Genomic DNA, 57,671 nt, shown 5'->3' with positions numbered 1-57,671 from the left:
GCGCAGCCGCTGGCACGGTGATGGTCCAGGTATTTCTCATACAAATCCTCGCCAAGGACTCCCTTGAGATACTTAGCCACAAGCCCTAAACCTTGCCAGGAGCTGCGCAACATGTCCATGGTTAGTGACCGGAAGTGACAGATTGCTTACCCGAGTCGGCCCACTGATTGAGGATGGCTTTTTCAGCTGATGTGGGGGTCATGGATGCTGGCGCAAAGATGCGTGAAGCTACCGCAGGATCCTCCAGGCTGGGCCCACCCCCGGCCCGAATTGAGCGGATGGTGACCATGATCGCCGTCGCAATTACCACGAGCGAGAGCACCACGAAGATGATCGAGAGGCTGCCCTGGACAACTGTGTTGCGGACAACGGCTTCCATGGCTTCAACGTTCTTGGCTGATCCGAAGCTGGTTTTGCCATCAGCTAGCGCCGCCTTGAAGGCGTTGTGCTGCGCCCAATAGCCCACGGCTGGAACGGTGGAGAAGATTTTTTGGAAGGACGCCACCACTGTAACTACTGTGACAAACGCCAGTGGCAGGGCCACCATCCACAGATACTTCACGTGCGTGTTCTTGGAAACAATCACCAAGCACACCGCCAGGGCGATGGCGGCCAGTAGCTGGTTGGCAATGCCAAATAGCGGGAACAAGGTGTTAATGCCACCCAATGGATCGGTGACTCCCATGATCAAGATGGCGCCCCATCCGGCCACCATAATGGCGGTGGTAATCCAGGAACCAAGCCGCCATGAGGTGTCCTTGAACTTGGGGACAAAGTTGCCAATGGAATCCTGGAGCATGAAGCGGGCCACACGGGTTCCGGCGTCAACTGCCGTGAGGATGAACAACGCCTCAAACATGATGGCGAAGTGGTACCAAAAGCTCATCATTGCCTTGCCGCCGGCTACCTGCTGCATGATGTGAGCCAGCCCCACGGCGAGGGTTGGCGCACCGCCGGTGCGAGAAACAATTGACTGTTCGCCGACGTCGGACGCTGTTTGGGCAAGCGTGGCCGCATCAACCTGTACCCCGGTAAGCCCCAGCGAGTTCACGAATGCCGCGGCTCCCTCGATGGTACCCCCGGTAGCCGCACCGGAGGAGTTCATCGCAAAGTAGATGCCACGGTCGATCGACAGCGCAGCAACCAACGCCATGATGGCCACGAAGGACTCCATGAGCATGCCGCCATAGCCAATGTAGCGAGCCTGGCGTTCCTTCTCGATTAGTTTTGGGGTGGTGCCCGATGCGATCAAGGCGTGGAAGCCGGAGAGTGCCCCGCAAGCGATGGTGACAAAGAGGAACGGGAACAAAGAGCCGGAGAAGACCGGGCCGTCAGAGCGTGAAGCAAACTCGCTGAACGCCGGGACGTTGATGGTGGGACGGACCAGCACAATGGAGCCGGCCAGCATGACGATGGTGCCGATTTTCATGAACGTAGAGAGGTAGTCACGCGGGGCCAGCAACAGCCAGACCGGCAGGATTGCGGCAATGAAACCATAGATGATGATGGCCCAGGCCAGCGTGGTGCGGTCAAGGTGGAAGAACGCTGCACCCCATTCGGTATGGGCAACGACGCCGCCGCCAATGATTGCGGCCAGCAGCAGGACCACACCGATCAGGGAGACTTCCATGATCTTGCCCGGGCGCAGGTAGCGCAGGTAAACACCCATGAACAAGGCGATCGGGATGGTCATCGACACGGAGAACACACCCCATGGGGATTCGCCCAGCGCATTGACAACCACAAGGGCCAAGATGGCCACAATGATGATCATGATCAACAAGGTGGCGATCAGGGCCGCGGTTCCGCCAATGACACCAAGTTCTTCACGGGCCATCTGGCCCAGTGAGCGTCCACCGCGACGCATGGAGAAGAAGAGGACCAGGTAATCCTGCACTGCGCCGGCAAGGACGACGCCGACGATGATCCAGATAGTGCCGGGCAGGTAACCCATCTGGGCTGCCAGAATGGGGCCAACGAGGGGCCCCGCCCCGGCGATTGCGGCAAAGTGGTGACCAAAAAGTACGTTGCGGTCAGTGGGAACAAAGTCCTTGCCGTCTGCTTTGTATTCTGCCGGGGTGGCACGCTTGTCATTGGGTTTAAGGAGAAACTTCTCAATAACTTTGGAATAGAAGCGGTAAGCAATCAGGTACGTACACACTGCAGCGAACACAAACCAGATAGCGTTGACACTTTCGCCGCGCACCACAGCCAGCATCACCCATGCAACCCCACCGAGCAGTGCAATAGCCGCCCAAATGCCGATCTTCAGCGGGGTCCACTTGTGCGTTTCCGCCTCTGCTTCAAGATCCACTGCCACTGGCGGCAGATTCGGATCTTGGACCAGGACATCGTCTTCATTGGCGGTCCTGTTTGACGGAATTGTCATGATTTTCCCTACGTTAAGACATAACTACGGCGATTTGAGGGTAGCAGTGTGGTTCGCACCACATGGCGTATGTCACTCACGCTTAGAGCACTGATCGCCCAGCGGCAGTTTTTTAGCGCCGAATGACGCATTGCAGGAAGGTCAGCCGCAACGAAGGGCGGAACCAAAGCCCTCCGGATCACCATGTGCAACCAAGGAAACATCCGGGAGCCGCGTTGTATGGAAAACATGTCAGCCAGTAGCGCCCCCTTGGATTCAACATCATATGACGGGCAGTGGGCTACATACCCCGGGCAGTTTTTTGTTTTGGCACTGCTCCACCGCAACGGCATAGCTGAGATGACGAGGGTAGTAACACGAGTGACGATTTTGGTGAGCTCAGCAGTTGAATATTGTGCAACTCTCCAGGGCTGGGTTTGGCTTGGCTGGGTTTGGCTTGGCCGGGTTTGGCTTGGCTGGGTAAAGTTCGGATCCTGGTCCACCAAAGAAACGCCGGCACACTCAGGAAAGAATCTTTGACCAGCTACCAGGCGAGCATGACGGCGTCCCGAGGTGCGCCATGGTGCTCCGACCGGGAAGGATCCGGTACGTCAGTCTCAAGTCTGCCGGCGTCACCGTGATCGGGTTCAGCCGCTCGAGCGTTGAAGCCGACAGGCGTAAGACGGGGGAGGCTTCACGGGGCTGTGCGGTTGGTTCCGCCGCAACCACATGGTTCGCGTTCCCGAGGTTGATTCCTTCGCCGAGCTCAGTGTCATGGGCAACGCCCAGAATCATCCCAATAATGCAGGGCCCGCAAAGGCCAGCGTGGTCTTTCATCAGGTCCAAGTGTTGCTCCACGCCAGCGAATTGGTCGTGTTGAACGGCAATGCCGATTTAGTCGCGGTACGGAATCGACAGTGCAAAAGGACACCACGACATCGCCGTCGTCGGCATAGAAGGAAAAATACTGTACGCGTGCGGAATTGGGGACGACCTCGCCAAGAGGGCCACCACGGCCGCCACCCGCATTCTGGGGCCACAGCCCCCTGACCCGCACCACCCAGAAATGCGTGATCGTTTCCCACTTTCACCACTAGGCTATGGCAGATCTTTTGACCAAATACCCGACGCCAGCGGTACTCAGGTGACAGGGCACACAAGCTCACTTCACCACCTCACACCAGATCGGGATGAAAGTTCAAGGCTCACTTGCACATCCGGGCCCGCGGCAGGAGTTCACCACGGGCCCTGTCTGAAGGCCAAAAAAACTAGCGCTGGCCAGGACTTAACGGGAGCGGCTCTATCGGCTGGTCATTGGCGGTCAGGTCGATCCCGAAGTCCTTGGCAAAGACAACCCGCGTGTCCTTGTAAATGCCGGGGTGGTTCTCATCAAGCTCAAACACGCGCGCACCGCGCAGGCGGTTCCGCTCGGCTCCGGGGAGGCCGTAGGCCCCGAACCCGGTTCCCGGCGCGTAACCCAGCTGGACGCCATAGTAATTGCCCATGTAGGTGTTGACGTGGTCGTGGCCCACAAAGTAGCCCAGCACGTCCCCACGCTCCAGAAACGCACTGAACAATCCGGAGTTGATGGGACCCGGGCACTCGTCCTCGTTGCGCTCGCCTACGATGGTGTGCCGAGTGAGTGCCCGTGCGTGGTCTGATTCCTGGCGTGAGTCAAGGCTGGCAAACCACATGTTGCGGTGCTCGTGCAGGGCGATGTGGCCCCACATCAGGGACGGCACCTTCTTCCCGTATTTGCGCTCCGTTGCCATGGACATTTCCCGGTACCAGTTGACCTGGTCCATGCGCACCCAATCCCAGGTGGGGTAGCCCTCAAAGCTCTGCCCGTTGATTGCCTCCGGCGCATAGCGCCCCGTGTCGATGAGCCAGAGGCCAAAGGCGGGCACCTTGGATTTGGCTGACTTGATGAGCAGCTGTGTATTGGAGGTTCCAGTGAGACCCGGCGTGGAGTTTGCGTTTACGTTGAACTCGTAGCTTTGCAGGAAGGCAAGCATCTTGGCTTCCGTCATGCCAGTTTGTACAAGCGAGTCCTCATCATGGTTGCCGAATGTCACTGCCCAGTTAATCTTGCGCCGTTCCATGGGCAGCACCACATGGTTAAGCGCCTGTTTGACCTCCAGTTCGTTGTCACAGCCCCCAGTGATCACGTCACCGTTGATGACTACAAAATCGGGCTTCTCCGCGTCGAGGGTGCGTTCCATGAGTTCAATGGTTCGGCGGTCGGTGCGTTCGTCGTCCTGAGTGTCATTGAACTGGACAATCTTGAAGGTGCCATTGGAGCGGAACGCGAGGCTAGGCTTGGGAGGCTTGGGCCCGCGTGCCGCATGGCTCTCGGATCCGGCCGCTACAGTGATGCCCAGCGCACCCAATGTTCCAGCGGCACCCAGCGCCGCCCTCCGACTAAATGTTGGCTGGTTGGTGTTTGCCGTCATTGCTGCCCCTCTAAGGTTTGGCGGCGCCTGTTTGGGCCGCGGTTCTCCCACGACATTAGAGAGCTGGATGAGCCAAATCGGCAACACGAAGCGGACGCCGTGGTAACAGTGGGTGAACGTCCGGTATCACGGCGGGAGGTCATCTTCTTGAAGGATGAAGTATCTGGACCGGCTGGGTGAACGGCTGCTTATCCTCGAAAGCGATGGTTACTCGGGACCCGCGGTCTGGATCCTGAACCTTTTTGATATCGAGTGTGAAAGTGGTGGCGCGGATGCTGCCAGCATTTCTCTACGCTGTTCGGTGTGAGCTCAAGCGCCTTCGCTGAGTCTTTAACACGTATCAACTCTTCGCTTCCAGCGCCACCGGGAATTTTCACAACTAATCATTGGGAGCGGCAACCTGTGGTGTTCCCGTTTCATAGCCCCACCTTGGTGCCGGCACCAGGACGCCGGACATCACGGGCAAACGCTTCTGTTCACAAAAAAGCTTAGGAAGCCTGGTCACTAACGGAGAAGTCCTAGAGCGTTAGAAGTACCTTGCCCACGTGCTCCCCCGAATCAAAGTACTCGTGCGCGGCTGCCACTTGGGCCAGCGGAAATGTTTTATCCACCATGGGTTTGACTGCCCCACTGCTCATCAGCGGCCACACATTTTCGCGCACGCCTTCCATGATGGTTGTTTTCTCCTCAACGGAGCGGGCCCGCAGTGTGGTACCAATGATGGCCGCGCGTTTGGTGAGCAGCGCTCCCAAGTTCAGCTCCGCCGTCGCCCCTCCCTGCAGTCCAATGACCACCAAGCGACCATAGGTGGCCAGCGAGGCAACGTTCCGGGCCAAATATTTGGCTCCCACAACATCCAGGATGACGTTTGCACCCAGTCCAGCGGTGAATTCATTGACACGTTCCACGAAGTCTTCGCTGCGGTAGTTAATCGCCAGATCGGCCCCGAGATAGCCCGTGAGCATGGCAACTTTCTCATCGCTGCCGGCTGTAGCGATAACGTGGGCGCCTGCGGCTTTAGCCAACTGGATGGCCATGGCGCCGATGCCACCGGCGCCGCCGTGAATGAGCACGCACTCCCCGCGCTGAAGCTGCGCTGTCATGAACAGGTTCGAGTGCACCGTGGCGGCAACCTCCGGCAATGCTGCAGCAGAAATGACATCGATGCCTTCCGGCAATGACAAGACCTGCCCCGCCGGGACAGCTACTTGACCCGCATACCCGCCACCTGTGAGCAACGCCACAACCTTCTCACCCACGCTAAACGGCTTGGTGACATTCGGACCAAAACCGGCAATCCGGCCTGACACTTCGAGGCCCAAAATCTCTGAGGCGCCTGGCGGAGGAGGGTAAAAACCACGCCGTTGTTGCACGTCAGCGCGGTTGATTCCAGCGGCAATCACATCAATAAGCACCTCGCCGACCCCCGGGACCGGTCCTGGCGTCTCAGCCAGTGTCAGAACCTCAGGCCCACCTGCGCCCGTTGTAAAAATTGCCTTCATGACCTTCTCCGTTGCCCTTAAGTACCTGTGATGCTTAGCCCTGCCGGCGTTCATTTTGGTAGCTCGGCCCTGCTTATGAAACACTACTAGGGTAAGGAAGGTTGTCCGAGCGGCCGATGGAGCTGGTCTTGAAAACCAGTGTGCGGTAACCCCGTACCAAGAGTTCGAATCTCTTACCTTCCGCGCGTAAAAAGGGAAGCAATCTCTTCATGAGATTGCTTCCCTTTTTCTTTATCTGGTACGCGCCCGCCGCCCCGTCTGAGGACCCGGCCCGAGGAGCCCCAATCACGTCCTAGCCCAAAGGTCAGGCAATCGAACACTGGCTCATTTAACCCCTGGGCAAACTCACGTTCGTTGACAATCACAACCAATTCCTAACAACCATGCAGGGTTTACTTGACCGCAAGGTTCCGTTCATGACTGACTCACCTCTATGTGTTTAGCTCAAACACGTTCCTGCAGGATTGGTCGGGGGATTAGTTCGCATTTTTTCCTTAATCGAGAACTGAGGTTCATCATCACTCATGGCACAAGGACGTGCCGCACTTTCGAGAGTTGGAGACATGACGAGCAATACCCTTATCAAGGCAGGATTGGGCGCCCTCCTGGCGTTTGGTCTAGCCGCGGCACCATTGGCAATCTCACCCGCTATGGCTACTGGTGAACCTGCAAGCCCTGACAGCACGACGTCGGAGCTTAAGCCAAGCGAGCCCCTCCCCTCAGCCGGCCCTTCGGCAGAGCCACCGGCCGCAGCCGCCGCCCTATCCGCCACCGCACCTGCTGTGGTGATCAACGAGGCATATCTCAATGGCGGCAGTACCAACGCCGTCTATAAAAATAAGTTCGTTGAACTGTACAACCCCACCGAGGCGGATATCAGCCTTGACGGCTGGTCGTTGCAGTACCGTTCAGCAACGGGAACAGTGGCGCCTACCGGCCTCACTGCGCTTTCCGGGACCATCAAGGCCAATGATTACTACCTGATCAAAGGTAACTCCAACGCAGACGCCGGCAGGGAATTGCCCGCCGTTGATTCAGACTCCAGCAGCTTTGCCTTCTCCGGTAAGGGTGGCACGCTGATCCTCTCCGACAAGGCTGAGAAACTGCCGGCTGATCTTGCCACCGGCTCGCTGATTGACGTTGCCAACGTAGTGGATCTTTTGGGCTATGGACTCTCCAACACCTTTGAGACCGCGGCAGCCCCGACAGCCAGCGTCACCACATCGTTAAACCGCACCACCTTCGCCGACACAGACAACAACACGGCTGACTTCAGCAAACAAGATCCCAGCCCCACAGGTACGCAGGGCGGCAGTGAACCACTCCCGGAACCCGATGACTCCGGGTCCAAGACCATCGCCGAGATCCAGGGCGAAGGCGCCAAGAGCCCATTGGAAGGCACCAATGTCACCACCAAGGGCATAGTCACCGCGGCTTACCCCACCGGCGGCTTCAGCGGCTACTTCATCCAGACCCCCGGCACCGGCGGTGACCTTGATCTGGCCACCCACAAGGCTTCCGAGGCCGTGTTCGTTTACTCTCCTGCCACTGTTGGTTCAGTGAAAGTTGGTGACTACGTAAAAGTTACTGGCCTCGTCAAGGAATTTGGAGGTGCCAAAGACGCCAACACAACAACGGAGATCGATGTCCCCGACGGCGGTATGACACCGCTGACCGAAGCTGCGGTAGCCGTCAAGGCCGCAGTCATTGCGGTTCCGGCTACTGATACCGGACGTGAAACCCTCGAAGGCATGCTGGTGGCCCCGCAGGGCGAGTTCACCATTACCGACAACTACTCCCTCAACAACTACGGCGAACTGGGCCTGGCCACGGGAACCACAGCGTTGGTTCAGCCCACAGCCGTGGCTCCTTTTGGATCCTCTGCTTACGAGGCCACGGTTGCCGAGAATGCTGCCCGATCCATCAGGCTCGACGACGGAGCCAGTACGGGTTTCCTGAAATCTCCTGGCTCCTCATCGCCACTTCCGTGGCTCAGCCAAGCCACCCCCATGCGGGTTGGCTCCACGTCTGAATTCATTGCTCCTGTCATTTTTGACAATCGCAACAACGCCTATAAATTCCAGCCGCTGGAGGCCCTTACCCCCGAAAATGCGGGTACCGTGCAGCCCATCGCGTTCGGCAACACCCGTGCAGCCGCACCAATCGCCGTTGGCGGTAACTTGAAAGTTGCCTCGTTCAATGTGCAGAACTACTTCCCCACCACGGGCGATCAAAACCCTAGCTGCCAGTTCTACTCAGATCGGGATGGAAACAACATCTCAGTCCGGACGGGCTGCCCGCAGCGCGGTGCCGCAGACGCGGCGAACCTCAAACGGCAACAAGACAAGATCGTTGCCGGAATCACCGCTTCCGGAGCCGATGTTCTTTCCCTGGAAGAAGTGGAAAACTCCGCCAAGTTCTCCAAGGACCGCGACAACGCCATGTCCCTGTTGGTTGCAGCCCTGAATGAAAAGACTCCGGATACGTGGGCCTTCGCCAAGTCTCCGGCCACACGCCCCGCATTAGCTAACGAAGATGTCATCCGCACCGGGTTCATTTATAAGAAAAACGTTGCCGTACCCGTCGGTGACTCAGTGATCTTGGACGATGCGGCTTTCACGGGTGTGGCCCGCCAACCGCTGGCTCAGTCCTTCAAGCTGATCGGAGCCGCTGACTCCACCAAGCTCCTGTTGATTGTCAACCACTTCAAGTCCAAGGGTTCCGCCCTTCCAGGCGATAACGATGAGGGCCAAGGAAACTCCAACAAGGCACGTACCGCACAGGCCACGGCCTTGGTAAAGTTTTCCACCGACTTGCAGCAGGTGCAGGAAACCAACAAGGTGCTGCTGATGGGTGACTTCAATGCCTACGGTTTTGAAGATCCCATCATGGTCATGAAAGATGCCGGCTATGTGGGCCAGAACTCTAAAACGGGCAAGCACTCCTACAGCTACGGTGGCATGGTTGGCTCGCTGGATCACATCTTGGCCTCTCCTGCCGCTAATTCACTTATCACAGGCGCCGATATCTGGAACATCAACTCTGCCGAATCTGTCGCCATGGGCTACAGCCGGTACAACACCAATATCACCAACTTCTACACACCGGATCAGTTCTCCGCCTCCGACCACGATCCCGTGCTGGTAGGCCTGAACATGTCCATGCAGCCGGTGGGCACCAAGGAAATCAACTTGTTGAACATCAACGATTTCCATGGCCGCATCGATAAAAACACTGTGAAGTTTGCCGGTACGGTGGAGCAACTGCGCGCGGCCTCAGGCGATGCCAACACAGCATTTCTAGCGGCCGGTGACAACATAGGTGCCAGCTTGTTCGCTTCTGCCTCACAGGAAGACAAGCCCACAATCGATGTGCTGAACGCGCTGGGACTTGACGCATCCGCCGTCGGAAATCATGAGTTCGACAAGGGCTATACCGATCTTGACGGGCGCGTAACCGAGGCCGCCAAGTGGAACTACCTGGGCGCGAATGTGTACGCCAAGGGCACCACTACACCGGTGCTTGATGAGTACAAGATCATCACCGTGAACGGTGTGAAGGTGGCTGTCATTGGGGCCATTACGCAAGAAACGCCCACCTTGGTGACTCCAGCGGGGATCTCCCAGCTGGAGTTCGGAGATCCTGTTGAGGCTGTGAACCGTGTGGCCAAGAAGATCGCCGACGGCAAGCTCGCCGATGTCATCGTGGCCGAATTCCACGAGGGCGCAGGCATGGGAACACCCGACGGCGCAACCTTTGAAGAGGAAGTTGCCGGCGGTGGCGCATTCGCCAACATCGTCAATAACACCAGTCCGCTGGTCAACGCCATCTTCACCGGCCACACGCACAAACAGTACGCGTGGGACGCACCCATCCCGGGCGTTTCAGCTGATGCAGCCCTGAAAACCCGCCCCATCCTCCAAACCGGGAGCTACGGGGAGAACATTGGCCAGGTTCAGCTGTTCGTAGATGCGCAGACCAATGCGGTGACCGCCTACACGCAGCAGATCGTTCCCCGCACCACAGAGGACGATGCCGCTCTCGCGGCCGAGTTCCCGCGAGTGAAAGAAGTCCAGGCCATTGTTAACAAGGCTTTGGCTGACGCCAAGGTTGCAGGCAGCGTTCCTGTAGGCGAGATCACCGCCGACATCACCACGGCGCAGACCCTCGATCCTGTCACCGGCAAGTACTCCCGTGACGACCGTGCCAGCGAATCCGCACTGGGCAACCTGGTGGGCAACGCCCTCTTGGAGGCACTCAAGGCGGAGCAAACCGGCGGAGCTGAGATCGGCGTCGTCAATCCAGGCGGGCTCCGCGCGGATCTGCTGTACAAGAACGAGGGCGTTGCCGACGGCGTTATCAGTTACGGCAATGCCAACGCCGTGCTTCCGTTCGTGAACAATCTGTACACAACCTCCCTCACCGGAGCCCAGGTGAAGACCATGCTGGAGCAGCAGTGGCAGACCAACGCTGACGGCACCATCCCCAGCCGCCCGTTCCTGAACCTCGGCCTGTCCGACAATATGGACTACACCTACGATTCCACCCGTGAGCTCGGCGATCACATCACCTCCGTGGTCATCAACGGTGCACCGCTGGAACTTGAGCGTTCCTACCGTGTGGGCACGTTCGGCTTCCTGGTAACGGGCGGGGATAACTTCCGTGTGTTTAGCGACGGAGCCAACACCAAGGATTCCGGCCTCATTGACAGGGACGCTTGGATTGCCTACCTCAGCGAGAAGTCCATCACCGCACCCATTGCGCCGGACTTTTCCCGCCGCGGCGTGGACGTCATCGATGCCCCTGCCACAGTTAGCGCAGGTCAGAAGCTGAGCATTGGCCTGGCGAAGTTGGATCTGACCTCCCTGGGAGTGACCAAATCCACCAAGGTAACGTTGCGCTATGAGCCAGCTGGTAGTGGTGGCGGGACTGGTTTTGCAGTTCTGGCCGCAGCGGTGCTGCCGGCGGAGCTTGGCAGCTTCCCCGTGAGCGACGGCGCAGCGACGCTGAACTTTACGGTTCCGCAGGAGCTGAACGCCGGGCGCTTCACCATCACCACCGATGCCGGCACCTACGCACGGTTGCCGATCACCATCCCGGTGACCTCCGCCGCAGAAGTACCGACTACAGCACCTGCAAACCCGGGCGCTACGGCCGGTGCAAGCCCAGGCGCTGGTGCTGGCTCTGAAGCCGGCCCCAACGGCTCAGGTAATCTCGCCTCCACTGGAGCCACCGTGCTTCCGCTGGGTCTAGGCGCGCTTGTCTTGGTCGGTGCCGGTGTTGGGATTGCCGCTGCCTCCCGTCGCAAGGGGGCTCGCCGCTAGCTGTTCCGCGACCCGAGTGCGTGCCAAACTGGCGACGGCCTATGAAGTTTCATACGCCGTCGCCAGTTTGGCACGCCGCCACCTCCAGACACTTCTTTTAGCCGAGGATGTCCATGGCGATCGTCTCAGCATCGAGCACTGTCCGGTAGCCGCTGCGGTAAATCGCCGAGGCTTCGGCGGCGATCGCGGTGCCCCACTGTACGGAAGAGAGTTGTAGGCCCAGTACATACAACCCGGCCACGGGAACGCCCGTACCATCCAGGGGCCTGTAGGGCGGAGCCGAGACGTCCAACCCGCTGGTGGCAACAGCTTCACCGTCGGAAGCCAGCATGAGACGAGGGCGTGCCAAACCATCAGCCAACAGGTTTCGGAGCAGAATTGAACCGCTGTCCTGTACCTGATTGGCCGGTGCCAACGCCTCTACCAAGTACCGGGCTTCCCACGGGGGTGCAGCAACCCACGGCGAACCAACCGTAAACACTCCGTGCTGGATACGAAAGAGCGGATCGGGTCCGGCAAAGTGGACCACTCCGGCACGTACAAGCGCAGCCAACTGCTCCATGCGAACAGGCGGAGGACCACTGGCCAGCCCCTCAACGAAACCTTCAAACCAGCCGCGCAACTCCCCCAGCCACGAAGTTTCGGTAATGCCTCGGTCCGCCACCAGCGACTTGATGATGGCACGCCCGGCGTTCAAAGCCCCGATGGCCATTTTTACCGGATCGTCTTCACCGCGGGCGGAGCCAGCCGCATCGGCTGAAAGATACTCCAAAACCGCTGCATCCATCTGCTCATGAGAAGTGAAACGGTGACCAGCTCCAGGGCGACGCCTGTGCCGCGACAAAGGCCGAGCCAACGCCAACAAATCAAGGATATGTTCATCCTGCACGTGCGTTGCCAAAAGCTCCTTGAGCCGTTGCGGCCACCCGGGATCCCCGTCGTCCAACCCGGAATGCAGCAGCGCATCCAGCTCAGGTAACAGTTGCGCCGTGATGGCATCGGGGCTGGTCCGGGCCAGCGTTGTGTAGTAGGCCCAGAGGGCGTCGCGGTACAGCAGTGGCCAAATGTCATGGTCAAAACCGGCAGTTGCCCCCAGAGCCCGGATCGCAGCCACGGCATCTTCGCCCAAGAACCGCAGGGTAATACTGGCAGGATAGTGGCTCTCCAGCTCCGTTTTTGCCCGGTACGGAGTGCCCCGGCGCGAGGCCCCCACAATGACCGGCTCCTTGCCCGAAGCAACATAGTGCAGCGCGTCCCCGGCAGGCCTGCCTGTGGGCTCGAATGTTCCCCCGCGACCCTCCGTCAACTGACCCAGCACGTCAAAAAAGTTAAGTCCCATCCCGCGCACCAGCACAGTTTCACCGGCAGGAAGCTGAGCCCAGTCCACGTCATTGGGCACCGCCGGTGGCAGGTACGTCAGTCCGTGAACGCGGGCGTCGTCACGCAATTCGCGTTGGGCTGGGTTAAGTTTGGACTCCACATGTCCCAGCGCCAGCACCACCTGATCGGCACGCAGGCTGGTCCCGTTAAGAAGTACGACGGCGAACCCACCGTTTTCGTGGTCCCTGGCCACCCGCTTGGCTTCAGCACAATGGACGGTGAGTGTGACGCCGTCGGGCATAGCTTGAACTAGCTGCTCAAAACACCAGCTCAAGTAGCGCCCGTACAGTGCGCGGCTAGGGAAGTTCTTTACCCCAAGTGCGGCAAGTTCGGTTTCATCGTCCTCACTGAGCTTCTGCCACGGTGTACTCTGCTGGGCTAGCCGCCATTCGTTGAAGCTGCAGCCGGCCAACGGCGGGGCGCTCACTCCTTGATCCGTGATGAGTGTGGGGAAAAAGCTTGGCGTGTTCATCAGGTACAGGCGGGATTGTGCGGTGCGCCAAACATGCCCTGCACCGGGGGGAAACGGGTCTACAAGGTGGATATGCAGCGGCTGGGAGTCGGTATTTTTCCCATGGTGGGCCAGTAATCTTTCCATGACGGAAGTCCCGCGGGGTCCCGCCCCCACAATAACCACCGTCTGCGTGCCCAAAGATTCCACCCTTTGAGCTTAACTGATGCTCGCCCATTGGCCGGGCCACGCACGGTTGGCCAGAGAGCGCGGCGGGCCTCCCTGTGACGGTGCCTAGGATGGAGCTTATGACTGAAGCTGCCACACCCTTGAAAATTGCAGACCAACCCACGGATGAATTCCTGTGGCTTGAAGACATCCACGGCGACGATGCCATGGCTTGGGTCCGTAAGCGCAACGCTCGCACGGATGCCGCATTGGTAAACCCGGCCTATTCAGCGCTGGAGGCCTCGGTTCTTGAGGTGCTGGATTCGGTAGACAGGATTCCGATGGTGTCTAAGCGCGGGAACTGGTATTACAACTTTTGGCGCGACAAAACAAACCCACGCGGGCTCTGGCGCCGCACTACGTGGGAGAGCTATCTCAGTGCCACACCGCAGTGGCAGGTACTACTGGATATTGACGCGCTATGCGTAGCCGAAGACGCCCAGTGGCTCTGGGCCGGCGCTTCACTGCTGCGCCCGGCCCCAGGCGAGGAGTACCGCCATGCCATGATCGCCCTGTCCCCCGACGGGGGCGATGCGGTTGCCTACCGTGAGTTTGACCTTGCCACGAACACTTTTGTTCCCGACGGTTTCGTTTTGCCGCCGGCTAAGACAAGGCTGAGTTGGTTCGATATAGACACCCTGTATGTGGGTACCGATACAGGGAAGGGCTCCATGACCGCCTCCTCCTACCCTGCCGCCACACGGGTACTTCGCAGGGGCGAGTCGCTAACGGAGATGGCGGCACAACAGCCCATATTCGATGTTCCATTGACCCACCTCAGCGGTGGAGTCTCGCACAGCAGCACCCCCGGATATGAACGAGATGTTGCCCACGACGCCTTGGATTTCTACAATAGCCGCAGCTATCTGCGGGTTGGCGAGGATTGGGTGCACATCGATGTGCCCAATGACATGGCGCTCTCACTGCACCACCAGTGGCTGCTGCTGCGTCCGCGAACCACGTTCTGCGTCACCGGCGAAGAGTACGCACCCGGTACCCTGCTGGTCATTGAACTAGAAGCGTTTATGGCTGGCAACCGAGAATTTCACACCATCTTTGACCCGACTCCGGCGCAGTCGTTGCAGTCCTGGAGCTGGACCAAGGACTTTCTTCTGTTGAACTTATTATCTGATGTGTCCTCACAAATTTTAGTGGTTGACCCCGCCTCAGATTGGGCTGCAACCGAGTTGGACGCCTGTCCTGCCCTGCACTCTGTGGACGCTTACGCCGTCGACGACGAAGCCACCGCCGAGGGCAACGATTACTGGCTTCTCGCTTCCGGTTTCCTTACCCCATCCACCCTGTACCGCGGCACTGTTGATGCGCCCACCGGCGCTCAACCCATCGGGACTCAACCCACCGGCATCCAACCCATCGGCACTGCGGGTGAGCCGGCAATGCTGGTGCGGGCGGCGCCGTCGTTCTTCCATGCCGAAAAGTACACCGTAGAGCAGCACTTCGCCACCTCCGCTGACGGAACAGAAGTGCCCTACTTCCAAGTGGGCCCAAAGGAGCTCATGCTCGACGGCGCCAATCCAACCCTGCTCAGCGGCTACGGCGGGTTCGAGGTTTCACGCACACCCGCCTACAGCGGCGCCGTGGGACGCAGCTGGCTGGAGCGCGGCGGGGTGTTCGTGGTGGCCAACATCCGTGGCGGTGGCGAGTACGGACCCACCTGGCATACGGCAGCCCTGCAGGAAAACCGGCACCGGGCCTACGAGGATTTCGCCGCGGTTGCCCGCGATTTATCTGCACGCCAGGTCACCTCGCCATCGAGACTGGGATGCGCTGGCGGCAGCAATGGTGGGTTGCTTGTGGGAAATATGCTCACCGTGTATCCGGAACTATTTGGGGCAGTTTCCTGCGGTGTTCCGCTGTTGGACATGCGCCGTTACACGAAGCTTTCCGCGGGGGCCTCGTGGATCGCCGAATACGGCGACCCGGATGTGCCCCAGCAGTGGGAGTTCATCAAAACGTTCTCGCCGTATCACCTGTTGCGTGCCGATGTAACGTACCCGGCCACTTTCATTTGGACAGCCACATCGGATGACCGGGTGGGGCCAGTGCAGGCGAGGAAGATGGCCGCTCGGATGGAATCGATGAGCATTCCAGTATGGTTCCATGAAGCGCTAGAGGGCGGCCATGCCGGGGCTGGAAACAATAAGCAGGCCGCCAGGCTGCACACGGCCTCGCATGAATTTCTGTGGCGGGCGCTCAATGGCGGCCTCTAAACGAGGCGCCCCACCCTTCGTTTTGCTTTGCAGGGCCTTTACTGGGTAAAGTTTGGGATGCTGGTTAGGGGCTTCTACCCTAACCAGTGCTGGAGACGTGCCAGAGCGGCCGAATGGGCTTCACTGCTAATGAAGTGTGGGGGTTATACTCCACCGGGAGTTCAAATCTCCCCGTCTCCGCAGAGAAAATGCACCCCTCGATGTTTCATCGGAGGGTGCATTTCTGCGTTCCGGGCGTTTTACCCTGCATTGCCGCCCCACCCTCCTGCGTTGACGTTGGAGATAATGACATCTCTCAACGGCCGAACGTTTCCCCCTTCTCGAACCCGGCGGGGCACCCTTTTCGCAAACATCAGACCATTAGACTGTTGACATGGCCGTAACTGACGAAGCAATCACAAAAATCAAGGAAATGATCATCTCCGGCGAGCTTTGCGCCGGTGACAGGCTCCCTCCTGAGAAAGAACTAAGCGAAAAACTTGGGCTTTCCCGCAGCTCCTTGCGTGAAGCGGTTAAGGCATTGGAGATTATCCGGGTTTTGGATGTGCGTCGTGGCGATGGCACCTACGTGACTAGCCTGGAACCCCAGCTCCTCACGGAGGCCATGTCATTCATTGTTGACCTCCACCAGGATGAATCGATCTTGGATATCTTTGCCGTGCGGCGGATCTTGGAACCCGCCGCAGCAGCCATCGCCGCTGGGCGCATCACAGCCGCGCAAATCAGCGCGCTGCGAGCCACTATGGATAACATAGACGAGGAAACCAGCGTAGAGCAGCTCGTTGAACATGACCTGATTTTTCATCAGCTAATCACAGCGGCGGCCAACAACTCATACCTTGCCAGCGTCCTTGATGCGCTCTCCAGCAGCACTGTCCGCGCCCGCATTTGGCGGGGCCTGACCCAAGAGAAAGCCGTGGATCGCACGCTCTCTGAGCATGCCGCCATCATCGAGGCCCTTGAGCGCGGTGATGCAGAATTGGCCAAGTCCTTGCTGACGGTACACATTAGCGGCGTTGAGCATTGGCTCCGCCAAGCCCTCTGACCATTCCAATAACGGGTATTTTACCACCAACAGAGGTTGCCAGCCTAACTAGTTAGGCATACAATCTAGTTATGACGTTGATTTCGGCAGAACCCTGGCCCAGCGATTGGAACCGCGCATCCTTGGGACTGTGCGCCTTGCAAGCACTGCAGGGCGGCCCCACCTACGGTTACGCCATCATCACTGCACTAGAGGATGCGGGCCTGGGCACTTTCAAGGGTGGCACTCTGTATCCACTTTTAACCCGCTTTGAAACAGCCGGATGGGTAGATGTTCAATGGCGCCCCGGCGAAAGCGGCCCCGGGCGAAAGTACTTTTCGCTCACCGCTGCCGGCTTCACCGAGTTGAACCGTCAGCGCAGCCAGTGGCGCGCCTTCACCACAAGCACGACGGCGTTTCTCACCGCTACGCCCGATCCAGGAGACTCGCAATGACCAAGGAGCAGTCGATGAAGACCGGAACTCACAAAAAATGGCTCGAGAACTTCACACTTGAGCTCCGCCTGAATAATTTCTCCGGAGTAGCAACCGGCGATGCATTAGCCAGCGTCGAGGAATTCTTGGCTGATTCGCATCAGGACCCCGAGCAAGCCTTTGGCACACCGCGCGTCTATGCCGCCCAGCTTGCTAGCGAGAAACCAGCCCTCAGAATGCAAGGAATGAAGTCCGGCCTTGCCTTGTCAGCGGCTGGACTAGTGATCTTCCTAATTTTCTCTGCTGCATTAACACCGTGGATCGAGGGTGCCCAGCTGCTTCTGGGTGGACTGCAGATGGTCTGCTTCGCCGCTATGGGTACGTTAATACTCTTCCTGCCGTTGTGTCTACCATTTCTGGTTCGTAACCTTTGGGCCCTGATCGCGATTCCGCTCGTAGGGGGTGCCTCGGGAGTTCTTTCTGCCGTACTCACTCCACGCCAGACTCACGAAGCCCTACTAAGCCTCAACCCAGGTCTGGTGCTACTTGTTAGCGCCATACTTCTCATTGCGCTTTCAGGGCTTGGCACAGCACATAGTCTTAAAGCGGCACCGGACACAGTGAGAAAGCCTCTGGAAGCCGTCACTGACAAAGTGCCGTTGAAGGCCCGCTGGTTTGAAATTCTCACCCAGTGGCTGTTTCCGATTCTGGCACTTTTGCTGACCGGCCTGACGGTGCTGACCTCATCCTTGGCCTAGGGTCTACCTAAACAAAAACTGCCTTGTTGTGCACCGCTGGTCAGAAGTGTACAACAAGGCAGTTTTAGTGGTTTTTACTCGTACAGGTTCGCTGCAATGTCGGGATCAGCAATGTTGTTCTTGTCATACCAGTAGAAGCCAGTGTCAATGACTTTCTCAACCTTTTCGCCCTTGATGGCAGCAACGGCGGCCTTGACCGTCTCGTAGCCGATGCCCACGGGGTTCTGGGTGACGGCCCCGGCCATGAGGCCGTCCTTGATGGCATCCATCTGCGCCTTACCGGAGTCAAAACCAACGATCACTAGTTTGCCGGTCTTGTTCATCTCCTTGACAGCATTGACAACACCGATCGCTGCGCCTTCGTTGGTGCCGTACATGCCAGCCATGTTCGGGTTGGCGGTCATCATGGCCTTGGCAGCATCAGTGGACTTGGCCTGATCGCCGTCTGCGTACTGGATGTCAACGATCTTGATATCCGGGGCATTGGCCTTTAGGTAATCGACGAAGCCGTCGCGACGGTCAGTTCCTGACGTTGCCGTCTGGGAGTGGCCGATAATGCCAACCTCGCCCTTTTTGCCCAGTAGCTCGGCCATGTGTTTTGCCGCCTCGGCAGCAGCGGCCTTGTTGTCGGTAGAGGCCGTGGCCAACGGAATATCTGAATCGACGCCGGAGTCAAAAGCGATGACCGGGATGTTCTTGGCCTTGGCATCTTGCAGCACGCCTTCAGCAGCCTTGGAGTCCAAAGCGGCAAGTGCCAGAGCCTTGGGGTTTTTTGCCATGGCGTTGTTCAGCTGGTCCATCTGCTGCTGAACGTTGGTTTCCTTGTCGGGTCCTTCGAAGGAGATCTCGACGTCGAACTCTTTCGCTGCTTTCTCCGCACCCTGCTTCACTGACTGCCAGAACTGGTGCTGGAAGCCCTTGGAAACAATGGCGATGTACGGTTTGCCACCGTCGCTGGAGCCTCCACCGGCGGGAGCATTGGCTTCTGTGTCACAGGCGGCAAGGCCCAAGGACAGTGCCGCTACCGAGGCCAGGGCGAGAAATTTTCTTCTTTGCATGGGTCTAACTCCTTTGTAAAAACGCGTTGACTTGTTTGTTGCGGGGGGCACAGTATTTGAAGGAAGCTATTTCGCTGTTTTCTTACGCCGGACCATGTCCAGGTAGACGGCGAGGATAATGACCACCCCAACAGCGACCTGTTGCCATTCCTGTGGGATGGACATGATGGAGAGGCCATTGGTCAGCACTGACATGATCAGCGCACCAATGACGGTGCCGATGATTGAGCCTTTGCCGCCAGCCAGGGACGTGCCACCAATGACGACGGCTGCAATGGCCTGGAGTTCTAGACCCATGCCACCTGCGGGCTGGGCGGAGTTGAGACGGGCGGCAGCGATAACGCCGGCCAGCCCGGTGAAGGCACCAGCAAAGGTGTAGATCAAGACGGTCCACTTGGTGACGTTCACCCCTGAAAGAGCGGTGGCCTGTTCGTTGCTGCCTATTGAGTAGGTGTAACGACCAAGCACCGTCTTGGAGAGCATCACCCCTGCCACGATGGCTGCGGCAAACAGGATGAAGACAGCATTCGGGATGACAAGCCCTGGGATCGACTTACCGAGGGCAAAGATTGATTGGAAACCTGCAACCTCGTTGGTGTAGATCGGTTTCGTGCCTGATATGACAAGAGCCAAACCTGCTGCAACCATCATCATGGCCAGCGTGGCGATGAATGACGGGATCTTCAGCACTGCCACGAAAAAGCCGTTTGTACAACCAATCAGCGCACCAAATAACACTCCGCCGATCACACCCACAATCATGGGCAGACCGAGTTCTGTCATGAAATATGCCGTCATGACCGAACACAAGGTCATGCCTGTTCCGATGGAGAGATCAATGCCACCGGTGATGATGACAAACGTGGTTCCCAACGCCAGCAGGCCAGTAACAACTGTGGAGAGCAGGATGTTGGAAAGGTTTGCGGCCTGGAGGAAGTTCGAACTCGCCACGGAGAAGAACAATACCAACGCCAGCAGACTCGCAAATGCCAGCAGCTGCTGAAAGCTGGCCCGGATTCGGGTGTTGAGTTCCGATTTTTTATTGCTGGCAATCCGCAGAGACTGCGCATCTTCCTTAGTCAGGGTCATCAGTTTGCCGTGCTTTCTTGCTTCGAGGAGCGCTGCGCGCTGGAGGGTGGGAGAGGCGACAAGACGGAGCTTTCAATATTTGCAGTGGCCAACTCCATGATGTTTTCCTGGTTGGCTTCCACATTGGAGAGGAATCCGGTGAGCCGGCCCTCACTCATGACAGCAATTCGGTGTGAGAGTCGCAGCACCTCTGGCAGTTCCGAAGAGATCATGATGATCGATTTACCTTGAGCCACCAAGTCATTGAGAAGGACATAAATTTCTTCTTTAGCACCCACATCGATGCCACGTGTTGGTTCATCAAAAATTAGGATGTCGCAATCTTTGACTAACCATTTCGCGATGACGATCTTTTGTTGGTTACCACCGGAGAGATTTTTGGCCAGCTGCGCACTGGACGGGGTTTTGATACGTAGTTTCTCGATGTAAGTGGCAGAAGTTGACTTCATTGCCTTGTCATTGATTACACCCATGCGGGAGAACATCTTCAGTGAGCTCAGTCCAATGTTGTCTTTGACATCGCGCTCTAGCAAAAGGCCTAGGTGTTTGCGATCCTCGGAGAGATAGCCAAGGCCCATGCTGGCAGCTACTGCGGGATTGCCGATGGTCACCGCTTTGCCATTGAGTTCAATTGAGCCGGCGGTGATGCGGTCCGCTCCAACAATAGCCCGGGCCACTTCGGTTCGCCCTGCTCCCATCAATCCAGCAAAACCGAGAATCTCACCCTTGTGCAGATCAAAATTAATGTCCCGCAGGAAGTGTTTGGTTTCCAACCCTGTCACCTTCAGGACAACCTCGTCTGTGGGCACATGAGTTTCCGGTCTCTGGTTGCCGGAAATTTCACGGCCAACCATTAAGTTGATGACCTCACGCATCGTGGTCTTTGCTGTGTCCACGGTGTCGATGTACTCACCGTCCCGGATCACCGTTATGCGGTTGGAGATAGCCTTGAGTTCATCCATCCGGTGGGAGATGTAGATGACTCCGGTGTCTTCATTGGTGAAGTTGCGGATCAGGTCATGCAGGGTTGCCACTTCGGCATCATTCAATGCCGCAGTTGGCTCATCCATGATCAGGATGCGCGATTTGTAGGAGAGCGCCTTAGCGATCTCCACCATCTGCTGCTTGGCAACTGTGAGGTCACCAACACGTGCTTTAGGGTCAAGATCAATATTGATTTGGTTGAATAACAGGCGGGCCTTGCGATTCAGCGCACGCTCACTTAAGAACATTCCGCCCATGCGGGGTTCGCGACCGATGTAAATGTTCTGGGCCACAGTGAGGTCTTGCATCAAATTGAATTCCTGATGAATGATGCTGATGCCCAGTTCCTGAGCGTGCTTGGTGCCACTGATAACAACTGGTTCACCATCAATTTCAAAGCTGCCCGAATCCGGGACATAGATGCCGGAAAGCAGTTTCATGAGAGTGGACTTGCCCGCACCATTCTCACCGACAAGTGCAAGCACCTCGTTGTGGTGAAGATCCAACGCCATCTCGGAGAGGGCCTTGACCCCGGGAAAGCTCTTGTTCACCCCGGATATCCGAAGAAGTTTTTTACTCATAACACCCTCTCACCCTCATATATCAGCCATGACATCAGACCTCTCCTGGAGATCTAGTTCGTTGAGCAGAACCACTGCAGTGGAGCTCAAGCCATGATCTACAGCCCTATTCCACAACTTTGCAGAAGTGGCAGAGAATTCAACTTCCATCATGTTATGTTATCTGCGCCACGATTACACACTTTTTACCCAAATACATCGGATGTTTGCAAAACTGTTATCTCCGGTACGTACGCCGGGCCGTTCCTGCCCAGATTAACGCCGCTTCTTCTGCGCTAAGAGAATTGATTAGCGTTCCTGCAACGTTCACGTTGTGGTGATAGCTTCCACCTAGCAAGCTCACCGGCCAATCCCCGCCAAACATGAGTCGCTGCGGACCAAAGGAATCCAAAGCGATCTCCCAGATCTGCTGGAGTGCTTGTGCCGAATATTCTGTGCCTGCGGCTTGCAAACCTGAGAATTTAGCCACGGTGTTGGGCAGTGTCGCCACGGCCCTTAGCTGCTTTTCCCACTGCCTCATCTGCTCCCTGGTGCCAGCCCGCGGAGGCTTTCCGAGGTGATCAACAACAACGGTGAGCTCCGGCAGCGTGTGGGCCAAGTCCGCTACTTGGGATAGGTGCCGGGGGAAAGGATCCGGCACGTCGAAGGGAATTCCTGCCTGTGCCACCAGCGCAAGGGATGCCCGCACGGATTCCAGGACCAAAATATCAGCCCGTGGATTATCGTGAATCAAGGTGCGCACACCACAAAATGCGGGATTGCTCCCCCACTGCTCCAACATGGCCGCCGTTGCTGATGGATCTTCTAAGGGTAGCCAGCCAACCACACCAATAATCCAGTCATGTACCGCGGCAGCGGCTAGCATCGCCTCAGTATCCGCCGCGGTGTCATCGGCTTGTACAAGTATTGCCTGGCCGACCCCGGCTGAGACAAGTGCCTGCCCTGCCTGTTCTGGCGTAAAACTGTCATAAAGAACCCCATGGGCTGGTGTCAACCAAGAATACTTCCCGGGCGCTAGTTCCCACACGTGCAGGTGGGAGTCGATGCGGTCCGCAGGCCTCGCCAAACTCCCGCTTAGAGCAGCGTGCTGCGCTCCGGCGTCGGCCATGGAATCGGGTAGTGCCTCAGACATGAGCTAGGCGTTCATCTAATAGCCCTCGCTCAACAAGCGCACTCCACAACTCCACCGGAATCTTCGCGGCCATACGCTCGGCCGTCTGGGTGATCTGCTCCGCATTTGAGGCGCCAACAACCACCGTGCACACGGCTGGGTGAGCGCCGGCAAACTGCAGGGCAGCGGCAGGTAACTCCACACCGAATTCATCACAACAAGCAGCGAGCGCCTGGGCCCTGGCCAGTATTTCCGCCGGCGCTGGTTCATAGTTGTAGTGCGCGTTGGCCGGCACCACGGCTCGCGCCAACAACCCAGAGTTGTACACCCCGCAGTTGGCCACCTGAACCTCGCGCTCCAAACACAACGGCAGCAGCTGCGCAGCCGCTGGCTGCTCCAGCAACGAGTAGCGCCCAGCCAACATGATCACATCAATGTCAGCGTTCAGGACGCATTCACGCAACGCATCCGCGGAGTTTGAACCTACGCCAATGGCCTTGATCAACCCTTCGTCGCGGAGTTTCTGAAGGGCGGGCAAAGCTTGCCTAATCCCTGCGTCAAGGTCGTACACGTCAGGATCATGGAGGTACGCTATATCGATCCGATCGAGGCCTGTGCGTTGCAGGGAGTCCTCGATGCTGCCTCGGATGCCAGCTTCGGAAGGATCCCAGCGGCGAACGGAGTCAGCGCGGACATCGAACCCTTGCGTATCTTTGGCCCCGGAAAGGTTCACCGCAGGGTCAAGAATTCTGCCCACCTTCGTAGAAATGACAAATTCTGCACGGGGCTTGGTGATCAGGAATGCGCCCAACCGGCGCTCCGATAAGCCCAGCCCGTAGTGCGGTGCCGTGTCAAAGTACCTGATGCCAGCGTCCCAGCCAGCTGACATGGTGGCGGCAGCAACGTCGTCGGACATTGCTCGGTAAAGGTTACCGATGCCCGCGGCGCCGAAACCCAGCCGGCCAAGTTCCGGAAGGCTCATGGCAGTTCCCACACTTTCGCCAGTCCCAGATCGTCCCCGGAGTAGTCGTCTTCGACCTCCAGCAGTTCCGCCATGACGGCCTGCCACTGGATGTTCACTGGGTTGGTGGCCAGCTCCTTGCGCATCGCCTGATAATCGACAACTTCTACAACATGGAAAAGTTCGCGCCCACTGCGCCAGATATTCCACCCTGTGACACCGGCCGCACGCAGCGCCGAATCCAGCTCGTCACTGATGCGGGCATGAACAGTGTCATATTCAGACTCCTTGCCAGACTTAAGCCGGGTGTGGAGGGCTATCTTCTGCATCAGAGCTCTCTTTCATCAATATTCTCAGCGGTGAGATTCATATCGTTTAGATTCGCATCCTTGAGGAACAGCTCAATAACAGGGACGGTAACATTGGGTCGCTGCACGGGCAGTTTCAGCGTCAGGGTGCTGGCCGGTTGGCCACCTGGGCGGGTGTTAGAAGCAAGTTGTTCAGGATCAATTGTCTCCATCGTTATCTCAGACGCGTCATTGAGCAACTGGGCGTAGCTAACTTTTCCGGCCAGTCCCGGCAGGTGAACAGCTCCTAGCGGCCAGGCAAATAAGTGCAAGTACAGCCTGTTGCCGCGGCGGGTGTACCGGCAATCCGTTGGAGGCACAAAAGTGCTGCTCCGCGCGCCGCGAATGGAACGCTCATGCGTTCGCATCCACTCCCCAATGCCAGCCAGCGAGGCCGATCCGCGGGGATCGATCTCACCCCGTCCGGTGGGGCCCACGTTCAGCAGCAGATTCCCATCTTTTGAGACACCGTCAATGAGCATACGAACCAACATCTCAACGGATTTGTAGTCCATGTTGTCGCGGTCGTAACCCCAACTGCCGTTCAGGGTCTGGCACGCTTCCCAAGGCACATCCTTGCCGCCACTGTTCATAGTTCCCGTGGGTTGGTACTGCTCAGGAGTAACAAAGTCACCCGGTATATCCAGACGGTCATTGACAATTACCCCTGGCTGCAGCTCACGGATCATCCTTAGAAGTTTCGCTGAATCCCAATCGTCGCGACCCTTGCCCGGGTAGCGTTTGGCCAGGGGCCCCACAGGGTAGGAAAAATCAAAGAACAGGTAATCGATGGTGCCGTAGTTAGTCAGCAGTTCGCGTACTTGCCCGTGGAGATAGTCACGGTAAGTAGACATGTCACGGCTTGCGTTGAGTTCATCCACATTAGGGGCATCCCGCAATGGGTGAATGTCATCAATGGTGAAGTCCGGGTGGTGCCAGTCTATGAGGGAATGATAGAAGCCAACTTTGAGCCCGGCTTCTCGAAGTGCCTCCACATACGGCACAAGCAGGTCCCTACCCGCTGGTGTATTGGTCGCTTTATAGTCCGTCAGCGCCGAATCCCAAAGACAGAATCCTTCGTGGTGCTTTGTTGTCAGCACCACGTATTCCATCCCAGCAGCTTTGGCTTGCCGAGCCCATTCACGCGGATCGTAGAGGTCCGGATCAAAGCGCTCAAAATACTTTACATAGTCTGCCACGCTCGTCTGCTCGAAACTCATGACCCATTCGTGTCTAGCAGGCAGCGCATAGAGCCCCCAGTGCACGAACATTCCAAGCCGGGCCTCGGTAAACCATGGAGCATGGTCAATACGAACTTCGGCAGACATTCTCTAGACCATTTCCGTTGCGAGGCTCACACGGTTCTCTGAATGGCCGTTCGCCGCCGCATCAGCAGCCCAGAAGGCGCCGTCCGGAAAGCTGAACTCAGCAACCGAGGCGGCATGCATTTCACTGCCGCCACCGGGGGCCAGTGGCGGCCAGTAGCAACCATCATGGACATCAATTGGAGTCACAAAGTGCTCATGGAGGTGATCGACGAACTCGATCATCCTGTCCTCCTTCTTCGCAGAGACTGCCACAAAATCAAACATGGACAGGTGCTGAACGGCCTCGCACAAACCCACACCGCCAGCGTGCGGGCAGACCCTGACCCCGAATTTGGCGGCAAGGAGCAAAATGGCCACGTTTTCATTGACGCCAGCCACACGCGCGGCATCAATCTGCAGGACTTGGAGTGCGTTGGCTTGAAGCATTTGTTTGAAGACCACACGGTTTTGCACGTGCTCTCCGGTTGCTACGGGAATGGGTGCAACCGCTCGGGCAATGGCGGCATGGCCAAGAATGTCATCCGGACTGGTGGGCTCCTCGATCCAAGCGATGTCGAATGGTGCCAAGTGCTTCATCCACTCAATGGCCTCGGCCACGTCCCAGCGTTGGTTGGCATCAACAGCCACCAAAATATCAGGTCCGACGGCGGCACGTGCGGCGCGTAGTCGGCGCACGTCATCCTCGAGGTCGGCACCAACTTTGAGCTTAATCTGCTTGAATCCGGCGGCCACGGCTTCGTGTGCCAAGCGGGTCAGCTTCTCATCCGAGTAACCCAACCAGCCAGGAGTGGTGGTATATCCCGGGTAGCCCTCAGCCAGCAGCGTGGCGGTGCGCTCTTCCCTGCCAGGCTCAGCGGCCCGCAGTATCTCGAGTGCGTCCTCACGGGTCATAGCATCCGTGAGGTACCGAAAGTCGACCAGGTCAACTAGTTCTTCCGGGCTCATCTGCGCCAATAACTGCCACAAGGGCAAGCCAGCACGTTTTGATTTCAGGTCCCACAGCGCATTGATCACTGCACCGATCGCCATGTGCATAACACCCTTTTCCGGGCCCAACCAGCGCAACTGTGAATCATGGGTGAGCTCCTTCCAGGTGCCGCCCATGTCATTGAGAAGATCCTCAGTGTTGCGCCCCAAAAGATACGGGGTCAATGCCTTAATGGCCGCCGTTTCCACATCGTTGCCACGACCAATGGTGAAGACAAAGCCGTGCCCCTCATGTCCGTCGTCGCCGTCGGTGACAATCCGCAAGTAGGCAGCCGAATAATCCGGATCCGGGTTCATAGCATCCGAACCATCCAGATCGCGCGATGTTGGAAATCGAACGTCGCTGGTCTCCACGGCAATAATTGTGCTCACGGGCTGCTCCCTGCAGAAGAAGTAAAAGTGCGGAAAAGTTACACCAAGCTAAACATCCGATGTTTTACATGTCAATATGGTACTTAATGCTGAAATCCTCCTAAAGAGCGGGTAAAGTAGCCCCAAAGCTCAGATGTTAGGCTTCCGCAGGGGAGCGCCAACAACAGATGCCGCGTATTTTGCGGTAGTAGAGGACATAAATTTCATGAAGATTGCACGCCTTGGCGAGCAGGGGCGGGAAATTCCCGTTGTTATTGCTGCCGACTCCACCGGGACCGAGCAAAGCTACGATGCGCGCCCCGTGACTTCCACTATTAACGGCGCCTTTTTGGCAGGCGGAGGCATCGGCGCCTTGCGCGCAGCACTTGATAACGGCACACTGCCTGTGCTGGAAAACGCCGCCACACTCCGCGTCGGTTCTCCCATCTCACGCCCCAACAACGTCATCTGCATTGGCATGAACTACGCGGCCCACGCGGCTGAATCAGGTGCCCTGCCACCCACTATTCCTGTGGTATTTCTAAAGCCTAACAACACGATTGCGGGCCCCTTTGATCCTGCGCCTATGCCTCCACTGGCCACCAAATACGATTGGGAAGTAGAGCTGGCCGTGGTTATCGGTCGCGAAGTCAGCTACCTTTCCACCCCTGAAGAAGCCGCCCATGCCGTAGCTGGTTATGTCATTGCCAATGACCTTTCCGAACGTGACTACCAAATTCCCGGTGCCGCAGGCCAATGGACCAAGGGTAAGTCACTGCCAAAATCCACACCGCTTGGGCCATGGTTAGTTCCCGCTTCCGAGGTTGATGTGAACAACCTTCAGCTCAAAAGTTGGGTCAATGGCGAGCCGCGTCAAAACTCCAATACCGCTGATTTGATCTTTGACGTCCCCACGATCATCCACCACCTCAGTCAGTACATGGTGCTGGAGCCGGGGGATGTGGTGCTCACAGGAACCCCCGAAGGCGTCGGCCTTTCCGGTCGTTTCCCTTACATCCAAGACGGCGACGTTGTTGAAGTTGAAATTGACGGACTAGGTCGCCAACGCCAGGAATTCTTTCGCGCTGGCACCACCAACCAGGAGGCATAAATGAGCCAGGAACTTTCCACCCTCACAGCCGTAGTCACAGGCGGGGCATCGGGCATCGGCGCGGCAATCGCGGCCAAGTTGCAATCCATGGGCGCACACGTTGCCGTTCTTGATGTGAACCCCAACAACCTTCCGGAAGGCCAGCTGGGTTTTGCTTGCGATGTTTCCGATGACGCTTCCGTTGCTGCCGCGATCGATGGCACTGTTACAGCCTTCGGCGGTGTGGACATTGTCATCAACAACGCGGGCATCGGCGCCATAGGCTCCGTTGAAGACAACGACGACGCCGAATGGGCTCGCGTATGGAACATCAATGTGGTGGGCATGGTGCGTGTTTCCCGTGCTGCACTGCCCCACCTGCGCAAGTCATCCGCTGCCGCGATAGTCAACATCTCCTCCATTGCAGCCACCGCCGGCCTACCCCAGCGTGCGCTTTACTCCGCAACCAAAGGCGCGGTGCTCTCACTGACCCAGGCAATGGCGGCGGATCACTTGCGTGAAGGTATCCGTGTCAATGCCGTCAACCCCGGCACAGCCGACACCCCTTGGGTGGGTCGTCTCCTCTCTGCCGCGGATGACCCCGCCGCAGAACGGGCGGCGCTAAACTCACGCCAGCCTCACGGCCGTCTTGTTACAGCCGACGAGGTTGCAGGAGCCGTTGCTTACCTGGCCAGTCCACTCTCTGGTTCCACCACCGGAACTTCAATCGCTGTTGACGGCGGCATGCAAGCACTGCGTCTGCGCCCCGCGGGACAGTAGGCGCACGCCCACTTAACCGTTTCATTCGCATGCCCACCTAAAACACGACGCGGAGTGAGCGAGCGTCCAGAAAAACACGACGCGGAGTGCGCGAGCGTCCAGAAAAACACGACGCGGAGTGCGCGAGCGTCTCCGGGTGCCGACCGCGGGAGGCTACCTTTCCAGCAAAGGTGACCTCCCGCCGTCGTGCTTAATCTGCTGTTCTCCCGCGCCATACCTGCACCGCCAAAAACCAGCGCGGACTACCCGTTAGCCGGCCTGGGCCAACACCAGTGGCAGCACCTGATCCACTCCTGCTTGACGCAGCGCCCGTCCGGCAACCGTCAGGGACCAGCGGCTGTCCACCAAATCATCTAGCAACAGCACGGGTCCGTCCGGGTGGGCTGCGAGCGCCGCCTGAAGTTCGTCCCCCACGGCAAACCGTTCCCAAACACCTGCCAGACGGTACGCGCTATTTCCGCCACGCGCCCCTGTGGGCCCACCGAACTCCAATGACAATTCGCCTAAGTAAGGCAGTTTGCCTATCTCACAGATGGCTTGGGCAAAGGACTGCAACAGCTGGGGTTTGCTCCGCGAAGGCATTGACACCACGGCTACGGGACGTCCTGAACCCTCCCAACCTCCTTGGCCCCATTCCCGCAGTACCGCCACAACAGCGTTGGCGAGGGCCGGATCAAGGGGTGAATCGGGGGCTCCGGCGGCAAACATTGCCCGCAGGGCGTTGCCCCAGCCCAGATCCGTGAGCCGGGCAAGAATGCGTCCGCGACAGGACAATTCATCTGCTTTCAGCTTGCCCTTTACGGGCACGCCCAATTTGTCCATACCTGTGGGCCACATGGCACGGGGATCAAGCGGCAATCCGGCATGGCGCAGCGCATCACCTGCCGCCTCGGAGGCACTTGAAACGACTTCTGCACTAAACCATCGTCCTGCGCAGTTATCACAACGCCCGCACGGTGCTGCGGTTTCATCATCCAGTGCGGCTGCCAGGTACTCCATACGGCAGCCGGACATGCGCTCGTACTCGACCATGGACTCTTGCTCATCCACTCGGGCTTGGGCGATGCGTTGGTACCGCTGCTCGTCGTAGATCCACGGCTGCCCAGTGGACTCCCACCCCCCGGAAACGCGACGAACCGCACCATCCACTGCCAGTACCTTCAGTAAGAGTTCAAGCGGGGTGCGGCGCAGGTCCACCCGAGCCTCCAGCGCCGGAGTGGACAGGGGTTTGTGCGACTCTCCCAAAGCAGTCAGCACCGACATGGCCTTGTCCTGAGCGGGCATTGAGGCTGTGGCGAAGTAGCGCCAGATCTCCGCGTCTTCACTGCCCGGCAACAACAGGACGTCGGCGTTGGCGCTGCCACGCCCGGCACGGCCCACCTGTTGGTAGTACGCCACGGGGGATGATGGCGCACCCAAGTGCACAACAAAGCCCAGATCCGGTTTGTCGAATCCCATCCCCAAGGCGCTTGTGGCCACGAGCGCCTTCACCTGGTTGTTCTTAAGCGCTTCTTCAAGCGCTTCCCGTTCCATGGTGTCAGTGCGCCCGGTGTAGGCCTTGACCACATGCCCCGACTCCGCCAAGAGCCTGGCGGTGTCTTCGGCAGCGGATACAGTCAACGTGTAGATGATGCCGCTTCCGGGAAGCTCGGCCAAGTGGGTTAAAAGCCAGCCGAGTCTGTCGCGGGAGTCAGCCAAGCGGAGCACCCCTAGCCGCAGGGATTTGCGGGCCAACGGCCCACGAATGGTAAACACGCCCGTACCCAACTGCTCTTCAATATCCCCAACAACACGGGAGTTGGCAGTGGCCGTGGTGGCCAAGACTGGAACACTGGCAGGCAACTGCGCAATCAAGTCCGCTATGCGGCGGTAGTCGGGGCGGAAATCGTGCCCCCAGTCGGAGATGCAGTGCGCTTCATCGATCACCAGAAGCCCTGTCCGCTGGATCAAGGTGGGGAGCTGGTTCTCTCGGAACGAGGGGTTTGTCAGCCGCTCGGGCGAGACCAGCAGCACATCAACCTCGTCAGCCGCCAACGCGGCAGTGACCTCTCCCCAGTCCGTAGCATTGGCGGAGTTAATGGCCATGGCCCGCACCCCGGCACGCTCGGCAGCCGCCACCTGGTCTCGCATCAGCGCCAGTAAGGGGGAAACAATTAATGTGGGGCCAGCCCCACGTGCCCGCAACAACAATGAGGCAACAAAGTAAACGGCCGACTTCCCCCAACCCGTACGTTGGACCACCAAGGCCCTGCGGTTGGAGTCAACTAGCGCCTGAATCGCCTCAAACTGTCCGTCATGAAAAACCGCATCCGCCCGGCCCACAAGAGCACGCAGCACTTCAAGTGCCTGATCCCGTGTACTTAGGCTTGTTCCGGAGGATGAGGACGGGTCAGCAGAATAGTGTGCGTGAGCGGCTTCGGAGGTCTCGGGTGCTGGTTGCATACTCATCCTCCCAGTATTCCAGTGGGCACCGACAATCAGCCCACCCTCAGGGACAGGCCGGGGACAATCTGTGGATAACTCCTCCAGTTTGCCCTCCACCGTTAGGATGGAAGGGTGACTACTGAAGATAATCCGCTGGTTGACCTGTCCAGTTCGTTCAAGGCCTACGACGTTCGCGGCATTGTGGGCAAGACCATCACCGCCGCCTCGGTGCGGGCTGTGGGTGCTGCTTTTGTTGACGTGCTTGAGCTGGAGGGCCAAACAGTGCTGGTGGGCGGAGATATGCGCCCCTCCTCCCCCGAGCTCTCCCAGGCTTTTGCGCAGGGCGCCGCCGGGCGTGGCGCAAACGTGAAAATGCTGGGCCTGATCTCTACCGATGAGCTTTACTTTGCCTCCGGTGCGCTCAACGCTGCTGGTGTGGTTTTCACCGCCAGCCACAACCCTGCTGCGTACAACGGCATGAAGATGACCCGCGCCGGCGCTGTTCCGCTGTCTTCGGAGACCGGGTTGACGCAGATCCGTGACGTGGCGCAGTCCTACCTTTCCGACGGCATTCCCGCCGGCACTATCAGCTCCAATGGGCGCTGCGGAGAGATTGGTGAAACCGACGTTCTCAAGGACTACGCAATGTACTTGCGTAAGTTGGTTGACCTCTCCGGATCCCGGCCGCTGAAGATTGTTGTTGACGCCGGCAACGGCATGGCCGGCATGACAACTCCGGCAGTTCTTGGCGATGCACTGCTGCCGGGGTTGCCCTTTGAGATTGTGCCGCTTTATTTTGAACTTGACGGCACCTTCCCTAATCACCCGGCCAACCCGCTGGAGCCGGAAAACCTTGTGGACCTGCAGGCTGCCGTTGTAAAGCACCGGGCGGACATTGGTCTGGCGTTCGACGGCGATGCTGACCGTTGCTTTGTCATTGACGAACTCGGTCTGCCGCTTTCCCCTTCAGCGGTGACAGCGTTGGTGGCTCGCAGGGAGATCGCCCGTGCGCAAAGGGCAGGTGAGGAACACCCCACCGTGATCCACAACCTCATCACTTCCCGGGCCGTGCCTGAACTGATCAGCCGCGAGGGCGGCCGGGCGGTGCGTACCCGCGTGGGCCACTCCTTCATCAAGGCCACCATGGCAGCCGAAGGCGCCGTTTTCGGTGGGGAGCACTCCGCCCACTACTACTTCCGCGACTTCTTCAACGCTGACACCGGCATGCTGGCAGCCATGCACGTGTTGGCTGCTCTTGGCGAGGCCACCGTTGCGCTTTCTGAGCTGGGCCGCGAATACGAACCCTATGTCTCCAGCGGTGAAATCAACTCCCAGCTCGCAGATGTCCCGGCAGCCGTGGCCAGAGTGCGGGCAACATACACCACCGATGACGTCATTGTGGATGAACTAGATGGCGTGACGTTTACAGCTAAGGATGGCGCTTGGTGGTTCAACCTGCGCGCCTCCAACACCGAGCCTTTCCTGCGTCTGAATGCCGAAGCCGTAGACGCAGTCACCATGGCCGACATCCGCGACGCAGTCCTTACCCTTGTGCGCCAGTAATACCGGCACAGGCCCAGCTAACCCAGAATATTTATGAGGAGCACCCATGGAAGAGAACACAGCTGAACAAACAGCAGCCGATGCACTGGTTCAAGATGACCTGAATAAGCTGATCGGCACCGCTTTAGGCGTGGCCGGGGACCAGCTTGAGGCCGACGGCGCGTTCCTGCCTGTAGGACTTGTCCTCACGCACGACGGCGAGCTCAGCTTGGTCGCTGTGGCACCTAACACTGTGGAAGGGGATGAGGAATCAGAGCTCGACGCAGACCAAATGATTGCAGATCTCTTCGAGGCTCTGGCGCAACAGCGCGATCAAAACCGGGCCGCCGCAGTGGTCTGTGACATTCATATGCCTGACGACGTCACCGATGCCATCCACGTCATGGCAGAGCACAGCACGGGCGTGTGCGTTTCAGCCGTGCGCCCCTACCGGCAGGAACCCACCGGATGGGCATTCGGCAACCCTTTCCTGGAAGCCGGCGAGATGGCGATTTGGGTATGACCCATGCGCATTAACGCCTTTTCGGACGTTAGCCTGCGACTCTTGATGGTGCTTAGCGCCATGCCCGATGATGAACTTTCCACCACCCGCGAGCTCGCAGACTCGGTGGGCACGCCCTACAACCATGTCAGCAAAGCTGTGCTCAAATTACGTCAGATGGGGCTCGTGGAGGCGATTCGTGGCCGCAGCGGGGGCGTGCGGATCTCCCCCGCTGGCAAAGTTGCCACGGTGGGCAAGGTCCTCCGCGTTCTTGATGACCACATCGACGTCGCTGAATGCCAAACCGATATGGGTGACTGCCCCTTGGTGCATAACTGTGGGTTGCGGGGTGCGTTAAACCATGCACGCGAGGCATTCTACGTCTCGCTGGACAATGTTGCGATTTACGCCCTAGCCAGAAAGACAGTCGGCGGACCCATCCCTGTGACGTTAAGCACAGCCCGTCCGGGCTAATCCCCGGCAACTCGGACATTTTCTACATTACGTAGAAATCATTGATTTAAACACGCATTTCAAATGCTACTTTGGGACTGTCACTATGACTTATACCCAAGGAGTAAAGATGCTTTCGGAAAAATCGCTGCCACTGATCATTGCCACCCTGCCTTTGGTTGGCTCCCGTCTGGGCGCCATCACACCGAACTTCTACAGCCGCATGTTTGCCGCACACCCCGAACTCCTGGATGGCTTATTTAGCCGCGCAAATCAAAACAACGGCGAACAGCAGAAGGCCCTCGCCGCTTCAATTGCCGGCTTTGCCACGGCCCTGGTGGCCAACCCAAATCTGATCCCCGAACAGCTACTCACTCGCATCGCGCACAAGCACACGGCCCTGGGCATCACCGAAGACCAGTATCAGATCGTGTACAAGTACCTCTTTGAGGCCATTGCCGAGGAGCTTGCCGATGTCATCACAGCAGAGATCGCTGATGCTTGGACGGAGGTTTATTGGCTGATGGCCAATGCGCTGGTCAAGATTGAAAAGGGTCTCTACGCTCAGCAGGCAAATGAGAAGATGTGGATGCCCTGGACAGTTGTTGAAAAGAACCCGGCGGGTTCTGATTCCATGACGTTCGTACTGGAACCAGCCGATGACACGGCCGTTACGGTAGCCCGCCCCGGACAGTTTGTCACCGTCAAAGTGCCCCTTCTGGACGGGCTTCTCCAGTGCCGGCAGTATTCACTCTCGGCAGATGTTGAGTCCACCACCCGCCGTGTGTTCACCACCAAGCGGGACGACGGCGGAGATGTCTCACCAGTGCTGCATAACAATGTGCAGGTAGGGGACGTTGTTGAACTCTCCAACCCGTATGGCGATTTGACGCTCGACGGCGAAGGTCCCATCGTGCTTGCTACGGCAGGGATCGGCTGTACCCCCTCAGCGTCGGCATTGCGCTTGCTTGCCACGTCCGGGGCAGATCGGGAGATTCTGGTGCTGCACGCCGAGAAAAGTCTGCAGACGTGGGCCCTGCGCGAGCAAATGACAACAGACGTTGCAGCCATTGACAGCGCCAACATGCAACTGTGGCTAGAAGAGCCCACTGATGGTTTCCATAAAGGCTTCATGTCCCTGGATGGTTTGGAGCTTCCAGCTGACGCGTCAATGTATGTGTGCGGGCCACTGCCGTTTATGAAGGCCATCCGCAGTCAGGCGATAGAGGCTGGCATTCCGTCCACCAAAATCCACTACGAGGTCTTCGGCCCCGACGTGTGGCTTGCCGGGACCGCCGCATAAACTTTGACCCCTGCGCACGGTTAATACAACGTGGTGCCGCCACTGCAATGCTGGCGGCACTACCGCAGACCATGGTGCGCAGGGGTCAAAGTGGTCCCTACACTTAAGCGCCGAAACGTTCTTTCAGACCAGTAAGTTCCGCTGACAGCTCCGGTGGCAGGGAGTCGCCAAAGCGGGCGTACCACTGGTCAATTCCGGCAAGTTCGGCCTCCCACTCTTCCGGGAGAACTTTCACGGCTTCCGCCACGTCCGCAGCAGATACATCCAAACCATTCAGATCCAGTGAACCAGGTGCCGGGACAAACCCGATGGGTGTCTCCAGCGCATCGGCGGTGCCTTCAATGCGCTCAATAACCCACTTGAGCACGCGGCTATTTTCGCTAAAGCCGGGCCATGCGAAGCCACCGTTAGCCGTGCGACGGAACCAGTTCACCAAAAAGATTTTCGGCAATCGTTGCGGATTCGCTTTGGCAGAAACCTCGATCCAGTGCTTGAGGTAATCGCCGGCATCGTAGCCTATGAAGGGCAGCATCGCCATGGGATCACGGCGGACAACACCAACAGCGCCGGTTGCCGCTGCAGTTGTTTCCGAGGAGAGCGTTGAGCCCATGAAAACACCGTGAGTCCAGTCCCGGGACTGAGTAACCAGCGGGATTGTGGTCTTACGCCGGCCACCAAACAAAATTGCGTTGATTTCTACTCCCTCTGGAGAGTAGTAGTCCTTGGACAACATGTCCACCTGGTCAATCGGCGTGGCAAAACGCGAGTTTGGGTGGGCGGCCGGGCGCCCGGATTCAGGACTCCAATCCCGGCCCTGCCAGTCAATGAGGTGAGCGGGCGCTTCGGTGGTCATGCCCTCCCACCAAACACCGCCGTCGTCCGTCAAAGCAACGTTGGTGAAGATCGAGTTACCCTTCACAATCGCAGCCATGGCGTTCGGGTTGGTTGACCAGCCCGTGCCAGGCGCGACACCGAAAAGGCCCGCCTCGGGATTAACAGCCCGGAGTTCGCCTTCCTTACCGAAACGCATCCAGTTGATGTCATCGCCCAAGGTCTCGGCCTTCCACCCCGGGATCGTGGGCTGAAGCAGCGCCAAGTTGGTTTTACCGCAGGCCGAGGGGAAGGCGGCGGCCACATGGTAGGACTTTTGTTCCGGGCTGGTCAGCTTCAGGATGAGCATGTGCTCAGCCAGCCAGCCTTCATCGCGCGCCATGACGGAGGCGATGCGCAGGGCAAAGCACTTCTTGCCCAGCAGGGCGTTGCCGCCGTAGCCGGAACCAAAGGAAAAGATGGACCGCTCCTCGGGGAAGTGCACAATCCACTTCTCTTCATTGCAGGGCCAAGCCACATCTTTTTCACCCGGGGCCAGCGGTGCTCCTACGGAGTGCAGTGCGGGAACAAAAAATGCGGCAGTCTCCTCGATCTTGCGCAGAACTTCAGCGCCTATCGTTGCCATAATGCGCATTGAGGCTACAACGTAAGCAGAATCGGTAATCTCAACACCGAACTTGGGTTCTTCTGCATCGAGCGGGCCCATCACAAACGGAATGACGTACATGGTGCGGCCACGCATGCTGCCAGCGAACTTATCGTTCAGGATCTCCTTCATTGCCGTAGGATCCATCCAATTGTTGGTGAATCCGGCGTCGCTTTCCTTTTCCGAGCAAATAAACGTTCGGCCTTCGACCCGGGCCACGTCCTTGGGGTCCGAGAAGGCTGCGAACGAATTCGGGAACAGTTCAGGGTTCAAGCGGGTGAGGGTTCCTTCGCTCACCAACTCATCCGTCAGCAGCGCATACTCCTGTGCAGACCCGTCTACCCAGCGGATGTCCTCCGGCAAGGTTAAAGCGGCTACCTCAGACACCCAGGCAGCCAAGGCCTCATGGGTTGTCATTGCCTGCTCAACGGATTCCTGCACTGGCGCGTGGGCCATTGTGTTTCCCTTCATTGGGGTAGGTGATGTCTAAATGCTATGGCCGGAGTTTGAAAGTTTGCTGGCATAGGATGTGGGACCTACGTCAGCTCCACACCGCAGTATCCGCGTATTCTCGGTCTTTTTGCCATCCAAAAGAGCCCAAGTTTGTGATCCGGATCACGTAGACCGGTCTAGTGCTGGAGGACACCGCCCTTCCGATTTGTATACGGAGGCCAAGACAGGTTAGAGTTATTCACGGCCCAAGGGTCAAGAAAAGAAACAGAATATGCGTGCGTAGCTCAATGGATAGAGCACCTGACTACGGATCAGGAGGTTGGGGGTTCGAGTCCCTTCGCGCGCACTTTGTGAGAAAATATAGAAAAAAAGTCCCAAACTTTTAGTTTGGGACTTTTTTGTTGTCCAAATACATCCTGGCCGCTAACCCGCTAACGCCAAAGTCCCGCGCACGGCAACCCTGGGCTGGGAGCCCCTCTTACAGCTTCGCACCTAAAAGTCGCACCTAAAAACTGCACCTAAGCGGTAAAAGGCCAGCCTTAAAGCGGCCCACAGCAACTGCACGGCGGGCACCTTGGTCTCTTACTCGGTTTCGACGAAGAGTCTGATCTTGGCGCGGATGCCATCAAAATGGCAGCTTAGGAGCCGGGAGGCGGTCGCCGCATCCCCGGTAGCAACCGCATTGTAGATGGAGCGGTGCGCAGCGGCGGTGTCAATTAAGTCAGCGCCGCCGGTGCCAATCTCTACGTGAATCTTGCGATAAACCTTCCAAAATACACTCATGAGGTTCATGAGAAGATCATTGCCCAGCGGCTCAAACAGCAGACGGTGAAATTCAGCGTCACTTTCGGCAAACTGCTCGCCACGCTTTGCCAAGTCCTCAATCTTCACCACTTCAGCCTCAATACTGACAAGCTGCTCAGCCGTGACAACGGCGATGCTGGCGCCAATGAGACCCGACTCCAAAGCTTGACGGATGTCCACAAGCTGCAGTGCCTCAAGGCCTTCGTGGCGCAGCGAAAGGCGGCCGCGAAAGGTCAACCCGTCAGCCAACGCATCAAAGTTGCTAGGAGCAACGAACATGCCAAATCCATGACGGATTTCAATAACGCCAAGTGCCTGGAGTACCTTCAATGACTCGCGGAGGGTGTTGCGGCCAACGCCAAGCACCTCACACAATTCACTCTCGGTGGGCATCGCATCACCGGAGTCCAGATCCCGGTCAAGAATGAGCTCCATGATGTCTGCCTGCAATGCGCGAAGCCGCACCTGGGCGCTAAAGCGAGCCCTGGGTACTACCGTCGAAAGGGACAACGAAACTCCTCAGAAAATGTATCTAGCATAAATCGCACATTTGGCACTTCAATGGTGATACTAGGTCAATTCTCGCATTGTGAAAAACCAGCAAAGGGTGGCCCTACCTTTGACCTACTAGCCGTACCATGAAAATCGGTACCGCGTTAACTAAGACATAGAATATCGGATGTCCGACCACTTGCCCACCCCTGGCCAAAATGAGACTCACCTTTTACTTGACCAAACACTGTGATGGCCATTACTGTTTTGCATAACAGCATCGGACGTCCTACATCCGATAACTAATAAATGAAATGGTGAGTCAACAGAATGAGCAATACTCTTCAGCACCTGCCTGCTAGCCCCGCATCGCGGCGTACCTTCCTCAAGGCCGCTGGCGTCCTTGGGGCAGCAACCGCCTTCACCGCCACCCTTGCAGCCTGCGGATCCTCCGCCGAGACCAGCAAAGACGCCGCCAACACCGGCACAGTGAACAAAGACCTCAGCATTGAAGCTGGCATCTCCTACTCGCTGTCCACCGGCTTCGATCCGATGAGTTCATCAGGTGCCACGCCGCTGGCCGCCAACCTGCACATCTTCGAAGGCCTGGTTGAACTCCACCCCGCAACACGTGAACCGTATAACGCACTTGCCGCCGAAGACCCCAAAAAGGTTGACGACTTGACCTACCAGGTCACCATCCGCGATGGCGCCAAGTTCCATGACGGCTCCCCCGTTACCACCGAGGACGTTGCGTACTCCTTCGAGCGAGTGCTGGATCCGGCAAACAAGGCACTGTTCGCACAGTTCATTTTCTTCATTGACTCGGTCAAGGCCCTGGATGAGAAGACCGTTGAGTTCAAGCTGAACACCGCGTTCAACGGCTTTGGCCCACGCATCTCAGTGGTGAAGGTAGTACCCAAGGCACTGGCCTCGGCAGACCAGAAGGCTTTCGACGCCAAGCCTGTCGGCACCGGTCCCTATAAGTTCGTCTCTGCCGCCAAGGACGACAAGATTGTCTTCGCCCGCAACGATGACTACAACGGCACCATGCCTGCTCTGGCTAAGGACATGACCTGGTTCCTTTTGGCAGATGCTTCCGCCCGCGTGACGGCCATGCAGTCCGGCCGCGTTCAGGCCATAGAAGATGTTCCTTACTTGGATGTTGATGCACTCAAGGCCAAGGTCGATGTGGAGTCCGTTCAGTCCTTCGGTTTGATGTTCCTCATGTTCAACCTGACCAAGGCTCCCTTTGATAAGAAGGAAGTCCGCCAGGCTCTGCACTACGCCCTGGATAAAGAAGCAATTATCAAGACCGCCCTGCTGGGTAACGCCTCCACTGCAACGTCCTTCTTCCAGGAAGGCCACCCCGATTACCAGAAGGCTTCCACCGTTTACGGTTACGACGCCGAGAAGGCCAAGTCGCTGCTCTCCGCCGCCGGTGTCAGTGATTTGAAGCTGACACTGACAAGCACGGACACCGCCTGGGTCAAGGATGTTATTCCGCTCATCAAGAAGAACTGGGATGCCGTAGGCGTTGAAACCACGCTGGAGCCTTTGGCTTCTGCCGCCGTTTACGCACCGGATAAGGTTGGCGGCTTGAAGTACGACGTCGTTGCCGCCCCCGGCGATCCCTCCGTGTTCGGCAACGACGCTGACATCTTGCTCAGCTGGTGGTTCCGTGGCGACACGTGGGCCAAGAACCGTTTCGCATGGAACGACTCAGCCGCCTACAAGGAAGTCCAGACCAAACTGGCTTCAGCACTTGCTGCTTCCGAGGCAGACGCCAAGGCCTTGTACGCGGAAATTGTTGACATCATTGCCGAAGAAGCTCCGTTGTACCCGATCTTCCACCGCAAGCTGCCCACAGCTTGGGATGCCAAGAAGCTCAGCGACTTCAAGCCGCTGCCCACCACCGGTATCTCCTTCGTTGGAGTAGGCCGCACCTCATAGCTTCACAGTTTTAGCACAGACCGGAGGGGCTGTGGCCTCTCTTAGGCCACGGCCCCTCCGGTTTGAACCCATCTTTCCTATGATGCAGCGCACAGTATCCATCCCTGAGGTGCCGCAAATAGAACCGGAGTAAGTACATTGGCAAACTTTTTGCGACTGCTGGGACGCCGGCTCGCAGCACTTCCGTTGATGATTCTGGGTGTCACCCTGCTCGTCTTCGTAGTGCTGCAGTTCGCTCCCGGTGACCGTGCCGTTGCAGCCTTGGGCGAAGGCGCCTCACAAGAGGCCCTGGCGCAGTACCGCGAGGTCAACGGATACAACGAACCCCTCTTCATTCAATACTTTCGCTACCTGGGCAAGCTCATCACGGGCGACTTTGGCAGCACCCTCCCCCCGGCGAAGCCCATCACTGAGGTTATTGCCAGCGCATTCCCCGTGACATTGCAGCTAACCTTCCTCGGTGTTTTGATTGCAATCGTCATTTCCTTGGTCTTTGGCGTTCTGGCCGCACTGTACCGCGACACCTGGGTTGACCAGATCATCCGCGTTTTCTCAGTGGCCGCCATCGCCACTCCCTCTTTTTGGTTGGGTATCCTGCTCATCCAGTGGTTTGCTCTTGGCAGCAACGCCTGGTTCCCCTCCGGTGGATTGGCTGACCCTTCCGAAGGTTTCATGGGCTGGCTGAAATCCATGTCACTGCCGGCATTGGCATTGGCTATCCCCGTTTCAGCATCCCTGATCCGTGTGGTCCGCACCTCCATGGTGGAGGAACTGGACCGTGATTACGTGCGCACCGCCATCGGCAACGGCGTCCCTTACACAACAGTCGTTTCCAAAAATGTGCTGCGCAACGCACTTGTCACCCCGGTGACCGTGCTGGGTCTGCGCATCGGCTACCTGCTCGGCGGCGCCGTCGTCATTGAAATGATCTTCTCCCTGCCCGGCATGGGGCAGCAGATCCTCAACGGCATCACCAGTGTGGACACCAACCTGGTCCAAGGCGTGGTCCTTGTGATCGCTGTGACGTTCGTCCTTGTGAACATCATGGTGGATCTTCTCTACCTGCTCATCAACCCCAGAATCAGGACGGTCTAAGCCATGCGTAGCAAACTTGCGGAACGGCTCAGCGCCCCTGGCCTGCGTTTCAAGGCCCTGACGCTGGGCTCCAAACTGGCCCTGCTTTTCTTAATCTTCATTGTTATTGTGGCCATTCTTGCCCCTTGGATCGCCCCCCATGATCCGCTGGAAACAGGCGATCCCGCTCAGGCTCCCAGCGGCATCCACTGGTTCGGCACCGACCGCATTGGCCGGGACGTTTTCTCCCGCCTGATGTTCGGCGCCCAAGCCTCCTTGATGATCGGTCTGGGCGCAGTTGCCCTGGCCATCATTGTTGGTGCAACCCTTGGTTCCTTGGCGGCCACTTCCTCTAAAACCGTCAATGAGATCATCATGCGCGTCATGGACGTGCTGATGGCCTTCCCAGGAATCGCACTGGCGGCCGTACTACTGACAGCTTTTGGCAACTCGGTACCAACAATTATCATTGCCATCGCCATCATTTACACCCCGCAGATTGCCCGTGTGGTCCGCGCCAACGTCCTTGCGCAGTATGGCGAGGATTACGTGCGTGCAGAGCGTGTCATTGGTGCCGGTCGCACACACATCATGCTCAAGCACATTGTGCGCAACACGGCGGCTCCCGTGCTGGTCTTCGCTACAGTCATGGTGGCTGACGCGATCATTTTGGAAGCCTCCCTGTCCTTCTTGGGCGCCGGTATTCAGGACCCCGATCCCTCCTGGGGCAACGTCATCTCCTACGGGCGTAACCTAGTGCTTTCGGGCGGATGGTGGGCAACCACCTTTGCCGGCCTGGTGATCCTGCTGACGGTGCTGGCCTTGAATATTCTGGCCGAAGGCCTCACTGATGCCATGGTCAACCCGCGTATCAAGAAGGCTGCTCCGGTGAAGGACGACGACGGTTCGGCAGCCGCCGCTGTTGCCTTGGCTAAGGCCGATGCCACAGCCCGTGCTGCGATCGAGGACCCGTTTGCTGCGCTGGATAAGGAGCTGCGCCAACTCCAAGCCGTGGAGATTTCACGCTCGGATCGCCTCCCGCAGGTAGGCCCGGAAGCACGCGTGATCCTGGAAGTGAAGAACCTCTCCATCCGCTTCCCCGGCCGCTATGACGCTACCGCCATTGTGGAGAACGTCTCGTTCACTGTCCGTGAAGGAGAAACGATGGGCTTGGTCGGTGAATCGGGGTGTGGCAAGTCCATCACCTCCCTGGCCGTCATGGGCTTGTTGCCCAAGACTGCCGAGGTTACCGGTTCCATCACATTCGATGGTTTGGAACTTCTGGATCCAGTCACCAAGGCGGCCTCCAACAAAGCCTATGAAGGTCTGCGTGGCGAACAAATCGCCATGGTTTACCAGGATGCGCTGAGCTCCCTGAACCCGTCGATGCTGATCAAGGACCAGATGTTACAGCTCACCCGCCGCAACGGTCGCAAGACTCCTGCGGAGTTGCTTGAAATGGTCAAGCTGGATCCGGTACGTACGCTCAGGAGCTACCCGCACGAACTTTCCGGCGGCCAGCGTCAGCGCGTATTGATCGCGATGGCTTTGTCCCGCTCACCGAAGATTGTGGTTGCCGATGAGCCCACCACAGCCTTGGACGTCACAGTGCAAAAACAGGTTGTTGATCTGCTCAACGAACTGCGCGAACAGCTTGGTTTCGCCATGGTCTTTGTCAGCCACGATCTGGCCTTGGTGGCCTCCTTGGCACACAAGATCACCGTCATGTACGCCGGCCAGGTGGTGGAATCCGCGCAGGCTTCTGAACTGCTGGCACATCCCACCCACGAATACACTCGTGGCCTCCTGGGCGCGGTACTCTCCATCGAGTCCGACGCCGTCCGCCTGCACCAGATCCCCGGCACAGTTCCCTCACCTCGTGAGTTCGCTACCGGGGACCGGTTTGCCGGCCGTTCCCAGCGCCCAGACGCTGATCCGTCCCAGAAGTTGGCTTTTGTTCCCATCACCCGTGACGGTGTGACAACTGACCATTTTTGGGCCAGCCACAAGCACGAAGATGCCCGGAGCGTTTCCGCCGGGGCAGAAACGGAAGGTGCCTCATGAGCAAGCACACAACAGGGGAAGCCATCGGGGCACACGCTCCAGTGATTGAGCTCAAGGACTTGCACGTCCACCACCGGACCCGTTCCGGCGGGCTGTTCCACCCTAGCTATGTCAGGGCCGTTGATGGTGTGGACTTCAGCATCAGCCGTGGTGAAACTGTGGGTATTGTGGGCGAGTCCGGTTGCGGGAAGTCAACTCTTGCATCGGTGCTGGTTGGCTTGCAGCCTCCCACATCCGGGCAGGTGTTGTTCCGCGGAAAGCCTGCCATTAAACGCAATGCAGCCATGCGCAAGGATTTTGGTCGTTCCGTGTCCGTGGTCTTCCAAGACCCATCCACAGCACTGAACCCACGCATGACCATCCAGGATATTCTTCTTGATCCGCTGGCTGTTCACGGTATTGGCAATGGTGCATCGCGCCTGGCCAAAATCCGTGAGCTGTTATCGCTGGTGGGCTTGCCGCAATCGGCAGCCGAGGTCACGCCGTCGCAGGTTTCCGGCGGCCAGCGCCAGCGCGTAGCGATCGCTCGCGCACTGGCACTGGGTCCGGACATCATCGTGGCCGATGAACCCACTTCTGCGCTGGATGTTTCCGTCCGCGCCCAGGTATTGAATCTGCTCTCGGATCTGAAGAAGGAACTGAACCTGGGCATGGTTTTCATTAGCCATGACATCCAGACGGTCCGCTACGTCTCAGACCGTATCTGCGTCATGTACTTCGGCAAGATCGTGGAGCAAGGCGCAGCTGAGCAGATTTTCGATCATCCCACCAACGATTACACGAAGAAGCTTCTCGGCGCTGCGCCGTCACTTCTGCACATCTAATTTTCCCTATAATCAATACAATTTTGGAGCAATTCACGTGACTACCGTCGCAACCCGTTTCCAGGGTGTCATCCCGCCCGTCTGCACCCCCCGCACAGCTGATGGCGCCATTGACGTCCCCTCGCTAGAGAACCTCACCCGTCACCTGCTCGACGGCGGCGTATCCGGTCTGTTTGTCAACGGTTCTTCCGGGGAGGTCACCCACATGACCAACACCGAACGCGATACTGTTTTGACCACTATTGCCGGCGTTAACGCCGGTCAAGTACCGCTGTTGGTGGGCGCCGTGGAGCAGACAACCAACCGTGTCATTGAAGAAAGCGCTCGTATGGTTTCTTTGGGTGCCGATGGCCTCGTGGCAACCAGCCAGTACTACGCCATCAGCAATGCTGAAGAGAACGGCCGCCACTTCCGTGCGATCGCCGCCAGTGTTGACGTCCCCGTTTTCGCCTACGACGTCCCTGTGCGCACACACTTCAAGATGCCCACTGACCTCCTCGTTGAGCTGGGACGCGAAGGTGTCATTGCTGGTGTCAAGGACTCCTCAGGTGACGATGTTTCCTTCCGCCAGCTGCTCATCGCTGCCCGCGACATCCCCAACTTTGACATCTTCACCGGCCACGAAGTTGTTGTTGATGGTGCGCTGCTGGGTGGGGCACAGGGCATTGTGCCGGGCTTGGGTAACGTGGCACCCGCCGCTTACCGCCGCCTGTACGATCTCAGCGTTGCTGGCGACTGGGCCGGTGTTGCTGCGCAGCAGGACAGCATCGCGGATATCTTCAACATTGTCTACACTCCAAAGGCTGGCCGCGTTTCCGGAAACGCTGCAGGTTTGGGCGCATTCAAGACTGCGCTGATGCTGATGGGTGTTATCAAAACCAACGTCATGAGCGCCCCCATGCTCTCCCTGGACGAGGACGAGACGGCCGCGATCAAGGTTATCCTTGAGCGCACCGGCTTGATCTAGTCCCCACCCGCTCCCCAACCTCGTACCTCGGGTGTGAGCCCCTCGCGGGTGTGAGCCCCTCGCGAGCGTGGGCCCAACCAGGTTGGGGAGCGTTCGTTTTTGGCTAAAATTTGAAGGAATATGCATGCGGTACGTAATTGGCGTTGACCTGGGCGGGACCAAAACGGCAGCCGGGGTGGTTGGCGAGGACGGCTCGGTGCTATTCACCGATCAGATCCCCACTCTCAATCGCCAGGGCGGCACAGCCATTCTTGATTCCACCGCACTGTTGGTCCGTTCCCTTGTAGTCCGGGCCACCGCCGCCGGAATCAGCATCGATGCTGTGGGTGTTGGCTCAGCCGGCGTCATCAACGCCACCAAAGGCACCGTCATTTCAGCCACCGATGCCATTGCAGGCTGGGCAGGTACTGCCATCACTGCCGGTCTGACCGAACGGTTGGGACTGCCTTGCGCCGTTGTCAATGATGTCCACGCCCACGCACTGGGCGAGGCTCTGTATGGCGCCGGATCTGGGGAACCCACAGCTTTAATAGTGGCGTTTGGCACGGGTGTGGGCGGCAGCTTTGTGGTGAATGGACAGCCTTTGCTGGGTCATCATTTTGTTGGCGGTCACATGGGCCACTTTGCCTCGCCGCTGGCCGTCCATAACGGCATCGAGCTGCCATGTTCCTGCGGCCATCGTGGCCATGTGGAGGCGATCGCTTCCGGGCCTGCCATCCACAGCGCTTACCTGCGTGCAGGTGGCAGCACGGAACTGAAAGACACAAAAGCGGTGTTTGTCTGCGCCCGGGCCGGTGACGAACTTGCCTTGCAGGTCATCGCCGTGGCCGCCACTGCCGCCGGTCAAGCGGTTGGTGGTTTGATTAACATCCTTGACCCTGCCACCGTGGTGATCTCTGGTGGTCTAGCCGATGCGGGCGATCTTTGGTGGCAGGGCATGGAGTGCGCCCTGCGTGCGGAATTACTCGCTCCCCTGGCTCACGTTTCGGTGCGCAAAGCATCCCTGGGCACTGCAGGGGCAATTATCGGCGCAGCTTCTCTTGTTCTCACCCGTTAGATAGTTCCATCCATTCACAGGAGTCACAGTGACGCTTAAATTAACCGATCTTTCTGGGCTCGCCGGGCAGCTTGTTGTTTCTGCACAGGCCTACCCCGGCGAACCCATGCGTGACCCACGCACCATGGCCCAGGTGGCGGCGTCGGCGGTTACCGGCGGAGCGGCCGCTATCCGGGTCCAGGGTATTGCGGACATCCAGTTTGCCCGCGCAGCCGTTGAGGTTCCCATCATTGGGTTGTGGAAGGACGGCCATGAGGGCGTTTTTATCACCCCAACGCTGCGCCACGCCCTGGCCTGTGCCAATGCAGGGGCCCACATCGTTGCCATTGATGGCACCCGCCGTCCGCGTCCGGATGGGCTCACCTTGGCAGAGACTATCGCCGGGATCCACGCCGATTCCAACGCCCTGGTCATGGCCGATTGTGGTTCTTTTGATGACGTTGTTGCGGCTGTCGAGTCCGGAGCTGACCTGATCGGCACCACATTGGCGGGTTATTCCGGCGAACGTGCCAAGACGGATGGCCCGGACCTCGAACTCATCGCTGCTATTGCCGCCGCACAGCTGGGCAGGCCCCTGATCGCTGAGGGCCGCATCCACTCGCCCGCCCAAGCCCGCGCAGCTATGGATGCTGGCGCATTCGCGGTGGTTGTTGGTACTGCCATCACGCACCCCACAACCATCACCAGCTGGTTCAAGGCGGCGTTGGAACACTAGACTCTCACTTCCTAGGCCCCTTCTGACGTCCTGTTCGACGGCGGAGGGGGCCTTTGCTCGCTCCCTTGAGGTGCCGCTGTGGTTGATCCCATGGCAGAGTAAGGGAGAACAGATCCGTACTTTGCGCGGACGGTTTGGTGCTGATATTTTTGTCACTCTCACCTCGCTGCCAAAGGAACTTTCGCATGCTCACTACCAAGAAGTTACACATCAACGGCAGAAGGCACGTACTACTTCCGGCCACAACCTTGGAAGCACATCGGGGTGAGGTCTTGCTGGTCCAGGCTGACGGGCCGGAGAGGCGCACAGCACTGGCTCTGGCGTTAACGGGGCGGATGAAGCCCACCACCGGATCTGTGGTTCTGGGCCACGACGGTTCCTTGGCCGCTCTGCGCCGTCGCAGCGCCATCGTGGACGCACCAGATATCAACGCACCCGAACATCACCTCACCGTCCGGTCCCTGGCAGCCGAGGATTTGGCGCTAGTGCCGCTGAAATTCCGTGACCGAACCCGTCCAACAGAGTGGCTGGTGAAAAACGGCTTCCGGGATATTTCAAAAATGTGGGTTGAAGAAGTTCACTCGGTCCGTTTGCTGCACCTGCAACTTGAATTGGCGTTGGCCAATCGTGAGGTGGACCTGATGGTGGTGGACTCCCCTGACCGCCACACAGCGGAAGCCGAAAATTGGTTGCCCCTCTTGGAACGGCTGGCTGCGGGATCGCTGGGCCCCCACACAGTCAATGATGAAGGCGATAATCCTCGCCCATTGATTGTAGTGGCCGTAGTGAGCCGCATCCCGGCGGAATGGTGCGGGGCCACGGAAGTTGCCGGAAATGCCCTGGCCCCTCCACCCCCGCCCGAGGACAACCCCATAGCGGAGAACAACACAGCGGTGGAGGACAGCCCCGCGGTGGAGGACAGCCCCGTAGCGGAAGCGAGCCCAGCACCAGCACAGTTACAAACAGCACCCGTTGGAGAAGAATTCAAGGAAGAGGATGGGGAAAAATGACAGTCTTCCGATTGGCACTATCCGAACTCAAGCGCATGACCGGTGGAATCCTGCCAAAGCTCACCATTGTGGCAATGGTGATGGTTCCGCTTCTCTACGGTGCCGTGTATCTCTATGCGAATTGGGACCCGTACGGCAACCTCGACCAACTCAAGGCCGCCGTCGTGGTTCAGGATGAGGGAGCCGTCAGCAAGGATGGCAAGGAACTCCATGTTGGCCAAGACGTGGCGAAGAACTTAGTTGAGGGTCATAAATTCAACTGGCAGCTTGTTTCTAGCCCACAGGAAGCCAATGACGGGGTGAAGAGTGGGGAGTTTGCGTTTGCTTTGACAATTCCACAGGACTTTTCAGCCAACCTCGTGTCTCCGGAGAACTTTGATTCGGCCACTCAGGCCATCATGAGTGTGACCACCAATGATGCCAATAATTACCTGCTGACATCCATCGTGGACAAGGTAGCCACGCAGGTTCATGCCTCAGTTGCGCAGCAGGTGGGCGAACAGACCGCCAATTCATTGCTGACCGGTTATGGCACCATCCATTCTCAGCTGGTAAAGGCTGCAGATGGCGCCCAACAGCTGGCCGAGGGCGCCGCCACGTTGGACAAGGCAGTGGCCACGCTTAAAACTGGCACCGCAGAGCTACTCGCCGGCGCCAACGGCTTAGTAGCCGGGCAGAAAAAGCTGGTGGCTGGCACTACGGAACTTCAGACCGGGGCCGCAGCCCTGGATAAAGGGCTTGGGGAACTAGAAACTAAAACCTCAAACCTGCCGGCAGATACACAGAAGCTATCCGCCGGCGCAGCGGCCGTTTCCGAGGGGAACACAGCATTAAACACTAAAGTGCAAAGTGCCATCGGAACAGCGGAAAAGCTCGATGACGCCGCCACCGCGGCCATCAATGACAAGCTCGCTCAGGCAGTCGCCGACGGTGTGCTCACCAAGGAACAGGCAGCGAAGCTCCGTACTGCCCTGGAATCCTCCGCCACGAGCACCTCGGTCACGGATCTGAAAAAGCAACTCACGACCGATGCCGCCGACATCCAAAAATTGGCTGACGGTTCTTCGGCTGTTGCCGACGGGGCAGCGAAGTTGGCCGGGGCCACACCTGCCCTGTCCGCCGCCATTGGTCAGGCCCATGGCGGCGCGGGGAAGCTTTCCAGTGGTGCAACCACTTTGGCTCAAGGACAGCTCTCGGCCCAGGACGGCGCCGCGCAACTGGCTGCAGGGGCAAAAAAGCTTGACACAGGTGCAGAGGACCTGGCCGCCGGTTCCAGCAAACTGGCGGCAGGGGCATCGGAGTTATCCACCCAATTGCGAAACGGGGCCGGTTCGGTGCCGGATCCCAATGACAAGGAGAAGGAAAATGCGGCAGGGGTTATTACCGATCCCATCCGGGTTAACTCGGTTTCCCAAGCCCAAGCGGCCAACTACGGAGCCGGGCTTGCCCCGTTCTTCCTGGTTCTGGCCTTGTGGATTGGGGCGTTCATGTTGGTGCAGGTCATGCGGCCGCTAACGGTGCGGGCGTTGGCATCCAACGCCCCATCGTGGAAGATTGCCGTGGGCGGCTGGTTACCGTTTGCCACTGTCGCCACGGTGCAGGCGCTGCTGCTTTATGCCGTGGTGTACTTTGGTTTGGGCCTGGCGCCCAGTCATCCTTGGCTGACATTGGGGTTGTTACTGTTGGCGTCACTGGCATTTACAGCGCTGATTCAGGGCATTGTGGCGTTGTTGGGCACCCCAGGTAAATTTGTTGTGCTGATCCTGTTGGTGCTCCAGCTGGTCTCATCCGGGGGTACTTTCCCGTGGCAGACCACCCCCGAGCCACTGCACATCATGCATCAGATTCTGCCCATGGGTCACGTGGTGGAGGGGATGCGGCATCTGATTTACGGTGCGGAGCTGGCCCCTCTTGTGCCAATAACTCTGGGGCTGCTGGGCTACATGGCGCTCGGGTTCTTCTTTGCTTGGGCAGCAGTACATAAAAAGAAGACATGGACCTTGAAGACTCTCATGCCAGAAATCGAGGCCTGATCCAGCCCGGGCAATCCAGATCTACCGGGGCACCACAAAGTTTTTCAGCAGAGCGTCCTGCCCATCTAGGGTGGCCCAGTCCCCCGCCTGTTCAAAAACGGCGAAAGCGCTGGTGGGAAACCCGGAGGCCAGGTCCATGTACGCGTCCTGGTCTGATTCACGCGAAGCCAACCGCAGGGCCAGCGATTGGATACCTGGCATGTGGCTGATCACCATGAGAGTCTTCACGGTTTCCGGGACGTGGTTGATAACAGAGAGCATCTGCGTGGCTCCGGCAGCGTAAAGTCCGCTCTCCAACTTAGGCGTTGGGGCCTTATCGCCTAGTTGCTGGCATACCCACGTGCAGGTCTGTCTAGTGCGCAGAGCCGAGGAACACAGGATAAAATCCGGTTCCACCTCATGGTCAACGAGCCATTTACCCGCCAATGGTGCTTCAGTGTGGCCACGCTGTGCCAGTGGCCTGTCATGATCCTCCACACCGAGCGGGAATGCCGCCTTCGCATGGCGCATCAGGATCAGCCGTTTAATGTGGTGTTCGCTCATCCCCACAGTTTAGTGACTCTTAAGGAAGTACGACGACGGCCCTAGTCTGGGGAACCGCCGTCGTATCTCCAAAATCCCGCGGCGCAAGAGAGCGCCGGTACGCTAGATCGAGTATTCCGGGGCGGCCCAGACAACCACTTCGGGGTGCTCGTAGAAGCGGTAGCCTTCGCCTCGGACCGTGCGGACCGTGTTTGCCAGCCGTCCCAATTTGGAACGCAGTCGGCGGATGTGAACGTCAATGGTGCGCTCGTTGGGGACCTCGTCGGCGTTGCTCCACAGACCGCCGAGGAGCTCGTCGCGGCCTACTGTACGGGTCCCGTTTTCAACCAAATAGTTGAGCAATTCAAATTCTTTGAACGTCAAATTCAGTGTCTCGCCGTCAAGGTGGACTTCACGGCGAGCCAGGTCAATCAGCACTCCGGTGGGCCGTTGTTCGGCGGCGGGAATCCTGATTGCTTCTTGGCGTTGGCGGGAGGCCACAGTGGGGTCCCCGAATGTTGAACGCACAACATCCAGTGCGGTTCCAACAGCATCCGACGGCGCAATGGCCACCGCTGCGTAGCTCTGGGCTTGTGGGACAATGCTTTGGGCGTATGCGCGGATGTCTTGGGCAAGCTTGGCCAAGGACGTTCCGGCTGCTGCTGCCGTATCCTCGTCAACTCCCACGTAAAGAACGAATCCGCGGGCTACATTATCCGGGCTGACTCCGCGGAGTTTATCCGCACTTGCCCCTGCAATGACGGCGGTGGGCGCAGTCATGGGGTTGCTGTCCATCCCGGGAACAGCGTGGAGACGCGCCGGTGACGCGCTGGTCTCGGACCGGTAGCTGTTCGCATAACCGGGATGTTCTAGATTCGTGGGACGGGCCGTTGTGGCGGGTCCGGAATTGCGGGCTACCGCTTTAGCGGCATTTCGTACGGAGATGTGGACGTATCCGGATGCTACTGACATTGAACTACCTATGTGTAGGGCCGTACTCAACGGCGCGAATGCTTCCATTGGTTCTGAGGATCCAGAACCTTCGCTGCCCTGTCCTGAGGGCGGGCTCATGAGCCAAGACTGGTAACTGCCACTTTTTGCTGTATCTACATTGCTGTCTCTACGTTGCTGTCTAGATTGCGCGGCGTCCAGGGTGGTGGGTTAAGCCTGCATTCGACAACCACACAGAAACCGTCCTGTCGCTCCAAGGCGGAGCGTTGCAGCGGCTGCACAAGTCTCTGAATGGGTGTTCACACCTGCCAGTGTCCTACGTAACAAAGCAAACTTGCAAGTAACATAGGCCCTAAATGTCCATAATATGAGATGCCGAAGAGCATTGTGATGAACGCAACACTGTCGATTTCCTCTCATTCGAATGAAAAATAGCAACTTTTGACGAACATAAGTATGCGAAAAGTATATTTTCGTGTTTTAAATTCTGCAAAAACGCGTTTTATATTGGATGTGTTCAGCAGTGCGGAATGGTCCTTTTGGACTGGGTTCAGCAAGTTCCCCAAGATGTCCGGCAATCTGTCAAACTTTGCGGCGAATTATTCACCGCATAGTCAACAGTCGTTCACTTCATCACCCCCTACGCTCCTTAAGGGTGCCGCTGAGGGAGCGTCCGTTGTGGGCAATTAACGTGCCGAGCGGCGCAGACCGCGCACCATGAAGGACGGACGAAGCGCCTTGACCTGATCACGCAGCCGGATGCTGTTGCGCCTGTTCATCATGATCAAAGCGATAAGACCCGAAAGAACAGCAACCACTGCCGCCATACCTAGCGACCACCGGACTCCGAACTCTGTGGCAATCCAGCCCACTAGAGGGGCTCCAATGGGCGTCCCCCCTTGCAGCACCACCATGTACACGGCAAGGACTCGTCCGCGCATGACCGAATCCGTGCTTAGTTGAACAGTGGTGTTGCACGCATTCATAAACGTCAACGACGTCAATCCCACAAACACCAGAGCCACGGCATACAGGAAGAAGCTCGGCATGAGCGCTGACACACCCACAGTCACCCCGAAGGCCAGCGCGCCGCCCACAATGTAAAGCATCCGCATGGTCCTGCGCCGCGCAGCCAGCAGAGCCGCGGCAAGCGTCCCTACGGCCATCACGGACCCCAGTAGCCCATACTCCCCCGGCCCCAAGTCGAACACCGTGGTGGCCATCAGTGCATTGATGATCTGGAAGTTCATCCCGAACGTGCCCACCATAAACACCAGCACCATGATCATCATTAGATCGGGGCGTTGGCGAATATACGCCAGCCCCTCGCGAATCTGCCCTTTGGCGCGGGGTAGGCGGGTTGGCGGAACTAGTTCGTTGGTGCGCATTCTCCACAGCGAAAAAATCACTGCTACGAAGCTGGCACCATTAATCAGGAAGGCCGGGCCCGTCCCCACAAGGGCAATAACAAGTCCCGCTACGCCAGGGCCGGCAAGGCGGGCCAAGTTGAAGGAAGCGCTATTAAGTGCGACGGCGTTGGGCACGTCCTCTTTAGCGACCACCTCAGAAACGAATGCTTGCCGTGACGGTGCGTCAAAGGCGCTGGCCACACCCAGTAAGAGGGCCAGAACATACACGTGCCAGAGTTCCACGGTGTTCGTGACAACTAATATACCCAACAAAAAAGCACACACACCCATGCCTGTTTGGGTGATCAGCAGCAGCTTACGTTTGTTGACCCTGTCACCCAGCAGCCCCGCATAGGGGCCTAAAAAGACGATGGGAAGGAACTGAAGACCGGTTGTGATCCCTGCGGCAGTTCCAGAGTTATTGGTCAGAATCGTCAGCACCAACCAGTCCTGGGCCACGCGCTGCATCCACGTTCCAATGTTGGAAACAAGTGCACCCGTGACCCAGAGCCGGTAATTGAAAACTTTGAGCGCTCGAAACATCGAACTCATCTATGCGCTCATCTCCTGAAGAATCAGTGCCGCCTCATGCAATGTCTGTCGTTCCTGGGCGGTCAGGGCAGCTACTCGCTGAGCCAACCAGGCCGTCCGCTTGGAGCGTGCACGTAGCAAGGCCGTGGAACCTGAATCAGTGATCTTCACCAACACTTGCCGCTTGTCCAACGGATTTTCTTGTCGGCTCACAAATTCGGCCGCGGTTAACGCATTGACGATCCGCGTCATCGAAGGGGCCTGAATCTGCTCCGCAGCGGCAAGCTGTCCCACCGTCTGGGCGCCACCCATGACTGCGGCGAGAACCGAGTACTGTCCGGGGCTAATTTCCTCCGAGGCTGCCTCCGCCCGCAATCGCCTTGAGGTCCGCATGACGGCGACCCGCAGTTCGGCAGCCAGCGGCCCTGCACCGATGCCCCGCCATTCATATGGCGCGTACCCGGGCATCCCCGCTTCCCCCGAGATACTGGGCACATCAGCGCCCGGGGGCAAACTTTTTGTTGTCGATCTTGTTGTGATTGGTCCTGTCATTGATGTTCAACTGCCTAAAGAAAAGAGTAAGTAATACCTGCCTTAAGCATAGATCGTTAGCATTGCTAAGTAAATGACGAATTGCTCACCCTAATACAATGGTCGTTACCAAAATGTGACACTAGCGTCTCGTTTCCGTTACGCTCACTAAAGTGCCCGCCGAGCCGACTTTGGCTCTTGGCACTGATGGACGGTTCGCCGAGCTCTGCCGCCGCCCATTTCCCTCCACTAATCAATGGCAGAGACGGGGAACCCAATTTTTTCGGGCCCTTACCCATATGGCAGCCCTTGGGGTTAAGCCAGCGCGGTGCTAGCAGCATTGAAAATTTGCGTCTGGGCACTGCGCGGCCGGATTCTCTAGTCCGTTCCCGACAGCTCACCTCGCAGGCGTAGAGAGGCTCCAACATGTCTGCTGCACCGCAGCGCGGCCGTCGCCGCGCCGAATCAAAGCGCCCAGTTTCCGCGGTTTCCGCGGTGAGCGCCACAGCCAAATACATGGCTGCTGTGGCTGTTCTTGGCGCGGTCTTGGCCGGTGGCGCCGTCGCCCAACAAGTGGGAGCAGCAACGCCTGGTGGACAGAACCTGGCCGGTGTAGTTTCATCAGCAAGCAACTCCACGCCAGCACCATCGGTTTCTGCCCCGCTGGATGCAGCCATCAGTTTCTCAGACCTGAACATCAGCTCAAGCACTTCCGCAACTCCATCCGGAGCCGCGCTTAAGGCCCAAGCCAATGACGTTAAGACAGAGGCAACAGGGAAGGCGGAGAAGGAGCCGGCGGCCTCGCCAACAGCGGCTCCTGCCCCGGTGGATGACCCCGCAGCCGCCCAGTCTTACGCTTCAGGTCAGCTGGGCTCCTTCGGCTGGGGTGCCGATCAGATGAGCTGCCTGACCCAACTCTGGGAACGCGAATCAAGTTGGCTGACATCCGCGGAAAACGCTTCCAGTGGCGCCTACGGCATCGCACAGTCGTTGCCGGCAAATAAAATGGACAGCACCGGCAGCGACTGGGCCAGTAACTACCAAACCCAGATCCGTTGGGGACTTGGCTACATCCAAGCGCGCTACGGGTCCCCGTGTGCCGCATGGGGACACTCAAACGCAGTGGGCTGGTACTAGGCTTCAGTCGTTTCCAGACCCCCACACGAAAAAAGCCGCCGGTTGCGGTTTCGGCCACCGCGCGCGCGGTGGCCTAAACCGCAACCGGCGGCTTTTTTCATCCGGAGCAGGAATGTGGACTAATCCACGACTCCGTAGAGACGGTCACCGGCGTCGCCAAGACCGGGCACAATGTATGAATTTTCGTCAAGGCCTTCGTCAATCGAAGCCAAAACTACGTGGACGTTGTCGCGGCCGCCATGGGCGGCTTCCAACTTAGCCAGTCCTTCGGGTGCGGCGAGCAAGCAGATGCAGGTGATGTCCGCAGCTCCACGGTCAAAGAGGAACTTGAAGGCCTCGATCAGGGTGCCGCCGGTGGCCAACATCGGATCAAGAACGTAGACCTGACGACCGGTGAGGTCTTCGGGGAGGCGTTCGGCGTACGTGATGGCCTCGAGTGTTTCCTCATTGCGCGCCATGCCCAAGAAGCCCACTTCGGCTGTGGGCAGCAGGCGGGTCATGCCCTCAAGCATGCCAAGACCGGCACGCAGAATTGGTACAACAAGGGGCGTTGGCTTGGCCAAACCAATGCCAACTGTGGAGGTTACAGGCGTCTCAATATTGACCGGCTCCACCCGCACTCCCCGAGTGGCTTCGTAGGCCAGCAGGGTCACCAATTCCTCGGTGAGCTGACGAAAAACGGGTGACGGAGTGTTCTTGTCTCGAAGGACCGTCAACTTGTGGGCAATAAGCGGATGATCCGCAACCAGTACGCGCATGAATAAAAGCTACCATTGAGCCGTGCCCAACACAGCGAAACCTCACCCAATCGAGATATCCACCACGGCTTTGCATGCCCATTGGATGGACCTTGCCCTTGTCCAAGCACGGCTGGCTTTGAAGACAGCGGATGTGCCGATAGGTGCTGTCGTCTTGGGGCCCGACGGCGAGATCCTGGGTGTGGGGCGCAACGAACGTGAAGCACACGGGGACCCCACAGCACACGCCGAGGTGCTCGCAATCCGCGAAGCTGCGGCGAAATTGGGGTCGTGGCGGCTGGCCAATTGCACCTTGGTGGTCACCTTGGAGCCATGCGCCATGTGTGCTGGGGCGATTGTGTTGGCCAGGGTGCCCCGGGTGGTTTTTGGTGCCTGGGATGAAAAGGCTGGCGCAGCAGGATCCGTGTTCGACGTGTTACGCGAACGTCGCCTAAATCACTGGGTTGAAGTGTTCCCCGGGGTGCGTGAGGACGAGTGTGCAGCTCTGTTGAAGGACTTTTTCAGCGGACACCGATAGTTTCCCACCCGCTCATTCAGGGTGTCATCACACCAGTCCAGGTCATGCGGAACTGCCGAAACAAGCCAAGTGCCGGGGACGGCAGAATCCGGCACTTCAAAGCGATAAGTGAACCCGCCGGCGTCGTTCATGGGAACTTTACGGTCCAAAACCAAGTTCCCTACGCTGTCAAAAACCTCAACCTTCACCTGTGCACCTTCGCCGTATTGGGGATTACAGGTTGCATCATCCGCGGAGATGGTGACGGGATCGCCGGGGCTGGCCGTGTCCGTGCTCAGGGACAACGACGGTGGCATGCAGGGCTGCGAGTCACTTTGCCAAGGGTGGTCTGGTGAACACCCTGCCCCCAGCAAGAGGACGGCAGAGACCGTGAGAAACGCTATTAGTTTCTGCATCATGGGCAACCCTCTTCCACGGCGTTGAGCGCGTCAATCCGCTTTTGTCTGCTGGTGGGCGAGTCGAGGCTGAAGGAACGGAAATCGCCCAGATCTTCGCGAATGAACGCCTCAACCTCTTGGATTCTTCGCAGTACCACTTGTATAGGGGCGCCAAAGAGCCAGTGCTCAATGCGTTCCGTGCCTGGATCATACCTTGCCCGGATCATACTGCCATAGACCAATGATTCGCCCTCGGTCCACAATCGGATGATCGGTTAGGTCTGCCTGGAGGGCCAGTGTTGTGCGGAGCAGTTTCCGTCCGCGATCTTCTTGCGCAAAATTATCCGCTGCGTTGCGGCGCAGCAGGAACAATTCCTCGGTCCCTGCCAGCAGCTGGATTTGTTCCTGCTCCGGGACCGGCAAATCAGCTGCGGCGTCAACATCTGCGGCCACCATCCACAGACCATGTGCTTCCTCAGCGCCGGCGTCTGCGAGCGCAACCTTAGTCTGGGCAACGGTGAAGCCTGTGAACCACTGGGGCTGCTTCAAAGTTGCCCCACCGGTCCAGCCCAGATATTTTTTCAGCAGCTTGGCCCGGACTTGTTCCGGGGAGTCCTGCGTAGGCATAGCGCTGCTGGTCAAGCCGCCCGTTGACAGGGACCCGGCGGATTCGACCGTCGGCCTGTAACAGACCCAGCACTGTGGGCAGCGTTGTTGAGACGCCCTTCTTCTTACCCTGTTCACCCAAATTACGCACGGCTTCGCCGAGCTGCGCTTTGAGTTGCTGGGGCTCCAGCGGAACACCGGCGTTCTGTAGCAACCGGAGGGTTTGCGTCTCCAGCGCGTGGACTTCCGCGCGTGCGACGTCGAGCTTGTCCAAGACCTTCAGCGTCGCCTCTGCTGCCCCTTGGCCCAGCGTCAACGCCCAGGCAAAGTCCTGCGCACCCAGTACATAGGTACAGCCGCGCGCT

The 57,671-nt window shown here is 58.2% G+C and carries 45 protein-coding genes, 3 tRNA genes, 1 pseudogene and 1 riboswitch (2 of these 50 only partly in view); of the genes and pseudogenes, 25 read left to right on the top strand and 24 right to left on the bottom strand.

Annotated elements, in window-relative coordinates; translation table 11 throughout:
* The 5 genes from QMG40_RS12610 to QMG40_RS12590 all read right to left on the bottom strand — a co-directional run.
* On the bottom strand, positions 1-80 hold the 5' portion of the coding sequence (locus QMG40_RS12610) for a YbdD/YjiX family protein (RefSeq protein ID WP_343319226.1). It extends 82 nt beyond the left edge of the window; the window shows 80 of its 162 coding nt (coding positions 1-80); its start codon is at positions 78-80; the stop codon falls past the left edge of the window.
* Positions 81-121: 41 nt separating this feature from the next.
* Entirely contained in the window at positions 122-2,389 is a 2,268-nt protein-coding gene (locus QMG40_RS12605; RefSeq protein WP_283531401.1) for a carbon starvation CstA family protein, read from the bottom strand.
* 501 nt (positions 2,390-2,890) lie between these two features.
* On the bottom strand, positions 2,891-3,214 hold the full coding sequence (locus tag QMG40_RS12600; RefSeq protein ID WP_283531400.1) for a hypothetical protein: 324 nt from the start codon (positions 3,212-3,214) through the stop codon (positions 2,891-2,893).
* Between the two features lie 422 nt (positions 3,215-3,636).
* A complete protein-coding gene (locus QMG40_RS12595) occupies positions 3,637-4,821 on the bottom strand; it encodes a metallophosphoesterase family protein (protein ID WP_283531399.1) in 1,185 nt (394 codons plus the stop codon).
* Between the two features lie 518 nt (positions 4,822-5,339).
* Entirely contained in the window at positions 5,340-6,323 is a 984-nt protein-coding gene (locus QMG40_RS12590) for an NAD(P)H-quinone oxidoreductase (RefSeq protein WP_283531398.1), read from the bottom strand.
* 95 nt (positions 6,324-6,418) lie between these two features.
* Here QMG40_RS12590 and QMG40_RS12585 point away from each other — a divergent pair.
* Positions 6,419-6,506: transfer RNA gene (locus QMG40_RS12585), tRNA-Ser, on the top strand.
* 380 nt (positions 6,507-6,886) lie between these two features.
* Entirely contained in the window at positions 6,887-11,647 is a 4,761-nt protein-coding gene (locus tag QMG40_RS12580; protein WP_283531397.1) for an ExeM/NucH family extracellular endonuclease, read from the top strand.
* Positions 11,648-11,744: 97 nt separating this feature from the next.
* On the opposite strand, the gene QMG40_RS12575 is transcribed toward QMG40_RS12580, so the two are convergent.
* Positions 11,745-13,688, bottom strand: a complete 1,944-nt coding sequence (locus tag QMG40_RS12575) for an FAD/NAD(P)-binding protein (RefSeq protein WP_283531396.1) — start codon at positions 13,686-13,688, stop codon at positions 11,745-11,747.
* Between the two features lie 98 nt (positions 13,689-13,786).
* Here QMG40_RS12575 and QMG40_RS12570 point away from each other — a divergent pair, with 98 nt between their 5' ends.
* The 5 genes from QMG40_RS12570 to QMG40_RS12550 all read left to right on the top strand — a co-directional run bounded on the left by QMG40_RS12570 (position 13,787) and on the right by QMG40_RS12550 (position 18,153).
* Positions 13,787-15,937, top strand: coding sequence for a prolyl oligopeptidase family serine peptidase (locus QMG40_RS12570; RefSeq protein WP_283531395.1), 2,151 nt, complete (start codon positions 13,787-13,789; stop codon positions 15,935-15,937).
* 91 nt (positions 15,938-16,028) lie between these two features.
* Positions 16,029-16,117 (top strand) — tRNA-Ser (locus tag QMG40_RS12565).
* A gap of 193 nt (positions 16,118-16,310) precedes the next feature.
* Entirely contained in the window at positions 16,311-16,982 is a 672-nt protein-coding gene (locus QMG40_RS12560) for a FadR/GntR family transcriptional regulator (protein WP_283531394.1), read from the top strand.
* A gap of 71 nt (positions 16,983-17,053) precedes the next feature.
* Positions 17,054-17,416: a PadR family transcriptional regulator gene (locus QMG40_RS12555; protein ID WP_283531393.1), complete on the top strand. Its 363-nt coding sequence runs from the start codon at positions 17,054-17,056 to the stop codon at positions 17,414-17,416.
* Entirely contained in the window at positions 17,413-18,153 is a 741-nt protein-coding gene (locus QMG40_RS12550; RefSeq protein WP_283531392.1) for a hypothetical protein, read from the top strand. The genes QMG40_RS12555 and QMG40_RS12550 overlap by 4 nt, the downstream gene beginning before the upstream one ends.
* Before the next feature lie 74 nt (positions 18,154-18,227).
* Here the strand turns inward: QMG40_RS12550 and QMG40_RS12545 are convergent, their stop codons facing one another.
* From QMG40_RS12545 to QMG40_RS12510, 8 genes are all read right to left on the bottom strand, one after another.
* Positions 18,228-19,211, bottom strand: a complete 984-nt coding sequence (locus QMG40_RS12545) for an ABC transporter substrate-binding protein (protein ID WP_283531391.1) — start codon at positions 19,209-19,211, stop codon at positions 18,228-18,230.
* Between the two features lie 66 nt (positions 19,212-19,277).
* Positions 19,278-20,300 (bottom strand): ABC transporter permease, encoded by a 1,023-nt coding sequence (locus QMG40_RS12540; RefSeq protein WP_283531390.1) that lies wholly within the window; start codon positions 20,298-20,300, stop codon positions 19,278-19,280.
* Positions 20,300-21,865, bottom strand: coding sequence for a sugar ABC transporter ATP-binding protein (locus QMG40_RS12535; RefSeq protein ID WP_283531389.1), 1,566 nt, complete (start codon positions 21,863-21,865; stop codon positions 20,300-20,302). The genes QMG40_RS12540 and QMG40_RS12535 overlap by 1 nt, the downstream gene beginning before the upstream one ends.
* 217 nt (positions 21,866-22,082) lie before the next feature.
* Positions 22,083-22,997 (bottom strand): amidohydrolase family protein, encoded by a 915-nt coding sequence (locus QMG40_RS12530; protein ID WP_283531388.1) that lies wholly within the window; start codon positions 22,995-22,997, stop codon positions 22,083-22,085.
* Positions 22,990-23,958 carry an aldo/keto reductase gene (locus tag QMG40_RS12525; protein ID WP_283531387.1) on the bottom strand — a complete coding sequence of 323 codons (969 nt, stop codon included), beginning with the start codon at positions 23,956-23,958 and terminating at the stop codon, positions 22,990-22,992. The genes QMG40_RS12530 and QMG40_RS12525 overlap by 8 nt, the downstream gene beginning before the upstream one ends.
* Positions 23,955-24,266 (bottom strand): L-rhamnose mutarotase, encoded by a 312-nt coding sequence (locus tag QMG40_RS12520; protein WP_283531386.1) that lies wholly within the window; start codon positions 24,264-24,266, stop codon positions 23,955-23,957. The genes QMG40_RS12525 and QMG40_RS12520 overlap by 4 nt, the downstream gene beginning before the upstream one ends.
* Positions 24,266-25,612 carry an alpha-L-fucosidase gene (locus QMG40_RS12515; RefSeq protein WP_283531385.1) on the bottom strand — a complete coding sequence of 449 codons (1,347 nt, stop codon included), beginning with the start codon at positions 25,610-25,612 and terminating at the stop codon, positions 24,266-24,268. The genes QMG40_RS12520 and QMG40_RS12515 overlap by 1 nt, the downstream gene beginning before the upstream one ends.
* Positions 25,613-25,615: 3 nt before the next feature.
* The gene (locus QMG40_RS12510) at positions 25,616-26,971 is read right to left on the bottom strand and encodes an L-fuconate dehydratase (RefSeq protein WP_283531384.1); all 1,356 of its coding nucleotides are present in this window, start codon (positions 26,969-26,971) and stop codon (positions 25,616-25,618) included.
* Positions 26,972-27,176: 205 nt separating this feature from the next.
* On the opposite strand from QMG40_RS12510, the gene QMG40_RS12505 reads away from it, so the two are divergent.
* Positions 27,177-28,061 carry a fumarylacetoacetate hydrolase family protein gene (locus QMG40_RS12505; RefSeq protein ID WP_283531383.1) on the top strand — a complete coding sequence of 295 codons (885 nt, stop codon included), beginning with the start codon at positions 27,177-27,179 and terminating at the stop codon, positions 28,059-28,061.
* Entirely contained in the window at positions 28,062-28,820 is a 759-nt protein-coding gene (locus QMG40_RS12500; protein ID WP_283531382.1) for an SDR family NAD(P)-dependent oxidoreductase, read from the top strand. It abuts the gene before it with no gap.
* Between the two features lie 249 nt (positions 28,821-29,069).
* Here the strand turns inward: QMG40_RS12500 and QMG40_RS12495 are convergent, their stop codons facing one another.
* On the bottom strand, positions 29,070-31,262 hold the full coding sequence (locus QMG40_RS12495) for a RecQ family ATP-dependent DNA helicase (protein WP_283531447.1): 2,193 nt from the start codon (positions 31,260-31,262) through the stop codon (positions 29,070-29,072).
* 114 nt (positions 31,263-31,376) lie between these two features.
* On the opposite strand from QMG40_RS12495, the gene QMG40_RS12490 reads away from it, so the two are divergent.
* From QMG40_RS12490 to QMG40_RS12475, 4 genes are all read left to right on the top strand, one after another.
* On the top strand, positions 31,377-32,807 hold the full coding sequence (locus QMG40_RS12490) for a phosphomannomutase/phosphoglucomutase (RefSeq protein ID WP_283531381.1): 1,431 nt from the start codon (positions 31,377-31,379) through the stop codon (positions 32,805-32,807).
* A gap of 46 nt (positions 32,808-32,853) precedes the next feature.
* Complete coding sequence (locus QMG40_RS12485; protein WP_283531380.1) at positions 32,854-33,309, top strand: hypothetical protein; 456 nt, start codon at positions 32,854-32,856, stop codon at positions 33,307-33,309.
* A 3-nt stretch (positions 33,310-33,312) separates the two neighbouring features.
* A complete protein-coding gene (locus tag QMG40_RS12480; protein ID WP_283531379.1) occupies positions 33,313-33,762 on the top strand; it encodes an RrF2 family transcriptional regulator in 450 nt (149 codons plus the stop codon).
* 109 nt (positions 33,763-33,871) lie between these two features.
* Positions 33,872-35,044: a globin domain-containing protein gene (locus tag QMG40_RS12475; protein ID WP_283531378.1), complete on the top strand. Its 1,173-nt coding sequence runs from the start codon at positions 33,872-33,874 to the stop codon at positions 35,042-35,044.
* A gap of 103 nt (positions 35,045-35,147) precedes the next feature.
* Here the strand turns inward: QMG40_RS12475 and QMG40_RS12470 are convergent, their stop codons facing one another.
* Positions 35,148-36,977 carry a phosphoenolpyruvate carboxykinase (GTP) gene (locus tag QMG40_RS12470; protein WP_283531376.1) on the bottom strand — a complete coding sequence of 610 codons (1,830 nt, stop codon included), beginning with the start codon at positions 36,975-36,977 and terminating at the stop codon, positions 35,148-35,150.
* Between the two features lie 270 nt (positions 36,978-37,247).
* On the opposite strand from QMG40_RS12470, the gene QMG40_RS12465 reads away from it, so the two are divergent.
* A tRNA-Arg gene (locus tag QMG40_RS12465) sits at positions 37,248-37,320 on the top strand.
* Between the two features lie 236 nt (positions 37,321-37,556).
* Here QMG40_RS12465 and QMG40_RS12460 read toward each other — a convergent pair.
* Positions 37,557-38,288, bottom strand: a complete 732-nt coding sequence (locus QMG40_RS12460) for a FadR/GntR family transcriptional regulator (RefSeq protein ID WP_283531375.1) — start codon at positions 38,286-38,288, stop codon at positions 37,557-37,559.
* A 312-nt stretch (positions 38,289-38,600) separates the two neighbouring features.
* Here QMG40_RS12460 and QMG40_RS12455 point away from each other — a divergent pair, with 312 nt between their 5' ends.
* The 9 genes from QMG40_RS12455 (at position 38,601) to QMG40_RS12415 (ending at position 49,967) form a co-directional block, all read left to right on the top strand.
* Complete coding sequence (locus tag QMG40_RS12455) at positions 38,601-40,223, top strand: ABC transporter substrate-binding protein (RefSeq protein WP_283531374.1); 1,623 nt, start codon at positions 38,601-38,603, stop codon at positions 40,221-40,223.
* Between the two features lie 138 nt (positions 40,224-40,361).
* Positions 40,362-41,318 (top strand): ABC transporter permease, encoded by a 957-nt coding sequence (locus tag QMG40_RS12450; protein WP_283531373.1) that lies wholly within the window; start codon positions 40,362-40,364, stop codon positions 41,316-41,318.
* 3 nt (positions 41,319-41,321) lie between these two features.
* A complete protein-coding gene (locus QMG40_RS12445; protein ID WP_283531372.1) occupies positions 41,322-43,361 on the top strand; it encodes a dipeptide/oligopeptide/nickel ABC transporter permease/ATP-binding protein in 2,040 nt (679 codons plus the stop codon).
* A complete protein-coding gene (locus QMG40_RS12440) occupies positions 43,358-44,185 on the top strand; it encodes an ATP-binding cassette domain-containing protein (protein WP_283531371.1) in 828 nt (275 codons plus the stop codon). Before QMG40_RS12445 ends, QMG40_RS12440 begins: the two co-directional genes overlap by 4 nt.
* A 37-nt stretch (positions 44,186-44,222) precedes the next feature.
* Positions 44,223-45,152 carry a dihydrodipicolinate synthase family protein gene (locus QMG40_RS12435; RefSeq protein WP_283531370.1) on the top strand — a complete coding sequence of 310 codons (930 nt, stop codon included), beginning with the start codon at positions 44,223-44,225 and terminating at the stop codon, positions 45,150-45,152.
* A gap of 124 nt (positions 45,153-45,276) precedes the next feature.
* Positions 45,277-46,209 carry an ROK family protein gene (locus QMG40_RS12430; RefSeq protein WP_283531369.1) on the top strand — a complete coding sequence of 311 codons (933 nt, stop codon included), beginning with the start codon at positions 45,277-45,279 and terminating at the stop codon, positions 46,207-46,209.
* A 28-nt stretch (positions 46,210-46,237) separates the two neighbouring features.
* The gene (locus QMG40_RS12425) at positions 46,238-46,924 is read left to right on the top strand and encodes an N-acetylmannosamine-6-phosphate 2-epimerase (protein ID WP_283531368.1); all 687 of its coding nucleotides are present in this window, start codon (positions 46,238-46,240) and stop codon (positions 46,922-46,924) included.
* Between the two features lie 185 nt (positions 46,925-47,109).
* Positions 47,110-47,934, top strand: coding sequence for an ABC transporter ATP-binding protein (locus tag QMG40_RS12420; RefSeq protein WP_283531367.1), 825 nt, complete (start codon positions 47,110-47,112; stop codon positions 47,932-47,934).
* A complete protein-coding gene (locus tag QMG40_RS12415) occupies positions 47,931-49,967 on the top strand; it encodes a YhgE/Pip family protein (RefSeq protein ID WP_283531366.1) in 2,037 nt (678 codons plus the stop codon). The genes QMG40_RS12420 and QMG40_RS12415 overlap by 4 nt, the downstream gene beginning before the upstream one ends.
* 21 nt (positions 49,968-49,988) lie before the next feature.
* Here QMG40_RS12415 and QMG40_RS12410 read toward each other — a convergent pair whose 3' ends face one another.
* From QMG40_RS12410 to QMG40_RS12395, 4 genes are all read right to left on the bottom strand, one after another.
* Positions 49,989-50,510, bottom strand: coding sequence for a SixA phosphatase family protein (locus QMG40_RS12410; protein ID WP_283531365.1), 522 nt, complete (start codon positions 50,508-50,510; stop codon positions 49,989-49,991).
* Positions 50,511-50,612: 102 nt separating this feature from the next.
* Complete coding sequence (locus tag QMG40_RS12405) at positions 50,613-51,461, bottom strand: winged helix-turn-helix domain-containing protein (RefSeq protein ID WP_283531446.1); 849 nt, start codon at positions 51,459-51,461, stop codon at positions 50,613-50,615.
* A gap of 665 nt (positions 51,462-52,126) precedes the next feature.
* A complete protein-coding gene (locus QMG40_RS12400) occupies positions 52,127-53,401 on the bottom strand; it encodes an MFS transporter (protein ID WP_283531364.1) in 1,275 nt (424 codons plus the stop codon).
* Entirely contained in the window at positions 53,402-53,932 is a 531-nt protein-coding gene (locus QMG40_RS12395) for a MarR family winged helix-turn-helix transcriptional regulator (protein WP_349361621.1), read from the bottom strand.
* Between the two features lie 202 nt (positions 53,933-54,134).
* Positions 54,135-54,334: riboswitch (cyclic di-AMP (ydaO/yuaA leader) on the top strand.
* A gap of 3 nt (positions 54,335-54,337) precedes the next feature.
* On the opposite strand from QMG40_RS12395, the gene QMG40_RS12390 reads away from it, so the two are divergent.
* Positions 54,338-55,048, top strand: coding sequence for an aggregation-promoting factor C-terminal-like domain-containing protein (locus QMG40_RS12390; protein ID WP_283531363.1), 711 nt, complete (start codon positions 54,338-54,340; stop codon positions 55,046-55,048).
* Positions 55,049-55,167: 119 nt separating this feature from the next.
* Here QMG40_RS12390 and upp read toward each other — a convergent pair whose 3' ends face one another.
* On the bottom strand, positions 55,168-55,806 hold the full coding sequence (gene upp / locus QMG40_RS12385) for a uracil phosphoribosyltransferase (protein WP_283531362.1): 639 nt from the start codon (positions 55,804-55,806) through the stop codon (positions 55,168-55,170).
* Between the two features lie 55 nt (positions 55,807-55,861).
* On the opposite strand from upp, the gene tadA reads away from it, so the two are divergent.
* Entirely contained in the window at positions 55,862-56,323 is a 462-nt protein-coding gene (tadA, locus tag QMG40_RS12380) for a tRNA adenosine(34) deaminase TadA (protein ID WP_459253004.1), read from the top strand.
* Between the two features lie 394 nt (positions 56,324-56,717).
* Here the strand turns inward: tadA and QMG40_RS12375 are convergent, their stop codons facing one another.
* Complete coding sequence (locus QMG40_RS12375; RefSeq protein WP_283531360.1) at positions 56,718-56,927, bottom strand: hypothetical protein; 210 nt, start codon at positions 56,925-56,927, stop codon at positions 56,718-56,720.
* A pseudogene (locus QMG40_RS12370) lies at positions 56,908-57,671 on the bottom strand (DNA glycosylase AlkZ-like family protein); it runs 215 nt beyond the window's last position. The gene QMG40_RS12375 and the pseudogene QMG40_RS12370 overlap by 20 nt, the downstream one beginning before the upstream one ends.

This window comes from Arthrobacter antibioticus, from assembly GCF_030063205.1.
Taxonomy (GTDB): Bacteria; Actinomycetota; Actinomycetes; order Actinomycetales; family Micrococcaceae; genus Specibacter.
This window is presented reverse-complemented; position numbering and strand designations above follow the sequence as displayed.

Bases quoted from the DNA above. Each gene is read 5' to 3' on its own strand.
- QMG40_RS12555 (WP_283531393.1), top strand. From the start codon at position 17,054: ATGACGTTGATTTCGGCAGAACCCTGGCCCAGCGATTGGAACCGCGCA.
- QMG40_RS12525 (WP_283531387.1), bottom strand. From the start codon at position 23,958: ATGAGCCTTCCGGAACTTGGCCGGCTGGGTTTCGGCGCCGCGGGCATC.
- QMG40_RS12505 (WP_283531383.1), top strand. From the start codon at position 27,177: ATGAAGATTGCACGCCTTGGCGAGCAGGGGCGGGAAATTCCCGTTGTT.
- QMG40_RS12420 (WP_283531367.1), top strand. From the start codon at position 47,110: ATGCTCACTACCAAGAAGTTACACATCAACGGCAGAAGGCACGTACTA.
- QMG40_RS12485 (WP_283531380.1), top strand. From the start codon at position 32,854: ATGGAAGAGAACACAGCTGAACAAACAGCAGCCGATGCACTGGTTCAA.
- QMG40_RS12605 (WP_283531401.1), bottom strand. From the start codon at position 2,389: ATGACAATTCCGTCAAACAGGACCGCCAATGAAGACGATGTCCTGGTC.
- QMG40_RS12545 (WP_283531391.1), bottom strand. From the start codon at position 19,211: ATGCAAAGAAGAAAATTTCTCGCCCTGGCCTCGGTAGCGGCACTGTCC.
- QMG40_RS12580 (WP_283531397.1), top strand. From the start codon at position 6,887: ATGACGAGCAATACCCTTATCAAGGCAGGATTGGGCGCCCTCCTGGCG.
- QMG40_RS12375 (WP_283531360.1), bottom strand. From the start codon at position 56,927: ATGATCCGGGCAAGGTATGATCCAGGCACGGAACGCATTGAGCACTGG.
- QMG40_RS12415 (WP_283531366.1), top strand. From the start codon at position 47,931: ATGACAGTCTTCCGATTGGCACTATCCGAACTCAAGCGCATGACCGGT.
- QMG40_RS12455 (WP_283531374.1), top strand. From the start codon at position 38,601: ATGAGCAATACTCTTCAGCACCTGCCTGCTAGCCCCGCATCGCGGCGT.
- QMG40_RS12595 (WP_283531399.1), bottom strand. From the start codon at position 4,821: ATGACGGCAAACACCAACCAGCCAACATTTAGTCGGAGGGCGGCGCTG.
- QMG40_RS12550 (WP_283531392.1), top strand. From the start codon at position 17,413: ATGACCAAGGAGCAGTCGATGAAGACCGGAACTCACAAAAAATGGCTC.
- QMG40_RS12515 (WP_283531385.1), bottom strand. From the start codon at position 25,612: ATGTCTGCCGAAGTTCGTATTGACCATGCTCCATGGTTTACCGAGGCC.
- QMG40_RS12480 (WP_283531379.1), top strand. From the start codon at position 33,313: ATGCGCATTAACGCCTTTTCGGACGTTAGCCTGCGACTCTTGATGGTG.
- QMG40_RS12475 (WP_283531378.1), top strand. From the start codon at position 33,872: ATGCTTTCGGAAAAATCGCTGCCACTGATCATTGCCACCCTGCCTTTG.
- QMG40_RS12540 (WP_283531390.1), bottom strand. From the start codon at position 20,300: ATGACCCTGACTAAGGAAGATGCGCAGTCTCTGCGGATTGCCAGCAAT.
- QMG40_RS12500 (WP_283531382.1), top strand. From the start codon at position 28,062: ATGAGCCAGGAACTTTCCACCCTCACAGCCGTAGTCACAGGCGGGGCA.
- QMG40_RS12535 (WP_283531389.1), bottom strand. From the start codon at position 21,865: ATGAGTAAAAAACTTCTTCGGATATCCGGGGTGAACAAGAGCTTTCCC.
- upp (WP_283531362.1), bottom strand. From the start codon at position 55,806: ATGCGCGTACTGGTTGCGGATCATCCGCTTATTGCCCACAAGTTGACG.
- QMG40_RS12445 (WP_283531372.1), top strand. From the start codon at position 41,322: ATGCGTAGCAAACTTGCGGAACGGCTCAGCGCCCCTGGCCTGCGTTTC.
- QMG40_RS12400 (WP_283531364.1), bottom strand. From the start codon at position 53,401: ATGAGTTCGATGTTTCGAGCGCTCAAAGTTTTCAATTACCGGCTCTGG.
- QMG40_RS12570 (WP_283531395.1), top strand. From the start codon at position 13,787: ATGACTGAAGCTGCCACACCCTTGAAAATTGCAGACCAACCCACGGAT.
- QMG40_RS12495 (WP_283531447.1), bottom strand. From the start codon at position 31,262: ATGCAACCAGCACCCGAGACCTCCGAAGCCGCTCACGCACACTATTCT.
- QMG40_RS12530 (WP_283531388.1), bottom strand. From the start codon at position 22,997: ATGTCTGAGGCACTACCCGATTCCATGGCCGACGCCGGAGCGCAGCAC.
- QMG40_RS12410 (WP_283531365.1), bottom strand. From the start codon at position 50,510: ATGAGCGAACACCACATTAAACGGCTGATCCTGATGCGCCATGCGAAG.
- QMG40_RS12440 (WP_283531371.1), top strand. From the start codon at position 43,358: ATGAGCAAGCACACAACAGGGGAAGCCATCGGGGCACACGCTCCAGTG.
- QMG40_RS12520 (WP_283531386.1), bottom strand. From the start codon at position 24,266: ATGCAGAAGATAGCCCTCCACACCCGGCTTAAGTCTGGCAAGGAGTCT.
- QMG40_RS12430 (WP_283531369.1), top strand. From the start codon at position 45,277: ATGCGGTACGTAATTGGCGTTGACCTGGGCGGGACCAAAACGGCAGCC.
- QMG40_RS12395 (WP_349361621.1), bottom strand. From the start codon at position 53,932: ATGACAGGACCAATCACAACAAGATCGACAACAAAAAGTTTGCCCCCG.
- QMG40_RS12470 (WP_283531376.1), bottom strand. From the start codon at position 36,977: ATGGCCCACGCGCCAGTGCAGGAATCCGTTGAGCAGGCAATGACAACC.
- QMG40_RS12590 (WP_283531398.1), bottom strand. From the start codon at position 6,323: ATGAAGGCAATTTTTACAACGGGCGCAGGTGGGCCTGAGGTTCTGACA.
- QMG40_RS12560 (WP_283531394.1), top strand. From the start codon at position 16,311: ATGGCCGTAACTGACGAAGCAATCACAAAAATCAAGGAAATGATCATC.
- QMG40_RS12405 (WP_283531446.1), bottom strand. From the start codon at position 51,461: ATGTCAGTAGCATCCGGATACGTCCACATCTCCGTACGAAATGCCGCT.
- QMG40_RS12390 (WP_283531363.1), top strand. From the start codon at position 54,338: ATGTCTGCTGCACCGCAGCGCGGCCGTCGCCGCGCCGAATCAAAGCGC.